This is a genomic window from Nostoc sp. FACHB-110 (genome assembly GCF_014697425.1).
In the GTDB taxonomy this organism is placed as follows: Bacteria; Cyanobacteriota; Cyanobacteriia; order Cyanobacteriales; family Nostocaceae; genus Nostoc_B.
The window spans coordinates 1-57671 of record NZ_JACJRU010000043.1 but is presented as its reverse complement, the minus strand read 5'-3'; the positions used below and the strand labels follow the sequence as shown (position 1 = coordinate 57671).

General features: G+C 41.2%; 40 protein-coding genes and 3 tRNA genes (1 of these 43 running past the window's edge). 30 read left to right on the top strand and 13 right to left on the bottom strand.

What is annotated here, in order from left to right:
• Nucleotides 1–960 carry the 5' portion of a M20 family metallopeptidase gene (locus H6G69_RS27540; protein ID WP_190692298.1) on the bottom strand. The gene continues 216 nt to the left of window position 1, outside the view, so the window shows 960 of its 1176 coding nt (coding positions 1–960); its start codon is at nt 958–960; its stop codon lies beyond the left edge, outside the window.
• 149 nt (nt 961–1109) lie between these two features.
• On the opposite strand from H6G69_RS27540, the gene H6G69_RS27535 reads away from it, so the two are divergent.
• Nucleotides 1110–1856, top strand: a complete 747-nt coding sequence (locus H6G69_RS27535) for a hypothetical protein (protein ID WP_199336301.1) — start codon at nt 1110–1112, stop codon at nt 1854–1856.
• Between the two features lie 35 nt (nt 1857–1891).
• On the opposite strand, the gene hisS is transcribed toward H6G69_RS27535, so the two are convergent.
• The 3 genes from hisS to H6G69_RS27520 all read right to left on the bottom strand — a co-directional run bounded on the left by hisS (nt 1892) and on the right by H6G69_RS27520 (nt 4570).
• A complete protein-coding gene (gene hisS, locus H6G69_RS27530; protein ID WP_190692297.1) occupies nt 1892–3295 on the bottom strand; it encodes a histidine--tRNA ligase in 1404 nt (467 codons plus the stop codon).
• A gap of 121 nt (nt 3296–3416) precedes the next feature.
• Nucleotides 3417–3866 (bottom strand): DUF3598 family protein, encoded by a 450-nt coding sequence (locus H6G69_RS27525; protein WP_190692296.1) that lies wholly within the window; start codon nt 3864–3866, stop codon nt 3417–3419.
• A 617-nt stretch (nt 3867–4483) separates the two neighbouring features.
• A tRNA-Ser gene (locus H6G69_RS27520) sits at nt 4484–4570 on the bottom strand.
• A gap of 110 nt (nt 4571–4680) precedes the next feature.
• Here H6G69_RS27520 and H6G69_RS27515 point away from each other — a divergent pair.
• The 7 genes from H6G69_RS27515 to H6G69_RS27485 all read left to right on the top strand — a co-directional run bounded on the left by H6G69_RS27515 (nt 4681) and on the right by H6G69_RS27485 (nt 9816).
• Complete coding sequence (locus H6G69_RS27515) at nt 4681–5049, top strand: 2Fe-2S iron-sulfur cluster-binding protein (RefSeq protein WP_190692295.1); 369 nt, start codon at nt 4681–4683, stop codon at nt 5047–5049.
• A 109-nt stretch (nt 5050–5158) separates the two neighbouring features.
• The gene (locus H6G69_RS27510; protein WP_190692294.1) at nt 5159–5722 is read left to right on the top strand and encodes a thermonuclease family protein; all 564 of its coding nucleotides are present in this window, start codon (nt 5159–5161) and stop codon (nt 5720–5722) included.
• A 123-nt stretch (nt 5723–5845) separates the two neighbouring features.
• Nucleotides 5846–6658 (top strand): inositol monophosphatase family protein, encoded by an 813-nt coding sequence (locus H6G69_RS27505; RefSeq protein WP_190692293.1) that lies wholly within the window; start codon nt 5846–5848, stop codon nt 6656–6658.
• Nucleotides 6659–6810: 152 nt separating this feature from the next.
• The gene (locus tag H6G69_RS27500; protein ID WP_190692292.1) at nt 6811–7755 is read left to right on the top strand and encodes a J domain-containing protein; all 945 of its coding nucleotides are present in this window, start codon (nt 6811–6813) and stop codon (nt 7753–7755) included.
• Nucleotides 7755–8966: an ATP phosphoribosyltransferase regulatory subunit gene (locus H6G69_RS27495; RefSeq protein WP_190692291.1), complete on the top strand. Its 1212-nt coding sequence runs from the start codon at nt 7755–7757 to the stop codon at nt 8964–8966. The genes H6G69_RS27500 and H6G69_RS27495 overlap by 1 nt, the downstream gene beginning before the upstream one ends.
• Before the next feature lie 99 nt (nt 8967–9065).
• Nucleotides 9066–9293 (top strand): ferredoxin family protein, encoded by a 228-nt coding sequence (locus tag H6G69_RS27490; protein ID WP_190692290.1) that lies wholly within the window; start codon nt 9066–9068, stop codon nt 9291–9293.
• Nucleotides 9294–9585: 292 nt separating this feature from the next.
• Complete coding sequence (locus tag H6G69_RS27485) at nt 9586–9816, top strand: hypothetical protein (protein WP_242072201.1); 231 nt, start codon at nt 9586–9588, stop codon at nt 9814–9816.
• A 105-nt stretch (nt 9817–9921) separates the two neighbouring features.
• Here H6G69_RS27485 and H6G69_RS27480 read toward each other — a convergent pair whose 3' ends face one another.
• Both H6G69_RS27480 and H6G69_RS27475 read right to left on the bottom strand, forming a co-directional pair.
• A complete protein-coding gene (locus H6G69_RS27480) occupies nt 9922–10719 on the bottom strand; it encodes an RNA methyltransferase (protein ID WP_190692289.1) in 798 nt (265 codons plus the stop codon).
• Nucleotides 10720–10792: 73 nt separating this feature from the next.
• A tRNA-Leu gene (locus H6G69_RS27475) sits at nt 10793–10874 on the bottom strand.
• 349 nt (nt 10875–11223) lie between these two features.
• Between H6G69_RS27475 and murA the strand changes: the two genes are divergently transcribed.
• From murA to H6G69_RS27455, 4 genes are all read left to right on the top strand, one after another.
• The gene (gene murA, locus H6G69_RS27470) at nt 11224–12597 is read left to right on the top strand and encodes a UDP-N-acetylglucosamine 1-carboxyvinyltransferase (RefSeq protein WP_190692306.1); all 1374 of its coding nucleotides are present in this window, start codon (nt 11224–11226) and stop codon (nt 12595–12597) included.
• A 188-nt stretch (nt 12598–12785) separates the two neighbouring features.
• Nucleotides 12786–13661 (top strand): M48 family metallopeptidase, encoded by an 876-nt coding sequence (locus tag H6G69_RS27465; RefSeq protein WP_190692288.1) that lies wholly within the window; start codon nt 12786–12788, stop codon nt 13659–13661.
• A gap of 111 nt (nt 13662–13772) precedes the next feature.
• A complete protein-coding gene (locus H6G69_RS27460) occupies nt 13773–14885 on the top strand; it encodes an alpha-hydroxy acid oxidase (RefSeq protein WP_190692287.1) in 1113 nt (370 codons plus the stop codon).
• 80 nt (nt 14886–14965) lie between these two features.
• Nucleotides 14966–15049 (top strand) — tRNA-Leu (locus H6G69_RS27455).
• A 142-nt stretch (nt 15050–15191) separates the two neighbouring features.
• Here H6G69_RS27455 and H6G69_RS27450 read toward each other — a convergent pair.
• The gene (locus tag H6G69_RS27450) at nt 15192–16706 is read right to left on the bottom strand and encodes a peptidoglycan-binding protein (RefSeq protein WP_190692286.1); all 1515 of its coding nucleotides are present in this window, start codon (nt 16704–16706) and stop codon (nt 15192–15194) included.
• Between the two features lie 822 nt (nt 16707–17528).
• Nucleotides 17529–18917: a chromosomal replication initiator protein DnaA gene (gene dnaA, locus H6G69_RS27445; RefSeq protein ID WP_190692285.1), complete on the bottom strand. Its 1389-nt coding sequence runs from the start codon at nt 18915–18917 to the stop codon at nt 17529–17531.
• A gap of 167 nt (nt 18918–19084) precedes the next feature.
• On the opposite strand from dnaA, the gene H6G69_RS27440 reads away from it, so the two are divergent.
• From H6G69_RS27440 to H6G69_RS27410, 7 genes are all read left to right on the top strand, one after another.
• Complete coding sequence (locus H6G69_RS27440; protein ID WP_190692284.1) at nt 19085–20344, top strand: HhoA/HhoB/HtrA family serine endopeptidase; 1260 nt, start codon at nt 19085–19087, stop codon at nt 20342–20344.
• Nucleotides 20345–20511: 167 nt separating this feature from the next.
• Nucleotides 20512–21045, top strand: coding sequence for a peptide deformylase (gene def, locus H6G69_RS27435; RefSeq protein ID WP_190692283.1), 534 nt, complete (start codon nt 20512–20514; stop codon nt 21043–21045).
• A 96-nt stretch (nt 21046–21141) separates the two neighbouring features.
• Nucleotides 21142–22281: an HMA2 domain-containing protein gene (locus tag H6G69_RS27430; protein ID WP_190692282.1), complete on the top strand. Its 1140-nt coding sequence runs from the start codon at nt 21142–21144 to the stop codon at nt 22279–22281.
• A 32-nt stretch (nt 22282–22313) separates the two neighbouring features.
• Nucleotides 22314–22637 (top strand): hypothetical protein, encoded by a 324-nt coding sequence (locus tag H6G69_RS27425; protein ID WP_190692281.1) that lies wholly within the window; start codon nt 22314–22316, stop codon nt 22635–22637.
• Nucleotides 22638–22766: 129 nt separating this feature from the next.
• Nucleotides 22767–25103, top strand: coding sequence for a heavy metal translocating P-type ATPase (locus H6G69_RS27420; protein WP_190692280.1), 2337 nt, complete (start codon nt 22767–22769; stop codon nt 25101–25103).
• Between the two features lie 72 nt (nt 25104–25175).
• Complete coding sequence (locus H6G69_RS27415) at nt 25176–25481, top strand: DUF5132 domain-containing protein (protein WP_190692279.1); 306 nt, start codon at nt 25176–25178, stop codon at nt 25479–25481.
• Between the two features lie 201 nt (nt 25482–25682).
• Nucleotides 25683–26279 (top strand): HMA2 domain-containing protein, encoded by a 597-nt coding sequence (locus H6G69_RS27410; RefSeq protein ID WP_190692278.1) that lies wholly within the window; start codon nt 25683–25685, stop codon nt 26277–26279.
• A gap of 691 nt (nt 26280–26970) precedes the next feature.
• Here the strand turns inward: H6G69_RS27410 and H6G69_RS27405 are convergent.
• Nucleotides 26971–27855 (bottom strand): pirin family protein, encoded by an 885-nt coding sequence (locus tag H6G69_RS27405; RefSeq protein ID WP_190692277.1) that lies wholly within the window; start codon nt 27853–27855, stop codon nt 26971–26973.
• Between the two features lie 98 nt (nt 27856–27953).
• Here H6G69_RS27405 and H6G69_RS27400 point away from each other — a divergent pair, with 98 nt between their 5' ends.
• On the top strand, nt 27954–28505 hold the full coding sequence (locus tag H6G69_RS27400; RefSeq protein WP_313952198.1) for a GNAT family N-acetyltransferase: 552 nt from the start codon (nt 27954–27956) through the stop codon (nt 28503–28505).
• A gap of 63 nt (nt 28506–28568) precedes the next feature.
• Here H6G69_RS27400 and H6G69_RS27395 read toward each other — a convergent pair whose 3' ends face one another.
• The 4 genes from H6G69_RS27395 to H6G69_RS27380 form a co-directional block, all read right to left on the bottom strand.
• Nucleotides 28569–28877 carry a hypothetical protein gene (locus H6G69_RS27395; RefSeq protein ID WP_242072200.1) on the bottom strand — a complete coding sequence of 103 codons (309 nt, stop codon included), beginning with the start codon at nt 28875–28877 and terminating at the stop codon, nt 28569–28571.
• Between the two features lie 181 nt (nt 28878–29058).
• Nucleotides 29059–29478 carry a hypothetical protein gene (locus tag H6G69_RS27390; protein ID WP_242072199.1) on the bottom strand — a complete coding sequence of 140 codons (420 nt, stop codon included), beginning with the start codon at nt 29476–29478 and terminating at the stop codon, nt 29059–29061.
• A 79-nt stretch (nt 29479–29557) separates the two neighbouring features.
• Nucleotides 29558–30766, bottom strand: coding sequence for a glycoside hydrolase family 15 protein (locus H6G69_RS27385; protein ID WP_313952214.1), 1209 nt, complete (start codon nt 30764–30766; stop codon nt 29558–29560).
• Nucleotides 30767–30845: 79 nt separating this feature from the next.
• A complete protein-coding gene (locus tag H6G69_RS27380) occupies nt 30846–31658 on the bottom strand; it encodes an SDR family oxidoreductase (protein ID WP_190692276.1) in 813 nt (270 codons plus the stop codon).
• An 806-nt stretch (nt 31659–32464) separates the two neighbouring features.
• Between H6G69_RS27380 and H6G69_RS27375 the strand changes: the two genes are divergently transcribed.
• The 10 genes from H6G69_RS27375 to H6G69_RS27330 all read left to right on the top strand — a co-directional run bounded on the left by H6G69_RS27375 (nt 32465) and on the right by H6G69_RS27330 (nt 57510).
• On the top strand, nt 32465–35053 hold the full coding sequence (locus tag H6G69_RS27375; RefSeq protein WP_190692275.1) for a chloride channel protein: 2589 nt from the start codon (nt 32465–32467) through the stop codon (nt 35051–35053).
• A 118-nt stretch (nt 35054–35171) separates the two neighbouring features.
• A complete protein-coding gene (rppA, locus tag H6G69_RS27370) occupies nt 35172–35903 on the top strand; it encodes a two-component system response regulator RppA (protein WP_190692274.1) in 732 nt (243 codons plus the stop codon).
• A gap of 11 nt (nt 35904–35914) precedes the next feature.
• Nucleotides 35915–37243: a two-component system sensor histidine kinase RppB gene (rppB, locus tag H6G69_RS27365; RefSeq protein WP_190692273.1), complete on the top strand. Its 1329-nt coding sequence runs from the start codon at nt 35915–35917 to the stop codon at nt 37241–37243.
• A gap of 100 nt (nt 37244–37343) precedes the next feature.
• On the top strand, nt 37344–37907 hold the full coding sequence (locus H6G69_RS27360) for an EF-hand domain-containing protein (RefSeq protein ID WP_190692272.1): 564 nt from the start codon (nt 37344–37346) through the stop codon (nt 37905–37907).
• Between the two features lie 866 nt (nt 37908–38773).
• Nucleotides 38774–39160, top strand: coding sequence for a hypothetical protein (locus tag H6G69_RS27355; RefSeq protein WP_190692271.1), 387 nt, complete (start codon nt 38774–38776; stop codon nt 39158–39160).
• Between the two features lie 668 nt (nt 39161–39828).
• The gene (gene bchE / locus H6G69_RS27350; protein ID WP_190692270.1) at nt 39829–41424 is read left to right on the top strand and encodes a magnesium-protoporphyrin IX monomethyl ester anaerobic oxidative cyclase; all 1596 of its coding nucleotides are present in this window, start codon (nt 39829–39831) and stop codon (nt 41422–41424) included.
• Between the two features lie 240 nt (nt 41425–41664).
• Nucleotides 41665–42807: a hypothetical protein gene (locus H6G69_RS27345; RefSeq protein ID WP_190692269.1), complete on the top strand. Its 1143-nt coding sequence runs from the start codon at nt 41665–41667 to the stop codon at nt 42805–42807.
• A 580-nt stretch (nt 42808–43387) separates the two neighbouring features.
• Nucleotides 43388–48826: an ATP-binding sensor histidine kinase gene (locus tag H6G69_RS27340; RefSeq protein ID WP_190692268.1), complete on the top strand. Its 5439-nt coding sequence runs from the start codon at nt 43388–43390 to the stop codon at nt 48824–48826.
• A 433-nt stretch (nt 48827–49259) separates the two neighbouring features.
• The gene (locus H6G69_RS27335) at nt 49260–52868 is read left to right on the top strand and encodes a caspase family protein (RefSeq protein WP_190692267.1); all 3609 of its coding nucleotides are present in this window, start codon (nt 49260–49262) and stop codon (nt 52866–52868) included.
• Nucleotides 52869–52998: 130 nt separating this feature from the next.
• Nucleotides 52999–57510 (top strand): eIF2A-related protein, encoded by a 4512-nt coding sequence (locus H6G69_RS27330; protein ID WP_190692266.1) that lies wholly within the window; start codon nt 52999–53001, stop codon nt 57508–57510.
• Nucleotides 57511–57671: the final 161 nt, after the last annotated feature.

Genomic DNA, 57671 nt, shown 5'->3' with positions numbered 1-57671 from the left:
GCTACTCCAAGCTTCTTCGGCTGATAATTGTAATAGTTGCGTTAAAGAATAATCGTTTTGAACGCTGGGTACACCTTGGCGATAATTGACTTGATACTTTGCTCCATAAGCATTACAGACATTACCCACAATATTGTCAATCCAAATAGGCAGATGGGCGCGGGTTTCTGGATGCAGCGATCGCACTGTTCCCAACAACTGCACTTTATCAGCAATCACATTCGCTGCTCTGCCGCCGCTAATTTTGCCTATACTTAACACCACAGGACGTAAGGGATTTTGAGTGCGGCTGATTGCTTGTTGTAAAGCAGTCACTACTTGGGCAGCAATCCAAATTGCGTCAATTGCTTCGTGGGGGCGCGCTCCATGTCCCGATTCGCCAATAATCGTAATCTCTAAATCATCAGCCGCAGCTGTTAATGCTCCGTAGCGCACTCCAATTGAACCTGCGGGGATGGAAGGAAAAACATGGACTCCTAAAATGGCTGAGACGTTTTCCATTGCGCCATCTTTGACCATCCAATACGCTCCTTGGGCAATTTCTTCGGCTGGCTGAAAAAGAAATCTTACTTTCCCACCCAACTCATCAGCTATCTGGGATAACACCATTGCTGTGCCTAACCCAACTGTAGTATGCACATCATGACCACAAGCGTGCATCACTCCATCAGTATGGGAAGCATATTCCAAACCTGTGCGTTCTTGGATGGGTAAAGCATCCATATCAGTGCGAATCGCTAATAAGCGATGATCCTTACCTGTACCTTGCAGTTCACCAATTACACCTGTTTTGCCAACTCCTTCTTGTACGTGAATACCACTGGAGGACAAAACACCAGCAACAAAAGCAGCAGTTTGGTACTCTTGACCACTCAGTTCTGGGTGAGAGTGTATGTGACGGCGAATCTCCACTAAACGGGGTGCTAGTTTTATGGCTAAGTCTTTAATATGGGTTAGCATCAATCAATTTCAGTTTGCGGGCTTTGTTCCCATGATAAAGAAGGGTGCAAAAATAAAAGGCTCTTAAATATCAAGTTTGGCTAATATCTGTAGCCGTTAGGAATTATGTATCTTCTAACATAATATTTTACGTAGTTAAGCAAAAGTAAATGATGACAGACGCTTTAGGATGGCGCAAAAAATTTGGCGTGCTAGCCCCTAGTACAAACACAATTGTCGAACCTGATTTTCATACAATGGCTGTACCTGGCGTGACTTCTCATATGTCGCGGATTCATGTTCGAGATCAGGATTTAAGTAGCGATGAAAAGATGGTGCGTCTTTTAGAACAACTCAACAACGAAATTCTCTTTGCTGTTGACCGGGTAATGACCGCAGGTGTCAATTATTTGGTGATGGGAATGAGTGCTGAAACTTTTTGGGATGGACTTGAAGGTAACAAAGCATTTGTCAAATGGCTGGAAGATTATTCGGGGCTGAAGCTAGCTTCTGGGGCTATGGCCTGTCAAGCCGCACTAGAAGCATTTAAGCTCAACAAAATTGCGGTGATTACGCCTTATCAAGCTATAGCCGATCAGATGGTCACTCGTTTTTTTCATGATATTGGGGTAGAAGTTGTTCGGCTACAAGGATTACGTTGTCCCACGGCAATTTCCATTGCAGAGGTATCTGAAAGTACCTTGCGCCAACATCTGCAAAAAATTGATGGTGATGATATAGAAGCGATTGTCCAAGTCGGGACTAATTTAAGTATGCTGCGGCTGGCTGACGAAGCCGAAAGATGGCTAGGCAAACCAGTAATTGCGATTAATGCTGCAACTTGGTGGTATGCCTTAAGACAAAACGACATTAAAGATCGCGTGTACGGGTGTGGGAGACTCTTGAGAGAATTTTAATTGATGCGATCGCCTACGGTAAAGTGTATGCCATGTTACCCCTGTTCTGGAATAGACAACCTACGTTTCACTTCTATCGCCAAATCTGCTATTGCTACTTCTACTTGTTCACCTGTTTGTAAATCTTTGAGTGATGATTTTTGGGCTGCGGCTTCATCAGCACCAATAATTACACAAAACCTAATTCCTTGCTTATCTGCGGCTTGGAATTGTTTACCTAATTGGCGTTTTTCAAAATTTGTGATGACATTAATTCCCGATTGCCGTAGTTGTTGCGATACTTTTAAATAAGTTGGCATCAAATCTTCCTGCATATTTACTACCACCACTTGCGCGGGTGTGGCAGATAAAGTGTTAAGAATGCCTGCTTTTAGTAATCTGCTAATTAAGCGAGTTAAGCCAATAGAAATTCCCACACCCGGCATTTTCTCGCCAATAAACATTCCCACTAATTCCTCATATCTGCCACCAGAACAAATACTGCCCAATGCTTCATGCCCAATCAAAGTTGTTTCGTAAACTGTGCCAGTATAATAGTTCAAACCACGGGCAATCGATAAATCAATACAAAAACGCTTGTCGGCTACACCCAAATTACGCACACCTGCAATTACTGTTTCTAGTTCGCTCACACCTAAACTAAATTGTTCTGCATCTGGAAGATTTTGTGATAGGTGTTTGAGTTTATCTAAAACTTCATCTATCTCCCCCTCTATTTTGATAAAATCAATAATTTTTTGGGTTTGTTCTAGTGATATTCCTATTTTTTCTAATTCTTGTTTAACTTTAGCTTCACCAATTTTTTCTAAGTTATCAATGATGCTAATACAAGATTTAATTTCAGTTTCAGCCACTCCCAAAGATTGAAAGAAACCTGTCAAGATTTTCCGGTTATTGATGCGAATCACAAAATCACCAATGTTAATTGCCTCAAATATTTCGGTGATAATAGCAGGCATTTGCGCATCATATAATAAACTTAGTTCGCGCCGCCCGATCACATCAATATCACACTGGCGAAATTGACGAAACCGCCCATCTTTAGCTCGTTCTCCCCTAAATACTATATCCATTTGATAACGGGCAAACGGAAAGGTTAATTCATTCAGGTGACGGGCAATATAGGCCGCTAAAGGCACAGTTTGGTCAAATTTTAAAGCCCGTGCTTCTGAACCATTTTCACCTGCTTTATCTTTTTCAGCTTGACGGTTTGGAGGCAAAATCGGGTCTATTCCATAAATAATATTGTCGCCTTGGTTGCCTTTAGCTTGTAATACTTCTAACCTTTCAACTGCGGGAGTTTCTATAGGGGTAAATCCATAACTTTCATAAACTCTCCGGATTGTATCTAGTAAATATAATTCTAAACGTTTTTCACTCGGCAGAAATTCAGGAAAACCGCTAGGAGTAGAGAAGTTAATTTTGTCAGTTTTCGCCATGCGCCTACTTTGTTAATTTAATGCTAAATGATGAACTAACTATTTTTCCATAAAATGGTGCGTCAACCTAGGGTAACGCACCAAAATCAAGCAAAAATCATCTACAATTTTCTCGAAATTACTATCTTACCCTTTCTTCTACAATTAGGGTACGTTGGTAAATTTGATCGTTTTTAAACCAGTGCCAGGTGCGGGCGCGATGGTTATTATCAGGACTAATTTGAATCATTTCATATAAGTATGCGGCGGGAATTGTTTTATATGAAAACCACAAAATAATAGTAGCATTATCTACTTCCCAAGCTTTTCCTGAAATACGTTCTGTATCAAAAAAAATTGCTTTATCTTGATAGGTTCCAGGAAATTTATGTTCTTCTTGTGTACCATCAGACCATTTGTAGCGATTGATTTGATAGTAAGAATAAGGGCCACTGTCGGGAAATTGACAACTTAAATGAGATTCGTGTTTATCTAAAATTTTGCCTTCTGTGTCTACTAATGTATATGTTCCTACCCAATCACCTTCGTGGCGAGCCAGCACGGGCAATTCTTCACGAATATTTAAAACCATGTTAAGTACACCTTTTTAGCTTATTTTGGCGTTTTGATGCTCATTTAATGCTCAAAACAGTTATTTTCAGTGTATGAGCTTAATATTTTAAGCATCATTTTATACATTAGCTATGATTAACTAATGCGCATTTCTTATTGTGTATCTCATCTGCATATATGCTTGATATTTGTTGGATAAATTATTAGAAAAAATAAAATTTTTACTGTGCAAAGGTTGGGTGTAGGGGTGAAAGGGTATTGGGTGTAAAAGTTCTAGATACATCCACCCCTATATCCCCACACCCTTCTACCCTTGTCCAAACCCTTAATTCTTCGTCTGACTACGTAAGTACTAATCTAGGAAAGCTCAGAGATAAATCTACCCATAAAAGCTATTACTTTTGTCGCCTTAACTTCCTCTTTTCCTGTTGGCACTCCAAGTGAATTCACTCATCCAAATTCCTCGCCATAACGCCGTCAATTTCTGAAGTTTAAGGGTACAAAACTAGATTGATAAGTAATTTTGTTTGAAATAGTTATTTTTAACATGGGATAGTAAGCAAAACTCATTATCCCACTCAACCTAGTTAAACAATTCTTGGCAAATTTTCCAAGGCTTATCTAGACTGGGTTTAACGGAGAGGGAGGGATTCGAACCCTCGTTGAAGTTGCCCCCAAACAGCATTTCCAGTGCTGCGCCTTCAACCACTCGGCCACCTCTCCAGGTGTCACAATTTTTTATTGTAATATGAAATTCTAGAAAATGCAAATATTATAGAAAAAGACATTTTAGAGTAGATATCTAAAGGTCAAAAACCCAAATCTAAAACAAGATGTCCTGTACATACACGATTAAAGTCCGCGATCGCGCCACTGGCAAAGAATACACCCTCCAAGTCCCAGATGACCGCTACATCCTACATTCTGCCGAAAAACAAGGGGTGGAATTGCCTTTTTCTTGCCGAAATGGGGCTTGCACTACTTGTGCGGTTAGGGTGTTGTCAGGCGAAATTGACCAACCAGAGGCTGTTGGCTTGTCTCTAGAGTTGCGTCGCCAAGGTTATGCTTTGCTGTGTGTGAGTTATGCCCGTTCTGACTTGGAAGTAGAGACACAAGACGAAGATGAAGTTTACGAACTCCAATTCGGGCGTTACTTTGCTAAAGGCAGAGTCAAAGCTGGTTTACCGTTAGACGAAGATTAATATCAAGGAGAACAAGGCAAGGGAAAAGGAACAAGGAGGATGGATATCTATCCTCCTTGGGCTACCGCTACTTTCCCAGCCTTTTTCTCAAGGGTGCAAAGGAGTAAAAATGCGAATCTCTACTTTGTCAGTGCGTCTAGGCTTTTGGACGCGAAAATTAGCCATCTTAGCCTGTTTATTGCTACTAGTTAGTTGTCAAGCTCAAAGTCAACCAGTAGCCGATAATCAAATACAGGTGAAAGTGGCGCGCGTAGTCAGTGGGCAAAGTATAGAAGTGCTAGGTATGGCAGAACAACCCAATTTCGCCTCCGCAGTGCGGTTAATTGGAATTGATGCACCAGATTTGCGGCAAGATCCTTGGGGAGATGAAGCTAAAGCAAGCTTAGAAAAGTTAATTGGGGATACAGAACAATTAGTCAAGCTAGAGTTTGACGTTGCAACCAAAGATCAGCTGGGGCGAACTTTGGCTTATGTCTGGAAGGATCAACAGTTATTGAACGAACAAATAGTGAAACAAGGGTATGCTTTATTTGTTGGGCGATCGCCTAATCACAAATACGATCAGCTGCTAGAACGTGCCCAACAGTGGGCCAGAATTATGGGACAAGGTATTTGGAATCCTGAAAACCCTATGCGTCAAACTCCGGCGGAGTTTCGCTTTTTGAATAGATAAAGTGTTGGGAGTAGGGAGAAGAGGCAGGGGGCAGGGGAGAGAAAAATAAATGACAAATGACCATTGACTATTGACCCTTGACCATTGACCATTAACTCTTGACACTTGACACTTGCCCAACCCATGACTCAACTACAAATATTTCTCGACATTGCTACAGAAGCGGCTTTAGCTGCGGGTGCAGTTTTACAAGGTTACTTGGGTAAGTTAGAAGACGCAGTAATCGAAAAAGGTCGCCCTGGTGATTTAGTTACAGCTGCTGATAAAGCCTCAGAAGCAGTCGTTTTAGAAATTATCAACCGTCATTTTCCTCATCATTCCATTTTGGCGGAAGAATCAGGCAAAATCGGCAATCAAGATAATGAATTCCTCTGGGCAATAGATCCCCTGGATGGAACTACCAATTTTGCCCACCAATATCCTTTTTTTGCCGTTTCCATTGGATTGTTAATTCATGGTACGCCGCAAGTGGGCGTAATTTATGATCCTCTACATCATGAATTATTTCGGGCGGCGGCTGGCTTAGGTGCGACACGTAACCGCCGCCCCATCCAAGTTTCGGAAACTAGTGAACTGCATAAAAGCCTCTTAGTTACAGGCTTTGCTTACGATCGCCGCGAAACCTCAGATAATAACTATGCCGAATTTTGCCATCTTACTCACCTCACCCAAGGCGTAAGACGTAGCGGTGCGGCATCTATTGATTTAGCTCATGTCGCTTGTGGGCGAGTTGATGGTTACTGGGAACGAGGACTGTCACCTTGGGATATGGCAGCAGGCATTATTTTATTACAAGAAGCAGGCGGCAAAATCACCGCCTATGATAGTACGCCCTTACAAATCGATTCTGGCCGAATTCTGGCAACTAACGGTTATATTCATGACATCCTCAGCCGTGAATTAACTCAAGTTCCGCCTTTAGCATCCTGGAAGTAGCGAAGCTGATTGAGCAATGAAAAGTCGCAAAAATCCTTGGGAAAAACAATAAAAAAGTCTATCAATTCTTGATATTTTGCTACTGACGATCCACTGATCTAGCGCAGTAAACTAGAAGGATTCCTATGGTTCTTTTGGTGCAACACCGAACTATGTCGCTAAAAATAGATCGTGGATTGTTTAAATATGACTTTATAGACCATCACGCAATTTTGTGCGTTCCTGTAGATGCAGATGTTAAAGATATTCGCAAGCGTTATTTGCAAATTGCTCGTCGTTTGCATCCTGACAGCAATGCTTCTGCCTCTGCGGGAGAGAAAAAGCTGGCCAGTGAATTGCTTTCTAAGTTGGTTAACCCAGCTTACGAACATCTATCGGCAGAACGCACGCGCACAGAATACATGATAGTTTTGTCTCAAATGGGTAAGCGATTGGTGCAAGATTCTGCATCTGTAGAACTCACCAGCGATACAGCTAAACAGTTAGCTGCTTCCCCCAATATCGATCATCTCTATCAAACTGCGATCGCTAAAATTGCTGAAACTCAATTTAACTCCTTACAGCAAGTTATATCTATCATTTGCCAAATCAGTGAGTTGAATTTGGTCTACTTAATGCGGAGTGCTGGTAAAGCTTTATCAGCCCCACCACCTACGCCTAAACCTACTTCAAGCCCTAACCCACCCACAACTACCGCCGCCGCACCACCACCACCACCAAAAGACGACGCAGCCGTAGAACAATATCTCCGACGGGCGCAAACGTTGATTGAGAAAAACCAATTTGCTCAAGCCAAAGTAGAATTGCAAGATGGTTTGAAACTCTCGCCTAAAAGTAGTCGCTGTCACAGCATGATTGGCTTAGTGTATTTGAAGCAAAATCAGCTGAAAATGGCCAAGATTCATTTTGACAATGCTCTAAAATTAGACCCGAATGACCAAACAGCGTTGTCATGGAAACCTAAAATAGATAAAGCTTTGGGACAACAATCAAGTGGCTCTAAAGTAACTTCACCTCCTAAATCTGGTCATCCAGAACCAGATAAGTCTGGGGGTGGAGGTTTATTTGGTGGTTTGTTTGGTGGGAAGAAAAAATAATGGTGTATCAACCAGCAGCGGGAGCCAGGGATTTATTACCTTTAGATGTGGCTCAAAAACGCTGGATTGAAGACAGGTTAGAGCAGGTGTTCCATCGTTGGGGATATCACAGGATTATTACTTCAACGCTGGAACGTATGGACACTTTAATGGCGGGGGAAGCAATTCAACGCCAAATGGTGATTCAACTGCAAAATTCAGAAGATGAAGAATTAGGACTGCGGCCGGAATTAACAGCATCCATCGCTCGTGCTGTTGTTTCACGCCTAGAAAGTCTGACTTATCCGCAACGGCTTTACTACAATGCCAATGTTTTCCGCCGCATCTGGGAAAATCGACATAATCGCCAGCAAGAATTTTATCAAGCTGGGGTGGAACTCCTGGGTGTAGGCGGCTTACGGGCTAATGCCGAAGTGCTGCTGTTAGCGGGTAATTGTTTAGAAGCATTGGGTTTACGAGACTGGCGGATAGTTTTAGGCGAGGCGGGAATTACTCGATCGCTTTTACAGGCTTTTCCTGCTAATTTACAAGCAAAAATCAGAAATGCGATCGCCAATCTTGACCGTATAGCCATTGACACTTTGCCTTTGAGTGAAGAATTGCGCACTCGGGCTAAAATCATGTTCGATTTGCGCGGTAACTCTCAAGATGTATTGCAAAAAGTCAGCAGTTTAGGTTTAGACGCAGCACAGCAACAGGCAATCAATCACCTCAAATCTTTAGTAGAATTACTAGAGTTAGAAGGCAATTCTTCTGTAATCTTGGATCTTAGCTTGATCCAAACTATTGACTACTACACTGGGATTGTTTTTGAAATTGTTAGCAATAGCAATTCTCCAGCCAGCGTTTTAGGGCGGGGTGGACGCTATGACCAACTTTTAGGACTTTACCACCCGCAAGGCAAAAACATTCCTGGTATTGGATTTGTCCTGAATATTGAGGATTTATACCAAATTCTTTTATCAACTGGGCAATTACCACAAGAAATTCCTGCTAGCAATTGGTTAGTAGTACCAGAAAATGACAATGCAGAAGCGGCGGCCTTTGCTTATGCCCAAAAACTCCGTGATTCTACTCATTTAGTGATTGTAGAAATGGAATTGGGGGGAAGGAATACCCAAGCCATTCGCCAATATGCCAGCGAGCGCGGTATAGCCCAAATCGCTTGGATTAAAGCCGATGGTTCACCCACAATAGAAAGTATTCGTTAATAACTCAGAGTCAATGGTCAAAAGTCAATCGTCAAAACCATTGACTTTTGACTATGGACTCTTGTCTTGTTGCCATATTCAAGAGAGGGGATCTAGCAAATGCCACATACAATTGTTACTGATGTCTGTGAAGGTGTCGCGGACTGTGTAGGTGCTTGTCCAGTAGCCTGCATTCATGAAGGGCCTGGCAAAAATGTTAAAGGCACTGATTGGTATTGGATTGATTTTGCCACTTGTATTGATTGTGGGATCTGTTTCCAAGTATGCCCTGTAGAAAATGCGATCGTTCAAGAAGAACGGCCTGACTTGCAGAAAACACCAGAATGATTCATTGATGGGGAATAGGCAATCGGGAATAGTTTCCGATTTGCTTCCCACTAAAAATTCGTCACAATTGATTAATTAAAAGGCATTGGGTAACTTTCCCATGCCTTTTTTAGTGACATCGCGTGTAATGCATTAATCTAGGAATGTCATAATTTGAATATTTTGCTGTTCAGCCTTTGAGTGTGTAAAGTTGATACAGCAGATAGCCATGAAGCTTTGATCTATGCAAAATAGAAATTTGTAGGAACTGCAATTTAAAACTAAGTTAGGAAATCAATATTTTTCAGTCAGTATGATGGAGCATAACGATCATCAACAGCGCAACGCCGCTAATCACGAGTTTGAACAATCTCTCAACCAATTGGAAGGTATTCTACAGCCAGGTCTGACTGAAGACGACGAAACCGAGACTGAAGAACCAATTGATATTGAACTAGCTGATGATTTAACAGAAATTGATTTAGCAGCTTTTGAGGATGCTGTAGCGGATATTGAACAATATCTGGAAGAAAAGACAAAGTGATGCTGCTTTAGCCTGTGGTTGTCTGTTGTCTGCTAAAAGACTTATCATGAAAACCGCAAGGGAGCAGGGAGCCGGGAGCAGGGGGAAAAGAGTTTTTCTCTTGAATCATCGCTGATTCGGCAGACATGAGGTTATTTGTCGCCGAGCTTCGTATAACATTAAAGCAGCTGCGATCGCCACATTTAAAGATTCGACTCCAGGACTCAGGGGAATATTGACTTGTTTATCTGCCATCTTTGCCAAGTCTGCCGATAAACCTGCGCCTTCGTTCCCCAATAAAATTAAACTGGGTTTGCGCCAATCAATTTCCCAATAAGTTAATTTTGCTGTTGGCAAAGTCGCTATCACTTGCATTCCCGCCTGCTGACTTTGCTGGACTGTGGTTAATAAATCTTCACTCACTGCCATATTTAAGCGAAACCATTGTCCTGCACTAGCACGCAACACTTTGGGATTATCTAAATCTACACTATCACCACTCAACCATAATCCCGATGCACCAGCCGCCGCCGCCGTGCGAATAATCGTACCTAAATTGCCTGGGTCTTGGATGGTTTCTAAAGCTAAAACAATGCCATCAAAGGGGACTTGATTGAAAGATTCGCTGCGTCTAGCTGTGGCGACTACGCCATCTGGTTGTATTGTAGTGGCGATCGCTCCTAAAACTTCCTCACTGACAATTTCTGCCCTTTCACAACGACTACATAACCTCTCCCACAACGAAGCATGAGCCGCTTGCCAGTCTGGTGTACAACACACCGTCACCAATGGATAACCCACCGCACCAGCTTCTTCCAGCAAATGTGTCCCTTCCAACAAAAACAATTCCTGCTTGTGACGCTCCTTGGTAGAGTGCAGCTTGCGAATTTGCTTAACGAGAGGGTTTTGTAAACTAGTTAACATTTGCTAATAATTTGCTAGTAGTGGAGCCTTGATTTTACTCAGCACTTAGCACTCAGCACTTTTTACTTTAAAATGCGGAACCCGGGACTTGAACCCGGAAGCCTTGCGGCACTAGAACCTGAATCTAGCGCGTCTGCCAATTCCGCCAGTTCCGCTGGCATTTTTAATCGACAATTTCTAATTATTACTTAATTATTTATTTTTGTCAACTTATATGCAAAATATCTGTGTCGTAGATATTTTAAATTCCAGATTGGGAACTATGATGAGTGGTTGAGTTTCCTACAAACTCAAAGACCATCCCGAACAAAACAGCGCCTATAGTCTACGAAGTATTGAAATTTACCATTACATCTGAGATTAATTCTCATTATTTTTTGCCCTCAACTCACGAGCCAAAAAATATATTGATTAATCCAAAATGTAGACAAATGAAATCTTTACTGTAGAATCAAAACCAACTTCAACCCTTGAAAATTAAGTATTATTTTTGGAGGTAGGCTTATTAATCCTTCTACCAGCTTACCAGATGCCAAGCTTGCACCTCAAGCAGACTCCTCAGTCTTGCAAATTTTCGGTGGGCATCGTTTGCACGGTCATGTCAAAGTTAGCGGGGCAAAAAATTCAGCACTGGTAATCATGGCTGGAGCATTGCTCTGTTCTGGAGATTGTCACATCCGTAATGTTCCCTTGTTGGCGGATGTCGAAAAAATGGGACAAGTTTTATCAGCTTTAGGTGTAAAAGTCTCACGCCAAGGCGACATTTTAGACATTAACGCCAGCAATATTACTACATCTAAAGCTCCCTACGAACTCGTGACTCAACTACGAGCCAGTTTTTTTGCCATTGGTTCTATTCTGGCTAGGCTAGGGGTGGCACAAATGCCCTTACCAGGTGGCTGTGCAATTGGCGCTCGACCAGTTGACTTGCACGTCCGGGGACTGCAAGCAATGGGAGCCGAGGTGCAGATTGAACATGGCATTTGTAATGCTTATGTTCCCAATGGTGGCAGATTAAAAGGAGCCAAAATTTACCTTGACACTCCCAGTGTGGGCGCAACAGAAACATTGATGATGGCGGCTACCCTGGCTGATGGCGAAACTATCATCGAAAATGCAGCGCGTGAGCCAGAAGTAGCTGATTTGGCGAATTTCTGTAACGCAATGGGAGCCAAAATTCACGGTGCTGGTACTAGTGTCATCACCATTGAGGGTGTTCCGCAATTGCATTCTGTTGACTACAGCATTATCCCCGATCGCATTGAAACTGGAACTTTTTTGGTAGCTGGTGCAATTACACGTTCGGAAATCTCATTATCCCCAGTTGTACCCGACCATTTAATTCCCGTAATTGCCAAACTGCGGGAAATCGGCGTGCAGATTATTGAAGAAGCCCCAGACTGCTTGCGAATACTACCGGCGGAAACTCTCAAGGCGACATATATTGAAACCTTACCCCATCCTGGTTTCCCCACAGATATGCAAGCACCGTTCATGGCTTTGCTCACCTTAGCAGAAGGTGACAGCATCATTAACGAGTCTGTCTTTGAAAATCGCTTGCGCCATGCTTCCGAGTTAAACCGCTTGGGTGCAGAGATTCGCGTTAAAGGTAACACAGCTTTTGTGCGCGGAGTCCCCAATTTATCGGGTGCGCCTGTCATTGGTACAGACTTGCGAGCATCAGCAGCCCTTGTCTTAGCTGGCTTGGCCGCTGACGGACAAACCACTTTCCAAGGCTTGCATCACCTCGATCGCGGTTATGATCGTCTTGATATCAAGTTGCAGCAATTGGGAGCTAAAATCAAGCGCGTCAACGAAGTCTCAACCCCAGGGGTGACTTCTAATGGCAGCACTCCCCCAGTCACAATTGCGAATTAGAAGGGGTGTAGGGGTGTATGGGTATAGGGGTGACAGGGTTTTGGATAAATACACTATTACACCTACACCCACACACCCATCTTCCCTTCCCCCCTCCTTCCACCGACTGAATCGTTATACTAGCTTGTGGATGGCTGTTAAATTAGCAGCCATATTTTTACAGTCTTTGTGTGCAAGCTGGCTATATCATGTCATTCATCAAAACCCCGCTAATTGGTTTAAAAGCTGACTCCTTTCGTCATACCTTAGACTTGGAATCTACCAAAGCTCTCAAACAAATACCTGGTATTGATTTGATGGTGCGCAATTGGCTGGGGCCAATGGCGGAGCAGATTTTTTATGTGGAAAACATTGCTTCTAGTGTTTTAGTCAGTGAAAATCAACTGCCAGATTTACATAAATTATTATTAGAAGCTTGCAAAGTCTTAGATATTGAACCACCGCAATTATACGTCCGACAACATCCAGCACCTAACGCTTATACTTTTGCGATGCGGGGTAAACAGCCTTTTGTGATGCTGCATACTTCATTGATAGATATGCTCACCCCAGAAGAAATTCAGGCGGTAATTGCCCATGAGTTAGGGCATCTGAAATGCGACCATAGTGTTTATTTAACACCTGTAAATTTACTGATATTAGCGGCGGCAATTGTGCCAAATGTGGGTAATTTGCTGGCTCAAGCCATCCAAACACAACTTTTAGAATGGGTACGCTGTGCTGAGTTTACCTGCGATCGCGCCGCATTACTAGCCACCCAAAATCCTAGAGTGGTCATGTCTGTACTCATGAAACTCGCTGGTGGTTCGCCCACACTTGCACCGCAACTTAACCTCGATGCCTTTGTTGCCCAAGCCCGGGCTTATGATGAGATTAGTAAAACAGAATTGGGCGAAATGGTGAAAGCCGCCCGTACAGCCCAATTAAGCCATCCCGTTCCCGTCCTGCGCGCCAGAGAAATTGACCGTTGGGCTAGTAGTCAAGAATATCAAACTTTACTGCAAACTCATGGTTTGAAAAATTCCGGTGAAACTCCAATCAAAGGCGGTTGGCGTAACTGGTAACTTAACGCTCATCTGCGGCAGGTTGTAGGCGATCGCCTTCATGTAACATAGGGGTAAAGTGTCATAAAATAATCAACAACTTCAGCTAGCTCGGCAATTTCATTCCACACCATGACAGATATCTCTAAGCCAATTAACCTCTGGGAATATGAAAAATTAGCCAAACAGCATCTCTCACAGATGGCTTTTGATTATTACAGCAGTGGTGCTTGGGATGAAATCACATTACGCGATAACCGTGAGGCTTTTGACAGAATAAAATTGCGTCCGCGGATGCTTGTAGATGTTAGCGATCGCAATTTAACCACTTCTATTTTAGGACAGCCTCTGCAACTTCCTTTACTAATTGCACCGATGGCATTTCAGTGTCTAGCCCATCCAGAGGGAGAACTAGCCACAGCATTAGCCGCAGCTACCGCAGGTGTGGGTATGGTGTTGAGTACGATGGCTACCAAAAGTCTCGAAGAAGTTGCTGCGGTGGGTGACAAACATAACGCTTGCCAATGGTTTCAACTTTACATCCACAAAGACCCAGGTTTAACGCAAAATTTGGTAGAAAGAGCTTACGCCGCAGGTTATCAAGCTCTTTGCTTAACTGTTGACGCGCCAATTTTGGGACGACGAGAGCGAGATGTGCGTAATACCTTTAGCTTACCTGCTGGATTACAATTGGCAAATATTACCAATGTCTCTGGGTTGAATATTCCCCAAGCATCAAAAGAATCGGGATTATTTACCTATTTTTCCCAGCAATTAAGCCCTGCAGTAACTTGGCGTGACTTGGAATGGTTACAGTCTTTGTCACCGTTACCTTTAGTAATCAAAGGCATTTTACGCGCTGATGATGCTGTGCGTGCAGTTGAATATGGAGCTAAAGCAATTGTAGTTTCCAATCATGGTGGCAGACAACTTGATGGTGCGATCGCTTCTTTAGATGCACTAGCTGAAATAGTTGCAGCACTCAATGGTCAAGCCGAAGTGTTAGTAGATGGCGGCATTCGTCGTGGTACAGATATCCTCAAAGCCTTGGCTTTAGGCGCGAAAGCAGTTCTTATTGGTCGCCCCATACTGTGGGGATTAGCTGTAGTAGGACAAGTTGGTGTATCTCATATTATCTCCCTGTTAAAAGATGAATTAAGTGTGGCAATGGCTCTCAGTGGTTGTGCATCCATCCAAGATATTGACTCTAGTTTATTAACAGGCAACAGAATTATCAGCGAATAAAAGGTAATTTAAAATCCTCAGGAGCAAAATTACTTGCAATAAATTTAAAGCGTATGTTATATTAGGAAAGTTGCTCCCAAGGGCGGGTGGCGAAACTGGTAGACGCACCACACTCAAAATGTGGCGACCTTGCGGTCATAGGAGTTCGATTCTCCTCCTGCCCACTAAAAAAATTATCAGTAAAGATAGCTGAAAAAGTGTACAGTGACTAAGAATTTGTCATCGGTGACACTAATGTTTCATCGATGACAAATTCTTGTATTCTTACGTTAGCTATTACTCTTTAAACCCAATAATACTAAATCACTAAATCGCCTGCACCCTCGCATTTAACCCTTTGGAGCGTAACATTTTGGTGAGATTTTCGGCAACGGAGCGATCGCTAAATGCACCCGCATTCACATAATTTCCTGACATGGAAACCTCAGAGAAAGCATTGGGTACATAACGACGCACTTTGTCGAGGGTATCGATATTTTGCATCGGCACTGCGGCTACATAATAGCGATTACTCACTGGACGACTAGCAATTAAAGAATTTTCCACGCCTAAAGCTTGCCAAGTTTGCCCATCTACTTTCCCAGTAGGATTGAGGCGATACTCTTTTTGGAATGCTACCACAGCATTTCTGGTGTACTCACCAAAAACACCATCTATAGTGCGATTGTAATGACCCAACTCCGATAAACGCCGTTGAACAGCGTTTACATTCTCTCCTCTTGCACCAGTAGCCAGAACTGTTCTAGTTGGTTGATTGGAATATCTTGCTGTCCAAACTTTACGTACTGCAGCTACAAGTTGAGTATCAACAACACCATCAGCCGTCAGTCCGTTTTCACGCTGAAACTGCACAATTGCATCTCGTGTTAATGTGCCGACTGTCCCTGTCACAGAGCCTTTGTAGTATCCCAAATCTAACAAAAGTTGCTGCACATCTCTAACTTGTTGAGACGAAGTATTAGGTTGGCTGGGAACATTGGCAGTATTCAACAGTGCATCCCAAGTTTGAGCATTAGCAACCCCAGTTCCAGGAATACCTGCACGTCGTTGAAATGTCGCCACAGCATTTTTGGTAACGCTGCCAAAATAGCCGGTGGGATTTTGCTTAAAATAGCCTAAATCTCGTAAACGCTGTTGTAGCCTAGTAACTGCTTGACCGCGACTACCTGGAGCCAACACCGGATATTCACCACCCACATTCAAGTTACTTTGTAGTGCTTGGGCAGTTCTCGTGTCATAAATGCCGTTAGCAGGGATACTTGAAGCCGTTTGAAACCGGATAACTGCTTGGCGTGTCAAGTTGCCAAAATAACCAGTTCTTGGCCCGTCAAAATAACCTAATTGGCGCAAATTTTGTTGTAACTGAGCTACAGCTTGTCCTTGACTACCTAAGCGTAATTGCCCATTATTATTTGTGCTAGTTGTTCCGCCTTGGCAGGATTGTTGCAAAGCTTGGCGAGTATTGTTACCCACAACTCCATCGGCAGTTAGCCCCTTAGCTTGTTGGAAACGAGATACTGCCCTTTGGGTTAAATTAGCAAATGTGCCAGTTACCGGGCCATTAAAATAACCTAAATTTTTTAAGCACTGCTGAATAAATTTAACTTCTGTTCCCTGACTACCTACTTGTTGGAGTGCAAAAGCTTGGTCAGCGACATTTAACAATCCTATAGCCAATGCCACCGATAAAAAACGCATTGCCGCAACACTAGAAAGCTTGGGCAACTGCAAAAATTTGAACTCCAATTTGATAGGAACAATCTCGATGTTTTCCGATGTCTCATAGGCAGAGGCAAGATGAAGATAACCAATGGCTTCCATAGTTTTTTCTCAACTTTTTGGTGATGACAATTCCCTGATTTCGGCAGACCTAAAGTAGTTTTTAGGCTGATCTGATAACTACTGATAGTGGGACGCTTAAGTATTTACAACAAAGCTAACAAACGTTTTTCCGATTTTATGAGAAAAATTTTTGCTAGTTATTGACTATGAGCAAAGAAAATTGATACTTCTTGTTTATGCCTAATATTTAATCAATAATGAATATATAAAAATATACCACTTCTCCTCAGTATTGATAGTGGTTATTATAGATATTTTAAGTATTTTTGAGAATTACCTTGAGAAGCTGTCTGAGAGGATGGTTTCAAAAGTTGAATTTACTCATACGAGTTCTTGATGAAGAAGCAGAGAAAACACCCCTGGCCAAGGTCAGGTTTAAAGGAGAATTGGTATCACGCTATTTAACTTTGATCTGGGTTTCATCAATGCAATTTTTTCCCTACACATCATCTTGAGGGACTTTGAGAAATTAAATTATTCAACCATCCAAGATATGATGAGAATCTTTTTCTCCCGCTCCGCCCCTGTACCGCTTCAAGATTGAATATTTTTTTAGTTGGAAGTCCCTGAGTCGTTTTAAAACCTGTGGAAAACTTGTGGAAAACTTTTCGGGGTTTTCCACAAGGTAATTATACTTGATGGGGTTTTCCACAGAATCTTGGAGATTTTTCCACAAAAAAGATTTGTTTTTCCACAGAGTAATTTAGATTTAATCGTTTTTTATACTTAACTTAATATTTTGAATTCATTCCTTAACGATGGAGATGGTTAATAAGAGTGTAGCCTGTGGAAAACTCAAGATTAATTTCTGGATGATTTTTGCGAACGACTGCTCATGTTGATACGATCGCTCAGTTGCCTTAAAGTTTGGACTAAATTGCGATCGCTTTCTCTTAGCTGGGTAATTTTCTCACAACTATATAACACTGTGGTGTGATCTTTCCCGCCAAACTCCTCACCAATTCTCGGTAAGCTTAAATCGGTGTGTTGACGCATTAAATACATCCCAATTTGCCGCGCCCAGCTAATTTCCCGTCGGCGTGAGTTACCTTTGAGGTCTTCAACTGAGAGCGTAAAAGTATCAGCAACCGCCGCTAAAATTGTCTCTGGAGTGGCGGCAACTTTTTCACTCGGCGTTTCTAAAACAGGGGTAATATTCTCTACTGTCATTGGCAAACCCCAAATGGAAATGTATGCCAAAGCCCTAATTAATGCTCCTTCTAATTCCCGAATATTAGAAGTGTAGTTAGTTGCTATATACTCAATTACATCCTTAGGCAAGCGGATATTTTCATACTCTGCTTTCTTTTGTAAAATCGCCATCCGTGTTTCTAAATCAGGCGGTTGGATATCGGCAATTAACCCCATAGAAAATCGTGAAGACAACCGCTCTTGTAGTTGGGGAATTTGGTTTGGGGGACGGTCAGAAGCAATGACAACTTGTTTGCCTGCTTCATGTAACGTATTAAAAGTATGGAAAAATTCTTCTTGTGTATATTCTTTACCTTCAAGAAACTGAATATCATCTACTAACAACACATCAGCCGCCCGGTAGTGTTCTCGAAAACTCTGCATACTATCTTTGCGGATAGCTGTAATTAAGTCGTTAGTAAACTGCTCACAAGAAACGTAAAAGATTTTAGAATCTGAGCAAATCTCCCAGCGATAATGACCGATAGCCTGCATCAGGTGGGTTTTACCTAAGCCAACACCACCGCATAAAAACAGGGGATTAAACTCTCTACCGGGATATTCAGCCACCGCTAAGGATGCGGCGTGCGCCATCCGGTTATTAGCTCCCACCACAAACCGAGAAAATACATATTTTGAGTTTAATTCCACATTTGTTTGGGTTTTTTGTGGCACAGTTTCAGATGCTGCTTTGGGTTGAGTAAATTCCCATGTGGTTTCGGTTTCCCCTAATTGCGGAACTTCTTCACCTTTGACAACTGTAATGTGAATTTCAACTGGATATCCCAAAATATTCTGCACTACATTAGCAATGGTATTGATGTAATACTTCTGTAACCAATTACGGGCGAAGGGATTTGGGGTAATGATAACTAAGCAATTATTTTCTAACCGCTCGGCATTAGCAGTTTTAATCCATGTTTCAAAGGTAGGCCGGGATAATTCTAGCTGTAGACGCTCTAGCACCTGAGACCACAGACTGTCAAGAGAAATTTCCATCACCTATCACCTTTGCTGCTAATCGCCAAAATAGAAGATATGAGCAAGCACTAATTTACAATTCAGATGCTCTAGACCTAGAGTCAAGTTTGAGTTGTAATCATTTTGGGGCTACCCAGTAGGCATTATCCTAGCACCCACCGACTAACACGGAGAAACAAAGACACATGAAGACGACAGTGCATAATTTTCAACTACAAAAGATGGATGGCTGGGGTTGGTTACTTTCTCAGAAATCAACCAATCTCAGGTTAATGCTGTTAAGTGGAATAGCTGTGGTGTCTTTGGGAGGTTGTGGTTTTTTACCAAGTAAAACCTTTGAAAATTCGACAAATCAGCCTTTAGTTTCTAATCCTCAGACTGCTAACTCGGAAACTGCGATCGCAGTTCCACCCATTATCGCAACTTCTGGAGACCCTAATTATGTAGTTGGCGTAGTCCGCAATGTAGGCGGTGCAGTGGTGCGGATTGATTCTTCCAGAACTGTGACATCTCGTGTTCCAGACGAATATAACGATCCGTTTTTTAGACGTTTTTTTGGCGATGCCCAACCTCGACAACGAGTTGAACGCGGTAGCGGTTCGGGATTTATCATTAGTTCTTCTGGGCAGATTTTGACAAATTCCCATGTGGTCGATGGTGCAGATACTGTAACAGTTACCCTCAAAGATGGTCGGACTTTTGATGGCAAAGTGCAGGGAGAAGACCCAGTAACAGACGTAGCTGTAATTCAAATTAATGCCAATAACCTACCTACTATATCTTTGGGTAATTCGGAAACTTTACAACCAGGAGAAGCTGTCATTGCGATTGGTAATCCTTTGGGTTTAAACAATACTGTGACCTCAGGAATCATTAGTGCCACAGGTCGTTCTAGTACTGATATTGGCGCGAGTGATAAACGTGTAGATTATATTCAAACCGATGCAGCTATTAACCCTGGTAACTCTGGTGGGCCATTGCTGAATGCGCGGGGTCAAGTTATTGGGATGAACACGGCAATTTTGCGTGGCGCGCAAGGTTTGGGATTTGCCATTCCCATTAACACAGTCCAGAAAATTGCTCAACAATTAATTAGTAAAGGCCGAGTTGACCATCCTTATTTGGGTGTGCAGATGGTGACGCTGACCCCAGAAATTAAAGAAAGGATCAACGAGCGATTTGGCGAGCGGATGAATTTCACAGCCGATAAAGGTGTATTGTTAGTCAATATTATTCCGCGATCGCCAGCTGCTGTAGCCGGACTACGCCCAGGAGATGTGATTCGTCAAATTAATGGCCAGTCTGTGACCACCGTCGAGCAAGTGCAAAGACTGGTAGAAAATAGTCAAATTGGTAATCCTGTACCCGTACAAGTAGAACGTAACGGACAAATCCTCGAAGTTCCAGTCCGTCCTGCGCCACTGCCCGCCCAACAAGAAAGCTAACTGAAGTCTGAAGTGAATACTTGAAGAATTGAGGTTAAGAAAATTATATGTAGATAATTAGAAAATTTTATGTTAGCGAAAATTGACAATTAATAATTGTCAATTTTTATTTAATTATGTGTTCAAATTCTTAATTATTTGCTAGTAGTTCACAGGAGTTTTTTTCTATGGCTGACTTGCTACCAATAGCGCAATTGGGCGACCCCATCATTAGAGAAAAAGCGGCTTGGGTTGATAATATCCATGATGAAAAAATTCAAAAATTAATTGATGATTTAATTGCGACAGTTTCGCAAGCTAATGGTGTTGGGATTGCCGCACCCCAAGTTGCCGAACAACAGCGTTTATTTATTGTCGCTTCTCGCCCAAACCCTAGGTATCCCAATGCTCCTACGATGGAACCCACTGCCATGATTAACCCTAGGATAGTGTCACATTCTGAAGAAATTGTTAAGGGTTGGGAAGGTTGTTTATGTATTCCTGGGATTAGAGGATTAGTGCCTAGATATCAGGCTATTGAAGTTGAATATTATGACCGCGATGGTAAATTGCAAAAGCAAGAATTAACAGACTTTGTAGCGCGGATTTTTCAGCATGAATACGATCATCTTGACGGGATTGTATTTATCGATCGCGTCGAAACTACCCACGATCTAATCACCGAGCAAGAATACCAAAAACGGGTAGTTAACATTACTTAATCTAAAATAAATCTTGAGAGTGATTTCCCCTACGGAAATTATGAGTTATATTTAACCTATTGTTAACCTTTTAGCCTTGGTGCAACTATCGAGTAAATGACCAAAACTCTCAGTAGTCGAGGTTTAAGTCCGAAAGAGGCTTTGTCTCCTGACTTAAGCTCTACTCAGCGTCACAGCGATGAACTAAAAGTGAATAAGAACACTAGTTTAGCAACGCTGCCAACTGGTGAATTGCAGATTATCCATATAACTCACGGTCGCATTCGCATCCGCGCTACTGACGGTAGTCTCAACTCAAGGCTAGAACCAGTAATTCAACATCTACAGCAATGCCAAGGTGTCAAAGAAGTTGCTATCAACGAGCAAACAAGCAGTTTGCTAGTGACATTTGATGAAACCCAGCTAGCATTACCGCAGATGTTTGCTATACTCAAAAAACTGAATATTCATCCTGCACCAACCTCGCCAGAGTCGAGAAGTGGCAAAGACCCCTTTGCTGCTTGGAAATCCTCGGACTTTTGGCTTGAGCAAACTATCTCCTTCATTCCTTTGATGACAGGATTAGCAGTGACAGGAGGATTGGGAATTAGCGGACTCGCTTCTATCCCTGTCTATATGATTACCGCAGACGCAACTCGTCGGGTAATTGACTACCTAGAACCGCAAATTGCCAAATCAGATAGCCACAAACAGCTACAAACTGGCACGAGTCAATCTGCAAAACCAAATAACCCAACTAAAGCGAAATTGACACAAGCACTAACTAAACCTGTAGTTGAACCAGTTAGGCAAGACGTAAAACGGAGCGCAAATATTGTCTATACTGTAGTTCATACTATTCCTGGCAGGATTAGGTTTCATATACCCCGGATTGCCCAGGATCAAGCATATGCAAGACGGTTGGAAAGGTTGTTAAAAACAGACGCGCAAGTAACTAACTTGCGGATGAATTGTGATGCAGCTTCAATTGCGATTGCATTTCATCCGGGTGATGTCAAAGTCAGCCATTGGGTAAAACTGATGGAATTGGCTTTGCAAATCAACCCTTCTAAACCTAAAGTGCCAACCCCAGAGCCGCAACAGCTTTTAGAACCAAATACTCAGTCTGTTGTATCCTCCGATACAACAAAAACACCAGTAAAAAGTAACAATCTAAACATATCTAGTCTATGGGCTGATATGAAGCCCGCAGCTATGTCTTTTTCTTTAGCCTATATGGCGAACTTTCCGTTGTAGATCGTTCCGTTAAGGAACACAGGAGGATGAAAATGGAGGGTTCAGTATCCTCATCGGCATCGCAGCCTCCTGGGCCTAGCCCCTGGAAAATAGCAGCCACTTTCACAACAGTAGAGCAGCAGAGGCTTAGAAGAACTATAAATCTTCACTCAGCACTCAGCAAATCTGTGCCAAGCTTAGAGAACTTGTGCAAAGCAACCCCAGTGGTGAAAACCGCTCAAACTGGGGCACTGCGAGACTCTCAAAGGCGAACGCACAGTGATTTTGCCACCGCCATTATAAATTTAACTAGATTGACTCAATCTGCCAACGAAGCAACGGCAGGTATCGCCGCCATCCCAACCAGCAGAATTTAACAACATATCAGCAAATTTTGTTTGCAGTAGCTCACCATTCTTGTTTGATTGGAGAGATAATTTGCGATCGCAAATTAAAAACTACTGCCTGATAAACCAAGTTTTCTACTACTTTATGCGAGATCAGGAATGACACCATTGACAGCACAACTAGTATCCCCCGCAGTTCAACAAGCTTCAGAAACTGAAGTCAAAGAAGAGGTTCCTCTGGGTGCGAAGGTTTATGAAACTGTAGGTACGGTGGTTTTAGCGCAGCCAAGAAAATCTCATGGCAAAGTCTCTTTAGTCAACAACAATGGACGCTCTCATCCAGCGATCCCCAAAGTTGTCTATAGTGTTATCCATGCAGTACCCGGAAGAATGCGGTTGCGTATTCCCAAGTTGCGTGATAACTCTGCATATATGCAACGTCTCCAAACGTTGTTAGAAGTTGATCCCCTCGTTACCAGCGTCAGAATTAAACCTGCGGCGGCCTCGTTAGTTGTGACTTATAAAACTAGTCAAGTCAGCGATGCCAAAATGCGGTTGCGCCTTAGCTGTCTGATTATGACGGCTAATGATGCCAACGTTGTGCTGTTGGAGCAGAAAAAGTCATTAAAAGCTAAAGAGAATGCAGAAGCAGGCAATTGGCCAGGATTGCAACTTTCGGCTGTAGCTACTGGGTTAGCGGTGCTAGGTGGGCCGTTAGGATTTTCTGTCCCACCAATTATGGTGGCGGGAACTATTGCGCTAGCAACATTGCCTGTCTTCCAAAGAGCCATCGTCGGACTGTTGATGCAGCGAAAACTAACGATTGATGTGTTGGATTTGTTGGCAATTGTCATTACCACAGTCCAAGGCCAGTTTCTCACCCCAGCCTTAATGCTGAGTTTAATTGAAATTGGTGAAAATATCCGCGATCGCACCGCCCGTTCTTCCAAAATGCAGACATTAGATTTGCTCAACTCTTTAGGGCAATTCGTTTGGGTAGAACGTGATGGACAAAAAGTGCAAATCTCCATCAAAGAAGTCAGAAGTGGCGACACTGTAATTGTCTATCCTGGCGAACAAGTCCCAGTGGATGGCAGCATCTTACGAGGTAAAGCCTTACTAGATGAACAGAAACTCACAGGTGAATCAGTCCCCGTCTTAAAGACTCAAGGACAACCTGTTTTTGCTTCTACATTGGTCAGAGAAGGCAGTATCTATATCTTGGCAGAAAGAGTAGGTAACGATACCCGCGCCGGACAAAGCATCAAACTTATGGAAGAAGCTCCAGTCCACGATACGCGGATGGAAAACTGCGCCATCAAGATTGCCGAAAAAGCTGTTCTCCCTACCTTGCTCTTGGGTGCAGGCGTGTTTGCCATCACCCGCAACGCTGCTAGAGCCGCCAGCGTGCTTACCCTCGACTTTGCCACCGGGATCAGAGTATCCGTCCCGACAACTGTTTTGGCAGCTTTAACTTACGCCGCCCGCCACGGCATTCTCATCCGTAGTGGTCGCGCCTTAGAACAATTGGCAGAAGTTGATACTATTGTCTTTGACAAGACTGGTACTTTAACTAAGGGTGAAGTTGCAGTTATTGGCGTTGATAGTTTCAATCCTGATGTCGCCAACGATAGAGTTTTAGCTATCGCCGCCGCCGCCGAGCAACGATTAACACACCCAGTAGCCGAAGCGGTAATTCGTTATGCCGAAGCACAGCAAACTGTTATCCCCAGCCGCAGCAAGTGGAACTATAAACTTGGCTTGGGTGTAGAAGCAGAGATTTATGGCGAGCCTGTTTATGTCGGTAGCGAGCGCTTCTTACGTCAACAAGGCGTGAATATGGAAGCTCTCAACGATAGCAACAGAGTAAATTCTGTGATTTATGTTGCCAGTAATGGGCAACTTCTCGGTAGAATAAGATATAGTGATGTTCTTCGCCCAGAAACCCGGAAAGTAATTAACCATCTGTTGACGGTCGAAGGTGTAGAAGTGCATATGCTCACCGGCGACAATCAACGCACAGCCAAAGCTGTAGCCGCAGAACTCGGAATTGCCCCAGCTAATACTCACGCCGAAGCATTCCCCGAACAAAAAGCCGCCGTTGTCCGCGGACTGCACGAACAAGGCAAGACAGTTGCCTTCGTGGGAGATGGAATTAACGACTCCCCAGCTTTAGCCTACGCTGATGTTTCAGTATCCTTTGCTCACGGCTCAGAAATTGCCCGTGAGACAGCAGATGTAGTGCTGATGGAAAATGACTTACATGGAATTTTAGAGGCGATCGCTCTGGCACGCAACGCCAAAAAATTGATTCGGCAAAATACCAGTATTGTTGCTATTCCTAATATCGCAGCAATGGCGATCGCAGTGCTATTTGGGCTAAACCCCTTAGGCGCAACAGTAGTTAACAATGGTTCAACCATCGTTGCAGGTGTTAACGGCTTACGTCCAATTCTTAAAAATTCCCCACAAAAAGCTCTACCATCAGCAAGATGAGGTAAGACCTTGGGTAGATTAAGCTAGATAGCTTTCTGAAAACCTTTCAATTTAACTGGAGATACTTAAATTATGCCGAAAATTACTGATTTTGTTGAAGATGCAGGCGCACCTGGAATCATTGCCGGTATTGGTGCAGTGTTACTCGCACCTGTGCTTATTCCTGTGGTTGCTGGAATTGGCAAACCCATAGCTAAATCTATCATCAAAGGTGGAATTGTTGCTTACGAAAAAAGCAAAGGAGCCTTTGCAGAACTAGGTGAAACCTGGGAAGACATCGTAGCGGAAGCGAAAGCAGAACTGGCAGAAGACAGAGAAACCCCTTTGTTTGAAGCTGCTGCTACCCCAGTTGACAGCACATCTGAGAATGGTGCATAAACTTGCCGCCTGTTTTTGGGAAAGGATGAAGCATCAAGTTTCATACTCAATACTTCAAACTTTCCTCTTCTTCAGATATAGCAGTTCTCAATCATTCATTAATCGAAATATCCCCGACTTTTTGAATAAATCGGGGATCTGAACAAAATAATTTACCAATCAAATAGGAAAGTATTCCACGTATCAATCAGGAGGATGGATGTGTTTACAAATAATCATGGTAACGTCACTATGATGCCTAAAGTTGTGGAGGCAGCAGCCTTGAACACGCCATCCAAACCTATCTCTACAAAAATTATTAGCGATACCCCAGGTAGGCTGCGTTTAAGAATTGCCCCCTCTCATCGTCAAGCTGGGGAACTACAACGTATTGTGAAAATGTTGGATGCTCAACCTCATATTAGTCATGTAAAAACTAATGTGCATAACGGTAGTATTGCCATCCACTACGATCGCCATGATGAAAGTTTACAAAATGTAGTAGCTACACTCAAAGATATTGGCTTGATTTTTGCTGACGTAGCTGCCGCTAGCGAAAGTCACACGGAAGCAGCCGCTACAGTGGCAAATGCTGTTTTTGATTTAAACGAGAGAGTGGAAAAAGCCACAAATGGTGTAGTTGATTTACGCTTTATCTTTCCTTTAGCACTGGGATGTTTATCTGTGCGTCAGTTGCTAGTTAAAGGCTTGCAACTAGAAATTATTCCTTGGTATGTCTTGGCATGGTACGCCTTTGATAGTTTTATCAAACTGCATGGAGTCAAGAAACCAGAGCCTATTAGTGTAGAGGAAAAATAGCATCAATTTTAATAAATTTTTCATTCAACCAAAAATAGCAGATTTCTGGAACGGACACAAAATCAGATGTAGAACAGTTTAGATCTCACTTGAACCAAAAAATATCAAGAGGGGCTAATGATTAATCGAGTTGTCAATCTGATTTTTATAGATTTTTTTGCTGTCACAATTAACCTCACACTAGGTACGGTGCTTCGGAGCAAAATCTGTAATTACTCATGGGAAAGTGCATATCCCACAAAAAAGACACATTCTTACGCATCTGAATCAACAGACATATTGGAGCAAGAACTAGATTCGACCGACTAATTGATTTAAAACGTATTGAGGACTTACGCACAAAGTTTGTCTGTGGAGGCTGGGTTAATGGGTGTAGGGTGTGGGGAGTCCTCCTTTAAAAAAGAAGTTTCAAATAAGGACGCTATATTTCTTGCGCTTTCTTCTTTTCATATATTTTCTGATTTCTTCCCCTTCCAAGGCGAGGCTTTAGACCCAATACGGTTCAGTTAAGAGAATAGTAGGTTGAGTGTAGCGATAGCGTAACCCAACAAAGTATGCCTGAATGTTGGGTTCCGTTCCTCCACCCAACCTACACCTACTAGTACAGGTCAGCGTAAATAAACAGACTATCTAGAATTGCTAAAAGGCTTGTGGTATCGTTATTCTTTCTTTTTACTTTTGCCTTTTTGTACTAGAGAGGATTAGCTTCTGTTACTACTTCTGGCAGTGGAATGAATTCTGTTTCATCTGGTACACTACTAAATTGGCGATCGCGCCAATCAGCTTTTGCTTGTTCAATTCGTTCTGGTCGGCTAGAGACGAAATTCCACCATTTGTAGCGTGTACCTAATGGCTCACCGCCGATGACAATGCACCGAGCCGCAGTAGCAGCAGAAATCTTGACTTCCTCACCTGGCTCCAAAATAGCGAGACGATATGGCTCTAAAACTTCATTATTAATACTTAATCCCTCTGTCACGCTGTATACTGCTCTTTCTGAATAATTAGTGGGGATAGTAAAGTGAGAGTTGGCAGACAACAGCCCATCTAAATAAAGGATGGGTGAAAAAACTTTGACAGGTGAGGTATGACCATAGGCTTCACCCGCAATCAGTTTAATAGCAACGCCATTCTCTTCCCAACTAGGAATCCCTTCGGCCGGATAATGAATAAACCAAGGATCGACTTCTTCGTATTCGACAGGCAAAGCAATCCAAGTTTGAATACCATGAATACTGACTTCATTGTGACGCTCAGAATCGGGAGAGCGTTCTGAATGTACAATTCCTTTACCTGCTGTCATCCAGTTGACTGCACCAGGTTGAATCTCTTGGACAACCCCTAAGCTGTCGCGGTGCATAATAGCACCCTCAAATAAATAAGTGAGCGTGGCCAGATTAATGTGCGGATGTGGCCTGACATCAATACCTTTGTTGGGTGGTAAAACCGATGGCCCAAGATGATCGAAAAAAATAAACGGCCCAACCATCTGCTGCTGAGGATATGGCAAGCTACGGCGGGCAACAAACCCACCCAAATCTTTGACTTCAGGTTCAATCAGTTGAAGTATTGTCATAAATGATGGGGGGTAATAGGTAAATGCTGAACTTATTATAATGAGATTCATTAGCTTCAAAGCTATCCATATTCGCTTCAATGGCGTTCATCTAGTCTGTGTACTTAATCTGTCTTGAAGTTGATTTATTTACACAGTTAGTTTTTGATAAATTTGCCGAAGACAGTAAATTGCCACAGTTTATGCTCATTCGTTCTGCTACAGCCAATGATATCCCCGCAGTTTTGCCTATGGTAGGCAAGATTTGTGCATTACATGAAACTTGGGATAATGCGAAGTATGGTTTTATACCATATATAGAGCAGCGTTATGAAAAATGGTTAACGAGGATGGCTCAAAGCGATCGCAGCGTCTTTTTAGTAGCAGAAGATAATCAGCAGCTTGTAGCATTTATAGTATCAACAATAGAGCAAGAAATCCCAATTTATCGTATCCAAGAATTTGCGTTTGTTCACGATTTATGGGTAGAGCCAGAACACCGTCAAAAAGGCATTGCTCGAGAAATGGTAATGTTAAGTATTGAGCGGTTTCACCAAATGGGAATCAAACAAATTCGATTAGATACAGCAGCAGTAAATGAAAGTGCCAGAAGACTATTTACATCCTGTGGTTTTCGCTTTAGTACTATCGAAATGCTCAAAGAAATCTAGCAACTATATTCTCTATTCCCGCCTCGAGGGACTAGTCAATTTATCTGTGACAATTATGGTATTTTAGCTTAATCGACAAGCTTGTTCTCTAGTTGGATTTTCTGCTAATTGCACCATTACTAAAACTGCAGGAATATTGCCCACAGTTCCCGATAAATGACCCTTATGACCTTGTGCATCTATTTTTGTATTTTGGTCTTCGCCAAATGAAATGTCACCAGGCCCCATTTCTACTCTTTGTCCGTCCATAGTCTCGACAAACCAACGTCCCGACAAAGGGATAATCCACTGGGGCTTTGGGTTTTCATGCCAGTCTCCTACCCATTCCACAGGTAACACAGTAAAAGTGATTGTGGCATCAGACTGCTTCAAGTTTGCCAGCCACTGGGGTCAAGTATCTGGTGCTATGCCTTGCTGGATAAATTCGTGAATTTGACAGCTGATTGATGGCTAATACCGTCTTTATCAGTCCAGACGTGCCAATAATCAATGGTTGGCTTTGGTGATTGATTCTCCATAAAAAATGACTCTCAAAATATCAATTAACTGGGATTTATCCAACTGTAACTGTGTAATTTTGCCCTTCCCACTTGTGGGTATCAATCCAGAAAAATGTAAATATGATTGAATTATTTGGCGTATCAAAAACAGGTATATCAACAAAATACACCCCTAATTTTGTCGAGATAGAAGGTGTATCTTTAACAGTTTGCCAATTATCATCTGACCAGTGTAACAAAAAAGCTACTAAAGCTTGAATTCGCAGTGTATAACCTCTTTTAATTTTGTTGATTTGACGGTTAAATTTCCAAATTTCTAGGAATTTACACTGGCTTCTTTTACCTAAGTAACGATTAGCTACCTCGGGAATTAAATCAAATACTTGTCCGTCGTAGGTTGACCGCAGCAGTTTGATATAAGTAAGTCGATGCAATAAAACCAAACTATGTGAAGAAAAGTAAATAAGGCTCAAACGCTTTTTCCCCCTGCCCCCTGCCCCCTGCCCCCTGCCCCCTGCCTTATTCCAACAATAATTATTTACACCGACTTACTTACTCGGCGTGCGCCCACATTAAAGGCATTGCGGAACCTGTTGGTTTGCCTAAGTACAAATGCACATCAGGTTTATCTACTTCATCCCAAACTTGTTCTGGTAACAAACAAGTATGAGAAGCAAATCCTTCCATTGCTTTGATATATGTTTTGACATCACCGCCAATAGCTAATTCATAATGTCCTCGTTCTCCTGTCAAAAGAGGCCAAGCCCGCCCTTTACCCCAACCAGTATAAGGGTCTCCGTTTTCTTGCTGTCCGTAACCGTCGTGATTGTAACGATGCCAACAAGGGCCAACGGGTGTATCTACTTTTAAGACGGCATCAATTACTTTGACAGAATCTACAATAATTGGGTCATTGGGTTGACGAATTCCATAGCGCACTAGTTGTAAAAATCCGCCATCAACAATTTCTTTTGCCGGAAATTCTCTTGGTTGTCCTGCTGGCTGATTTGCAATTACAACAGTTCCTTGATTAGGATTTTCGTTTGGTTGAGGATGATTGATATCTGTAGGGGTAATCCGAATGTAGTGTTGTTTGATGCCAGGAACTAAAGTGCCTTCGGTAGTTACTGTCCAGTCTTCAATGTGTGATTCTAAAAAATCGGCGTATTCTTCAATAAATTGTGCTGTTGCTTCATCACCAGTTCGTCGGACAAATTGGGCAGCGCAGATTAAAGCCGCAATATTGGCTGCTAATGTTGATGGTGAATAACCACTATTTTCTTCCCAGCGTTCTTGTTGGGTGGCTGGGCCGTGACGAATTAAATAACCAGCCGCCCGTAAAATCATCGGATAAATATCAAAGTTTAGTGGTACTTTTTCTTGATGTAATAGCCATGCTAAAAGAATGGGAAAGGCTATTTCATCAAGCTGCATCCCTTTCCAGTAGGGTTCACCATCAACCCAAAAGTTTTGGGCAAATCCGCCATCTTCTTGTTGACTGGTAGCTAGATAAATGAGCGATCGCACTGCTGTATCTGTTTCTCCAGCCGCGACTAAACCTGCTACACTACTTACCATGTCCCGCGTCCAAACAAGATGGTATCCGCCTTGGTCTTGGTCGTCTTTCGCTTCGCCCCAAGGGATAGCCATAGATGCAATTAAAGCGCCAGGATAGGTTTTATCTTCGTGGGCTAATAACAAACTAATGCTGGTGTGATATAATTTTCCCTCATCACAAGAGACATTTTCTAATGGTTTGATGTTGTCGTGCGATCGCTTCCACTGTTCGATATAGTGTTGCTTTTGTTGTGCAGATATGAGGATTTATGAGATTTATTTTCTAACCGTTCGCAGTAAAACCTGGATACAAAGTCATACCACCATCAACAAATAGGGTTGCACCATTCACATAATCAGAGTCATCAGAAGCCAACCAAACTGCTACTTTGCCAATATCTTCTACTTCACCGACTCGTTTAGCTGGAATCAGTTGTAATAATTTTGCTTCTGCTTGTGGAGTATCCCAAGCTGATTGATTAATTGGGGTTTTAATTGCACCAGGCGCAATACTATTAACGCGAATTTTGTGCGGTGCAAGTTCTTGAGCAATACTTCGCATCATCATATTAATACCGCCTTTACTAGCCGCATAATTAACATGACCAGACCAAGGAATTACCTCATGCACTGAACTAATACAAATAATTTTTCCGGCAGCAGATGAAATTTGTGGCTGTACACCCCGACGTAAAAATTCTTTTGCGGCTTCTCTAGCACATAAAAATTGACCTGTAAGATTTATACCAATTACTGCATTCCATTGTTCGAGAGTCATGTCTACAAAAGGCGAATCTTTCTGCAAACCTGCATTATTCACTAAAATGTCAATAGTTCCAAAGTGCTGAAGTGTTTTGCTAAACATTGCTTTCACTTCTTCTTCTTTACTGACATCAGCTTGAATAGCAATAGCTTCACCGTTTGCAGCCTGAATATCATTAACAATTTTGTGGGCTGCTTCTGCTTCTGAATGGTAGTTAACAACTACAGATGCACCTGATGAGGCCAAACTGCGCGCTATAGCTTCACCAATGCCAGAACTAGCACCAGTTACCAGTGCTTTTTGACCTTTGAGTAGATAAGGGGAATAGGCCATAGTTTTTCCTGAAAATCTCCTGCGATGGCTAATGCTGAAAAAAATCTACTTTTTATTACTTTGCTGTTGCAATTCTCTATAGCAGTACTCAATGAAATAGAAATAAATTCGCTCCTGACTCTTGATTATCAGCCTCATTGATTACTTTGTAAATCAAATAAGATTGCTATATATGATTTAAAGTTAAGTTAGACTTAATAGCTATATCCTTTAAGTAGTTAAAGTAATTGCACTCTGGCATTACTGTACTAGGTTTGTAGTGGCTATTGCCTCCAACTATTGGAGGAATAAATAATTATTTCTCAAGGTGTAGAAAAATTTCACCAAGGTTTCATAATTAAATAAAATATTGAAAATTACAATACCTTATACCAATTCACAATTCACAATTCACAATTGCCAATTGTGAATTGGTATGACTTTTCCGTATGAGGTGAAAAATGAAAAGGGTGTGGCGCAACGGGTGTAGGGAACCCCATATTTAAAAGCAGGGGTTTCAAAAAGGACGCGCTCGTTCTCGTACTACGTATCTCGCCACACATCTTTTTATCAAGTTAAAGGTCAAAAGTAAATTGTCATTATGAACGTCATTTACTAGCTGAACGGTCAGTAGGCGTCTACACAGCAATATTGGGTTGCCAGACTACTAGGTTACTATCTTTGACTGCAACTTGGTATGATTTCTGCTATTGGGCTTTTCTGCCTTAAGTAGAAGCAGAATTTCATGAGAATTTCATTTTTTTCCGAAAAGCTAGAAATTAGGTGAACGGTAAAACCGCCACTTATAAAAAGTCGTTGCTAAAAATATGTTGATCAAGAGCAAAATTCTTTGGTTGAGGCTTTTGCGTCAAATGCTTCGACCTAAGCGATTGGCTTTTGTTGAAGCTTGTGTAATTGGGTTGGTGTCTGGGCTAGCAGCAGTTCTGTTAGGGCAGGCGGTAGACTGGGCTGGAGCATTGCGCGTACATCTTTCTTACCTGTGGCCTGCCTACTTCGTATTACCTGCTATCGGTTTGTTAGGCGGAATTTTAGCAGGTTGGTTGGTGGAACGCTTTGCGCCGGAAGCATCAGGGAGTGGGATGTCTGAAGTTAAAGCAGTGTTGGCTCGTGTGCCGATGCCTTTAAATCTGCGAATTGCTTTAGTCAAGCTAGTTAGTGCAACTTTAGTCTTGGGTTCGGGTATGCCTTTAGGGCGGGAAGGCCCAACTGTGCAAATTGGTGCAGCATTGGCAAATCAGTTGAGTAATTGGGTTCCAACGTCCCCAGAACATCGCCGTCAACTGATAGCGGCTGGAGCCGGAGCCGGATTAGCAGCGGCTTTTAATGCACCGATCGCAGGTGTATTATTTGTAGTGGAAGAACTTTTACAAGATGTATCAGGTATTACACTTGGTACGGCAATTTTGGCTTCTTTTATTGCTGCGGTAATTTCCCGACTCTACGGTAGTCATAGCTTAGATTTAAATTTGAATTTAGCAGTTACCCATACAACATTCTTCGCTCCAGAAATTCCTTTTTACTTGATTTTAGGAGTGTTGGCAGGGCTATTAGGTATTTTATTTAATCAAGGTGTGATTGCGAGTCTCGCTGTTAACCGTCGTGTCATCAAGCTAAGTTTACCTTGGCGCTTAGGCATTGTTGGTTTAGTTACTGGCGTTGTCATTGCGCTATTACCAATAACTTTTCGTAATAATGCTGGGCTAAGAGAGATTTTACTTGTGGGTAGTGCTAATTGGCTATTTGCAGCGATCGCTTTTTTAGTCCAATTTACCCTCATTATCTTTACCTACGGTTCGGGCGCACCAGGGGGTTTATTAGTTCCCACCTTGGTATTAGGTGCAGCCCTGGGTTATTTAGTAGGGGCGACAGAACAAAGTTTGCTAGGTATGAGTGCGGCAACAACCTACGCTCATGTGGGTATGGCGGCATTTTTTAGTGCTGTTTCTAAAGTACCCATTACCGCAGTCATCATTGTATTCGAGATGACCACAGATTTTAATTTGGTGTTACCGCTGATGATTGTCTCTGTGGTTGCCTATTTAGTAGCAGAAAAAATTGACCCCAGGTCGCTTTACGATTTGTTATTGGAGTGGAAAGGCATTCACATTACCAAAGAACCAAGCAAAGAAGGGCTTTTAGCCCAACTAACTGCCGCAGATGTGATGCAGCAGCGTGTGGAAACCTTATCTAGCCAAATGAGTATTGATGAAGCTGTACAGGCATTTTCTCAATCTCATCATCGCAACTTCCCAGTTTTACATCAGGGTAAAGTTGTGAGTATTGTCACGCAAAAAGATTTAGTGAATCTTGGCTCGCAACACTTAGCTACAGATACAGTCATTAGTGAGATTATGACACCAGAGCCAGTGACAGTCAGCCCTACAGCGACACTAGCTTACGTGTTACATTTACTTAATCGGTATAACCTCAGCTGCTTACCTGTGACAGAAGGTAGAAAATTAATTGGAATTATTACCCGGAGTGATATTATCCGCGTAGAAGCAGAACGCCTAAGTGGCAATACACAACAGGTGGAACCAAAATCAGCACCTTCTGATGTCATTCACCAAACTCACGCTCCCGCTACAGGGAAAGGTAGATTACTAGTACCACTTTCCCATCCACAGACAGCTAAAACTTTATTGACAATGGCAGCTGCGATCGCCAAAGAACGCAACTATGAAATAGAATGCTTACAAGTAATTCTTGTTCCACCTAACCGCATCCCATCCCAAACACCCGTAGAAACAGCTAAAAGTCTCTGTCTGTTGCAGCAAGCAATACTTTTAGGCGAAGATTGGCGGATTCCTGTTCACACCCAAATTCGAGTAGCCCATAATGTAGCTGCCCCAATTTTAGAGACTGTGAAAGAGCGACACATAGACTTGGTACTGATGGGATGGAAAGGGACTACAGCAACTCCTGGGAGAGTTTTTAGCCGAGTTGTCGATACGGTAATTCGCCAGGCTCCTTGTCATGTTGTCTTAGCTAAATTGAATGATAAAAGAGTCTTTGAGCGTTGGTTACTGCCAATAGCGGGTGGCCCTAACTCTAAGCAAGCAATTAAATTATTACCTGCCCTTGCTTCTTTAAGCACATCACCGCAAATCAATCTGTGTCAAGTTTTTCAGTCAAATGAATCAATTGCTGACACAACATTACTAGAAAAATCTGTCCGTTTTCTTCAACGGCGCGTCAAGGGTAAGGTAGTCGCAACTCCTGTCCAAGCTCATTCTATTGCTGATGCTGTACTTAAGTGCGCTCAACAAGATAATAGTGATGTGATTATTCTCGGAGCTAGCCGTGAAAGTCTACTACAACAGGCAATTCAGGGAAATATCCCAGAGCATATTTCTCGCAAGAGTGATTGCACTGTGATTATGGTTAAAACATAATTATGAATCTGAATTACGGCATTTACGTGTTGTGGCTGGAAAAACCACAGTCTAGATTATAGTTATTTCACTTGTTGACCAGCGTAATTTCAAGAAGGCTTTTAGCACTGAGTTAATTATGCGGCTAATATTAGTTGAAGATGAAGCAGATTTAGGTGCAGCTATCAAACAAGTCCTCAGTCATGAGGCTTATGTAGTTGATTGGTTTTTAGATGGAACTCAGGCGTGGCAATATCTAGAAACAGGCTGGACTGAGTACACCTTAGCAATTTTTGATTGGATGTTACCTGGCGTTTCCGGTGTAGAATTGTGTAGATGGTTGCGCGATCGCCAGTTAACTTTACCTGTGTTGATGCTCACAGCTAAAGACAGAATGGAAGAAAAGATTATTGGTTTAGACAGTGGCGCAGATGATTATTTAGTTAAACCCTTTGATATGGCAGAACTGCTAGCAAGATTGCGCGCATTACAACGGCGAGCATCTTACGTAGGCGCAATGCTCACACCACAACAGCAACCCCGACGCTTACAAGTAGGTTCTCTCACACTCAATTACAGCACTCATGAACTGACTCGTCAGTACAGTAACGGTGAAAAGCAGGTATTTTCGTTAACTGTCAAAGAATTTCAGTTGTTAGAATATTTTATGCGGCATCCCAACCAAATTCTCAGCCGCGACCAGATTATTAATCAGCTTTGGGAAATCGGTGCAGAGCCAGTTAGCAATGTAGTAGCCGCACAAATTCGCTTACTGAGACGTAAATTAGGAGAAGAAGACACCGAATCTTTAATCGAAACTATTTATGGTGTAGGCTATCGCCTCAATATTCAGGCTGCTGATTTTTGCTAAATGTTAGAAATATGGAACGCAATCCTATTTTTCGCCAGACACGGTTACGGCTAGCAGCTTGGTATACCCTTGTGATGGGTAGTATTTTAGGACTATCTGGTTTAGGGCTTTATAGTGTGGTTGCCCATGCTTACAATGAAACTATAGATCAGGGATTGCAATCAGTTGCAAAAGCACTCCATCAAAGTATTGAACCTGCTTGGCAACAACCAGGACATTTACAGCAACTGGCAAAAGAACTTTCTTTAGAAATATGCACAACTCCAGCAAAGTGTTTGTTTAAAACAACGATTATTAAACAGCCAATTGCAGGGGCAGCTAACTCTGTTAATTACTATATACGCTTATTAGATAGTAGGGGAAAATTATTTGCCATTGCGGGTACACAAACTAATAATTTACAAATTACTGCAAAATCAAATTATTGGCAAATACTTACAGATGCTTCTGGTACTAGATACCGTCAAATCACATTACCTTTGTACACTCAAAACCAGCTTTCAGGTTATCTACAAGTAGCACGAAGCCTCACTGATTTAGAGCAACATCTTAGTTATTTGAGATTAACTTTGATTTTGGGTTTGCCTGTTTCGATGATTTTTGTTGCCTTGTCTAGTTGGTGGTTAGCAGGAAGGGCAATGCAACCAATATATTCTTCTTACGCACAAATGCAACAATTTACTGCTGATGCGGCTCATGAGTTTCGTACACCTTTAGCAGCAATGCACTCTACGATTGAAGCGGCTCTCAAGTTACAGCAAGAACCAATATCTAATTATGGAATTTTAGATGTACTCAAACGTCAAAATCATCGCTTATCGCAATTAGTTGGAGATTTATTATTATTAACAAGGATAGACCAAAAACAACTAACAGGAGAATATCAGCTTTGCTGTTTGAATGATTTAATTAGTGATTTAATTGAGGAACTAGCATTTTTAGCAGTAGAACATCATGTAAATCTCTCTAAGCAAGTACAAGTTGCAAACAAAGTTTATGTGCAGGGAAATGAAGAACAACTTTATCGTTTAATTTCTAATTTAATTATTAATGCAATTCAAGCAACGCCTAGTGGGGGAAAAGTCACTGTTTTTTTAGAAGATAGCGAGCTTTTCGCCATAATTAAAGTTCAAGATACAGGGGTTGGGATTGCTTTTGAACATCAAGGGCGAATTTTCGATCGCTTCTATCGCGTTGATCGCAATCGCTCTCGTTCTTCTGGCGGTTCGGGTTTAGGTTTAGCAATCGCTAATGCCATCGCCCAAGCCCACAAAGCTACTATTCAAGTTCAAAGTCAACCAGGAAAAGGTAGTACCTTTACAGTTCGTTTTCCTCTTTAAGCTCACAGGACTGACGCACAACGGTTGTCTGTTCCCCATTCCCCAACACCACCAAATGACTTTTTCCGCAAGCCCTACGTATTGATGTGGTAGTGTAGATGTGTTTAGCAAGCAAAGAGGAAAAGCATTGTTAAGCGAATATCATCGAAAAAAGTTACTGCATCACTTCTACTGTCTGGATGCTGACAATTCAGGCTTCATTGGAAAACAAGATGCTGAGATTTTTGCTGAGAGGTTTGCCAAACTTCGTAGCGCAGAGCTTGGTTCAGATATTCACAAAGATTTGTTGTTCAAGTGGCTTAATATTTGGGAGAATTTTTGGTCTCAAGCGGATGTGGACGGAGATGGCAAGGTAAGTCCTGAAGAATTTTGTCAAAGCGTAGAGACAGCGGTTGCAAATCCAGATTACAACGACCCTATAATAGAAACTTTGTTTGATATTGTTGATTTAGACAGTGATGGTTACATATCACAACAAGAGCATAGTCTCTTTTTCAGTGTGTTTAACCTAGATGCTGAGAAATCAGCTTTTGTCTTCTCTAAGCTTGATATTGATCAAGATGGCATCCTCTCTAAAAAAGAGTTTGTTTCTGCTAAAAGAGAATTCCTCACTGAAAAAGAACCCGGTGCTGTAGGTAACTGGTTTTGGGGTTCTGTGGATTAATGCAAGCGGTGATTTGGGGGTTTCTACCAATTTGTTATCAAGCTGCATAGAATTCGCTCCCCTCGAGGGCGTGTGTTCAAACTCTGTGATCCCCCAACCCCCGTTGGGGCGGGGTGTGGGGTGTAAGGTTTTTACGTTCTGCCCCAAAAACATTGATTTAGGGTGTAGGGGTTTAAGGGTGTGAGGGGGATGGAACTCTGATTAAATGGTGATTTTTTAGAGTCGCTACTCATCACTAGGTTAAAAACCTACACTTGTGAGTACCCCTATCCCCTAGACCCTGTGGCTGTCTCCTTGCTGTGTATGTAGCTTTAAGTTGGAGAATTGGTCTGAGTACATCACCATCCACTCTCAATCTTGATAAATACTAGTACCCCAACATAAAAAAACTTTTTTCGGCTTTATAATGCTGATAGAGTCAGGATTTAAATAAATTGAGTACAAATTAATATATCTACTATCCTGAGTAAATTTACCTGATACAAGTATATGTTATGCACTAAAAATTGCATATTCACATCTGACAACTCAGGTAAACTCTTAATAGCTAAAGTGTTACAGCCAAATAAAATTGCTTTAAATTGAGATACAACCTCATACCTTTTCCTATGAAATTATTACAATTAAATACACAATCGATTGTTAAGCAAATTTATAAAGACTGAAGTTAGTAAAATCGACTGATTTATTTAGGGATAGTTTAGTATATAAATACACTGCAAAGCAATTGCAACCCATCACAGGTATTAATCATGCCATAAAGCTATCTGAAAATTAGCGATTAATGAGAATTAAGCATTAATTTGCTCATTATTTAACGCAGCATTATTGATTGCATTTCGGAATATAACAAGATAGCCAAAGGTATGAAATCACAAATTAATATTTTAACTGAATGGCCATATCCAAAGTTTGCTTTAGGTCAAATAACTAATCAAGGTTTAGTAATTGGGCTGGAATATTTACCACACGGCTCGTTATTGGGCGATACAGTTGGCGCAGGCTGGAGATATTCAGTTTTACCTCATCCAAGCTCCCGTTTTTTGAAACACTTTCGGGGTGAAGATTTACAAAAATCACTAGAAAAAACACCTACATTAGCTCAACTGCTTAATCATGCCCAAGCGTTGATTGCTCAAATAGCAGAACATCCAGGCTATCAAAATCTATTGGCTCAAGATTATCAGCCTGATCTGACTATTGCTGATGCACAAGCAGCAATGAATTATTTAAGTAAAGAGATTAACTCGTAATTTTATTGTTAAAGAAAAATCTTTTTGCGAGTATTTACTGAAGTTATCGCTTTTATGGTTATTAAGTAGCAAATGCTGTATATTTGCTACTTAAGTATATGAGTAATACCTTAAACCTTGGCTATTAATAGGACTTACGCAGAATCCAGCAGCCAGAATGGGAGAAAATTTAATCACATTCTTCAGGGCAACAATAGCCTCATTATCCTAAATTACTCTTAAATTCTGAATTCTGACTTCTGTGTGCTGAATTCTTACCACAATAAATTTTTAATAAAAACTTAGTTACACTTAGATACATAGTGTACTTATTTCTATTACTTAATATTAAGTTTTGAAAAATCAGCTTTATTTTCAAACTCAATAGCTATATAGTTATTAAAAGTAAATAATTTTAGGAAATAAAAAATAGAGATAGCTAATCTTTATTCACATTGAATCAGGGTTTTTACATACAGCGTTTCTCAGTTTGGTGCAGTACATATTTCAAGGGGGAGAGAGACTAGGGGCTAGAAAATGTACCTCATCCATGTCAAAAATGCTGTATATATTTCATCTTAATATTGGCAAAAAATTATCCACAAATTTTTTGAGAATTTTGCATTTACTAGCAACAAAGTAGAGATTTTGAGTTGTTGATTCCTCTGGCAAGAATTAGGAGGTAGTGTATGCGGATTATGATGATTCAACCCAATTACCATTCAGGTGGTGCTGAAATTGCCGGAAATTGGCCACCAAGTTGGGTTCCTTATGTTGGTGGGGCGTTAAAAGCGTCTGGCTTTACGGACATTTGCTTTATTGATGCGATGACAGATCATATTGCGGATGATGCTTTAGCGAAGATGATCGCCAAGCATCAGCCGGATATAGTATTAGCAACGGCAATTACGCCGATGATTTATCAATCGCAAACAACGCTCAAGATAGTTAAAGAAGTTTGTCCCGACGCGAAAACAATTATGGGTGGGGTTCATCCTACCTATATGTACAATGAAGTTCTCCATGAAGCCCCTTGGGTAGATTATATTATTCGGGGTGAAGGCGAGGAGATTACAGTTAATTTAGTGAGTGCGATCGCTCATGGTACAGTAGAAAGCGATCGCCGCAATATCTTAGGTATTGCTTTTGTAGAAGATGGGCAAGTCATCGCTACACCAGCCCATCCCCCCATTGCTGATTTAGACACCCTCAGCCCAGATTGGAGCCTGCTAGATTGGAGTAAATATATTTATACGCCACTCAACGTGCGAGTAGCGGTTCCTAACTATGCTAGAGGATGTCCTTTTACTTGTCGCTTTTGTTCTCAGTGGAAATTCTGGCGCAAGTATCGTTCTGGTACTCCTAAGAAATTTGTTGATCAAATTGAAATTTTAGTTAAAAAACACAAAGTTGGCTTTTTTATTTTGGCTGATGAAGAACCAACCATCAACAAACCCAAATTTATTGCCTTATGTAACGAGTTGATAGAACGGAATTTGGGGGTTTATTGGGGAATTAATACCAGGGTGACAGATATCTTGCGCGATGAATATGACTTACCGCTATACCGCAAAGCAGGACTAATTCATGTTTCCCTAGGTACAGAAGCCGCCGCCCAGCTAAAGTTAAATTTGTTCCGCAAAGAAACGACCATCGAACAAAACAAACGGGCGATTCAATTGCTCAAGCAAAATGGTATGCTTGCGGAAGCGCAATTTATTATGGGATTAGAAAACGAAACCCCAGAAACAATTGAGCAAACTTATCAGATGGCTTTGGATTGGAAAGCAGACATGGTGAACTGGAATATGTTCACACCTTGGCCATTTTCCGAGTTGTTTGAAGAGTTAGGCGATCGCGTCGAAGTTCGAGATTATTCTCAGTATAACTTTGTCACGCCAATCATGAAGCCGGATGCAATGGAACGAGAAGATGTTCTCAAAGGTGTGTTACGCAACTATGCGCGATTTTACCTCCGCAAATCTTTTGAATACTGGTTTGAAAAAGATCCATTTAAGCGCAAGTATCTTTTAGGTTGCTTGAAAGCGTTTGTCAAAACCACTCTTAATCAGAGTTTCTACAACCTCAAACGAGTTAAATACAAAGGCTTACATACCGAAATTGAACTAGGCTTTGATGAAAGCAAGATTCTCACCCGCGAACAAATTAGTCAACGCAAGCAAGAACATCCAGAATTAATGGCTGATATAAATTTTGCTGGTAATATATCTGCTTGCGGCGCGCCTAATGAACTGCCAGAATTTGTGGAGCCAGAACAAGTTTAAAACTTACAGCTTGCTGATATTTTGATTAAATCTTCAAGGAGCCGTCATCCCCACTAGACTTTCTTGTACAAAGTCTTCTGGGTGATTGATCGGCTTTTTTATAATTTTGATACAGAACAGGATAATAGAGGAAACTGATAAAAGTACAGTCACCTTAATACCATATTGCAAAAATGGATACAGTCGAGCTAAGAAGTAAATTGTGTACTTCACTTACTTAAAACTAGCTGTAAATTCACCATGAAAATCTTGAAGACACTAAGCATTGCTATTCTTGGTTTAGGTTTAGCACTTAGTACTTATATAATTTCTTCCCAACCAATCTATGCACAAACCACAGCCTGTTCTACAAACGGCACAATCATCAACCCGATTACTTTTTTCAATAAAAGCAACCGTTCTATAGATATTTATTGGTTAGATGAACAATGCCAAGAGGTAAAATACCGTACGATTAAACCCAGACAAGTCTACATCCAAAAATCTTACAATACTTATCACTGGGTCGTCCGCGATAGTCAAAACCAATGGTTGCTAAAACAAGTGATGCCTCCGCAGACTGCAACAACCATCAATATCCAGAATTTGACCTATCGTTATCCACGAGCTACGGTAGATCGCAGTCCTGATGTCTTTGGCTATCAAATTCAAGCTATGTATGTTTTGCCATCAGATGGTATTGATCAAAAACTAGATATTAATGGTCAAATTGCAACTTCTGTGGCAGCTTTTCAGCAGTGGTTTGTTGGGCAGACAGGCAAAGAACGCTTGCGACTTGATACTTATGAAGGTGCTTTGGATATTACATTTGTACGTTTAAGCGAGACTGATGCCCAAATCAAAAAAAAGGGGGCATTTGTACGCGACTACATCCAACAGCTATTAAAAGATAGAGGCTACATCAACAATCCTCAGAAAATCTACGCTGTCTATTATGGTGGCGGTAGTACTCATTCTTGCGGCGGAGGTGCGTGGCCTCCAGAGTTGGTAGGTCAAGTAGCTGCGGTGTATTTGAATGGCACTCCGCCAAAGTCTTCTGCTTGCAACAAGAATGTCTTAGGTACAAGCGTAGATACACCAAAATATTGGGAATTTGTCATGATTCATGAGATTATGCACACCCTAGGGTTTGTCGGGAAGAAGTTTACACCCTCAGATAGCTTACTAGCTTGTTCTCCGAATGAACACTTAGGGGGACATACTTTAGATAGTTCTTCTGATTTGATGTATCAAGGTTCTTTGCCTTGGAATGTACCGAATTTAGTATTGGATTTTGGGCAGGATGATTACTACAAACACAATCGCTCAGAATGCTTAGATTTGGCGAAAAGTGTTTTTCTCGACCCAACTCCGCCTGATGCAGAGATTCCACCAGGCTGGTAATACATTTTGGATTTTAAATTTTAGATTTTTGATTGGGAATTGCTGTCTAAGTCTGGGTTCTACCAATCCATCTGTCTCAATCATTACTGGAGAAGATTTAATGCCTTAACCTACTTGCATAGGTCGAAAACAGGGAACAGCCAAGGAAAAAAGCTGATCTCAACTGTCTTGAGCAGATTAAATTTAATTTAAGAGCATAAAGTCAATCTGATTGCTAAACAATCACCAGTATTAAAAATATTGGGATTATAAATGCAAAATATCTGCAAATTGTTAGGTGATTGGCAGTGGGTATATACAGTTATAGAAGTGGAGTAAGAGTATAGCAAATATTCTTGCTGATAATTCATGTGGAAATTGATAAGCACATCTATATATCTGGATTATCTACTGCAAAGACTGGTGTCAGTAGAAGCAGGTTAAAGTTAACAAAGCTAGATATAAATGTAATGATTTTTTTCAAAACTCAAATATGAGTCATAAATCTTTGATGAATGGGAATAATAACAAAGTATAAGTGTGCTTTCTCAATTTTTATATACAAAAGTCAACAACAAATTACAGCTAGGTATACGTAGAAATGACTACTCAAATTCACCCACTTATTATTCCTGGATATCAAACTCTGGCTCAACTGTATAAGGGTTCCCGAATCTCAGTATATCGAGTGATGCGAGAGCGAGATCAACTTAATGTGGTCATCAAAATTTTGAGTGTCGAATATCCTAGCTTTAATGAATTACTGCAATTTCGCCATCAATATACGATTACTCACAATCTGAATATTGCCGGAATTATTCATCCCTTATCTTTAGAAACCTATGGCAATGGTTATATTTTAGTGATGGAAGATATTGGTGGTATCTCTTTACGTGAATATATTCAAACTCACACTTTAACTCTTGAAGAATTTTTAATCATTGCTATTCAATTAACTGATATTCTCCATGAATTACACCAAAACTGTTTAATTCATAAAGACATTAAGCCAGCCAATATTCTGATTCATCCCCAAACAAAGCAAGTTAAAATAATCGACTTTAGTATTGCTTCATTACTGCCGAAAGAAACAACGGAAATTAAAAATCCTCATATTTTAGAAGGAACTCTAGCTTATATCTCACCAGAACAAACTGGCAGGATGAATCGTGGAATTGACTACCGGAGCGATTTTTACTCTTTGGGAGTAACTTTTTATGAAGTATTAACGGGAGAATTGCCTTTTAATAGTCATGACCCAATGGAGTTAGTTTATTGTCATATTGCCAAAATGCCCCCAGAGTTAAAAAATATCTGTGAAATTCCGCAAGTAGTGGCAGATATTGTAATGAAGTTGATGGCGAAAAATGCTGAAAATAGATATCAAAGTGCTTTGGGTTTAAAAATAGATTTAGAAAAATGTCTAGTACAATTGCAAACAATTGGTAAGGTAGAATATTTTGCGATCGCTCAACAGGATATCTGCGATCGCTTTATGATTCCTGAAAAACTCTATGGACGAGAATTGGAAGTTACGACACTTTTACAAGCCTTTGAACGTGTTGCTAAAGGAACATCAGAAATGATGTTGGTAGCAGGATTCGCTGGCATTGGTAAAACCGCAGTTGTCAATGAAGTTCATAAACCAATTACCCGTCAACAGGGTTACTTCATCAAAGGTAAGTTTGATCAGTTTAATCGTAGTATTCCCTTCAGTGCATTTGTACAAGCTTTGCGTGATTTGATGCGGCAATTACTGTCCGAGACAGACAAAAAACTAGCACACTGGCGTAGTCAAATTCTCGAAGTAGTAGAGGACAATGGCCAGCTTTTAATTGAGGTAATTCCAGAGTTAGAAAAAATCATTGGCAAACAGCCACCCGCACCAGAACTGTCATTAATTGCGGCGCAAAATCGCTTTAATTTGTTGTTTCACAAGTTTATTACCGTATTTACCACAGTCGAACATCCACTAGTCATATTTTTGGATGATTTACAGTGGGCAGATTTAGCTTCTTTACAGTTGATCAAACTACTCATCCAAGATAAAAATTATCTGCTGTTGTTAGGAGCCTATCGAGATAACGAAGTTTCTTCAACACACCCATTAATGTTGATGCTAGAAGAATTGAAAATAACCACACACAGCATCCACACAATTACTCTGACTCCTCTGGGTTTTGATGATAGTAATCAGTTGATAGCAGACACATTACATTGTAGTCCTCAGCTAACAAAGTCTTTAACAGAATTCATTCAGCATCAAACTCAAGGTAATCCCTTTTTTCTCACGCAGTTTCTCAAAGCATTACACGAAGATGGACAACTTACGTTTAGAGAGCAAGGGTATTGGGAATTTGATCTGGCCCAAATCAAAACTCAATCTCTTCACGATGATGTTGTCGCCTTTATTGCTCAACAGTTGCAGAAATTCCCCAACCAAACCCAAGATGTCCTCAAGTTAGCAGCTTGTATCGGTAATCAATTTGATTTAGAGACTTTGGCTGTTGTTTGCGAACAACCACCAGCACAGGTAGCGACAGCTTTGTGGGCGGCTTTAGAATCAGGACTGATTTTGACTCAAGATCAGATGTACAAATTTTACCTGCAACATGAACAATCACACATAACTCATCACAATATTGAAAATATTACCTATCGGTTTCTGCACGATCGCGTCCAGCAAGCAGCCTACTCATTAATTCCCGAAAGTCTCAAGCGACATACTCATCACATCATAGGTTCATTGCTGCTGAATCATACTTCCCCAACAGAGCTAGAAGAGAAAATTTTTGCTATTGTCAATCAACTAAATCACAGTACAGAACTAATTACCCAGTCTTGCCAGCGCACACAACTGGCCGAATTAAATTTAATCGCAGGTAAGCGAGCCAAACAAGCAACAGCTTATGAATCTGCCTATACTTATTTTCAACAGGGAATTCAACTTTTGAGTGGGGAGTGTTGGGATAGGCAATACTCCCTAGCTCTGGATTTATACGTAGGTGCGGCGGAGTCAGCTGCTTTAAAAACTGATTTTGCCACCATGAAAACTTTGTGCGACTACATGTTGACGGTTATCACGCCGATTTTAGATCGAGTGAAGATTTACGAGCTGCTGATTTCCTATTATCATCAGCAATCTCAGTTTCATGAAGCAGTCTCTTTGGCCGTACAAACCTTAAAGCATCTGGGGGAAACATTTCCGGCTAATCCCAATACTCAAGATTTTCTTGACGCACTGGCAAAAACTACCACATTAATTGGGCAAGTAGGTTTTGCAAATCTCGCTCTACTCCCGCCGATGGAGAATGCCGAGCAACTAGCAGCAATGAAAATTCTACAGTGTTCTTGCTTTCCTGCTTATTTTGCCGTGCCAGAAATGTTGGGCTTATTGGTGTGCCGATTAGTTGATTTAACACTCAAATACGGACGCTCAACCTTAACTCCCTTTGTTTTTGGAATTTTTAGTGTATTAATTAATGCGGTGATGGGGGATATTCAGCAGGGCAAACAGTTTGGAGACTTAGCAATTGCCCTCGAACAGCAGCAGCCTGATTTGAAATATCGCGCCGTGACATATAACATTGTTTACGGTTTGTCGCACCATTTTTACAAACCTGTGCGCGATGCTCTCAAACCTCTGATTTCTGGTTATCAAAGTCTTGCTCAAAATGGTGATGCCGAAAGTTGCGCTTACTGCTTTATTAATGCCTACTTTTGTGCCATTCTCTCAGGACAAAATCTCAATGATATTCAGTCAGAATTTGAGAAATATTTTCAACCAGTGATGCGGTTAAAACAAGAACAGGTAATTTATCAACTACATATTTGGATGCAGGTAGTACATAATTTGACTCAACCTGTAGAAAATCCTGCTGTTCTGCAAGGTGAGTATTTCGATATTGCTGTTAAGTTGCCGCAACTATATCAAACTAACAACTTTAATACTATCAACTATGCTCATACAGCCCAGGTGATATTAGCTTATTTTTTTGGTGACTATGAAAGTTCTTTATTTCATGCCTCAGCCACAGAACCATATTTAGCGGCTAGTACAGGTAAGTTTTTTATTTCAGCCCATAATTTCTATTATTCACTGTCTTTGATTGCTTTATATTCTCAAGCTGATGCCTCATTAAAAACTGAATATCTGCAAAAATTGCAGAGTAATCAGCAGAAGCTGAAAAGTTGGGCAGAGCATTGCCCAGAAAACTTTTTGCATCGATTTTTGTTAGTAAAGTCAGAAATGGCTCGCTTGCAACACGACTTTAGCACTGCCATTGAATTATACGACATGGCGATCGCTCAAGCTCAAAAAAATGGCTATCTGCAAGAAGAAGCACTTGCTAATGAACTAGCTGCAAAATTTTATCTCCATTGGGGTAAAGAACAAATAGCTGCCAGTTATATGCAGTCAGCTTATTATTGCTATGCTCGTTGGGGTGCTAAAACTAAAACTGATGCACTAGAAAATCACTATTTTAATTTATTACTGCCGATTTTAGAGCCAGTTGCCCAAAGCTGGAATCCACTAGAAACATTAGCAAATCTGACTACAGCGAATATCTCGATTTCGGCATCTAAAAAAGCAACACCAGCTATTAGTAATAGTCTAAATACATCTCTTGATTTAGCTGCTGTAATTAAAGCCTCTCAAAGTCTTTCTAGCACCATTCATCTTGACGAACTCTTATGTCAATTAACTGAGATTATTCTGCAGAACTCTGGCGGTGCTTTTTGTGCTTTAATTTTACCTCATACAGATGGTAAATGGTATCTGCAAGCTATTGCCACATCTGGCAGCACTGAACTTTGCCATCAACTACTAGATGATAATTTTAAGTTGCCGAGTAAACTAATTCAGTATGTCAAAAATACTCAAAAAATGGTAACAGGTGAGAATTTAAAAACTGATTTACCACTGATTGATGAGTATTTAACTGAGCATCAACCCCAAAGTATTTTATGTTTGCCAATTCTTAATCAAGGCAATTTAATAGGAATTTTTTATTTAGAAAATAGTTCAGTGAGTGGTGTTTTTACAAGTGAGCGGATTTTAATTCTTAACTTTCTCTGTACTCAAGCTGCTATTTCTTTAGAAAATGCTCGACTATATCAACAAATCGAAAGTTATTCTTACACTTTAGAAGCAGAAGTAGAGCAAAAAACTCAAGCCCTCAATCAAAAAGCTCAAGCTTTAGAACAAGCTTTAAAAGAATTACAAAATACACAAGCACGATTAATTCATACAGAAAAAATGTCATCACTAGGTCAATTAGTAGCAGGAGTAGCCCACGAAATTAATAATCCTGTTAGTTTTATTAAAGGTAATGTATTTTACACAAAAAATTATATCACGGATATGATAAATTTATTAACTCTTTATCAGCAAGAATATCCCCAACCTAGCCCAGCGATTCAAGCCAAAATCAAAGAAATTGACCTTGATTTTGTGTGTCAAGATGTCATTCAAATCTTAAAATCTATGGAAGCAGGTAGCGATCGCATCAGCCAGATAGTTTTAAGTTTACGTCACTTTTCTCGCTTAGATGAAGCAGAAGTTAAAGCCGTAGATTTACATACTGGTATAGAAAGTACATTGTTAATTTTACAACATCGTTTGCAAGCTACTCACAATCAACCAGAGGTGCGAGTAGTAAAAAATTATGGTAGCTTACCGCGAGTTAATTGTTATCCTAGCCACTTGAATCAAGTCTTTCTCAACATTATTAATAATGCTATTGATGCCATTCGGGATAATGTTCAAGATGGCATAACACCCGAAATTCGCATTCTTACAGAAATCATAGACACTAAACATTTAAAAATCGTTATATCTAATACACATAGTACGATTCCTCCCAGTATTCAAGACCGCATTTTTGAACCTTTCTTTACTACAAAACCCATTGGTCACGGTACAGGTTTAGGTTTATTTGTCAGCTATTCAATTATTCAACAACATGGAGGTACTTTAACTGTGCGTTCTCACCCTGATGAAGAAACAGCATTTGAAATTATTCTGCCGATTAGTTAAACAAAATTCATTTTCATCTATTCCCCGTTCCCCTTGGGCTGTACGTTCCCTTATGTTTCAAGTTGCCGAATCTGCTTCCATTTCTCCTTTGCGATAGCTGTTCCCAAATTTCAGCGACTCCAAGTTGAAGAATTTACCTTTTTTTCACCTGGCTGAAGCGCGAAATTCTGGATGAGCAGATCCCAGAACCTGAAGGTCGAAGCAACCATCGTGTTAAAACAACTTATAATCAAGGCTTTTCAAGCATATACGTAACAAAATTTTACAAAGTGTACCATTTCGCGGATATCTCGGTGGCTACTTAATTCGTCATCAGTATCCGGATCGTAGTAGTTCAGCAAGTGAGTGTAAGTTTGCAGTATATCGTCAAAAATTAGGGTGATATCTATAATGAATCAGAATATCTACGCATTACTAGTTGGGATTGATGAAAATGAATCGGAATATCTACGCATTACTAGTTGGGATTGATGAATATCAAACAGTTCGTTCATTGAGGGGCAGTGTAAATGATATAACTGCAATCAAAGAATACTTAGAAAGGCGGGTAGATACTGATAAATACCAGTTACATCTACGCACATTATTGAACAAAGATGCTACACGACAGGCAATCATTGATGGTTTGCGTCAACATCTGTACCAAGCGGGAAGTAAAGATGTGGTTCTGTTTTATTTCTGTGGTCATGGTGCAAGGGAAAAGGCGGGAGAAGAATTTAAAGATTGGCAGCTAGATAACGCTCATGAAACGATAGTGTGCTACGACAGCCGATCAAAGACTAATGGAAAAAAAGTGCCTGATCTTGCTGACAAAGAACTGCGCTATCTCATCTCTCAGATAGCTAATAAGGGAGAAAATAGCCCGCATCACGTTCTGGTTGCCTTTGACTGTTGCCATTCCAGCTCTGGAACTCGAGATTTAGATGATGAAGATGGCGTTCGTGAGGTCGATGACTTAGCTGAAGCTAGAGAATATAGTGACTTTTGTTTTGCGGAGCAAATTCCAAAAGATAAGCTCAGTCCTGAAACTTTCCCTCAAGGAGACCATACCTTTATTGCTGCTTGCCTCAACACTGAGACTGCAAAAGAGACTTTACAAGAAAATTCCCAAAAGCGCGGGCTATTCACCTACTCGCTTATCAAGGAACTTGAGAGTCAGAATGCAGCATTGTCCTATGAAAACTTAATTCAACAAGTGCGAACTCGTGTTACAGGCGTTCGGCTTTACCAAAACCCTGAACTTGAGTTTATTAAAGGGAAAGATTCTGCAAATCCAAACAGAACTCACTCAGAGAACCAGGAAAGAAAACCTTTAGCATTTTTAGGTGATCCAGCAATCATAAAACCCCGAGATCCATCCTTTACACTTCAATACCGTCCGTCTGTAGGAGCAACACGAACTGATCTAGAACAGCAAGAGGAGTGGATTATCAATGCAGGAGCCTTTCAAGCTATCCAGGAAGATATGGAACTTGCGGTTTATCCTGAAGGTAGTAAATACGAAGATTTTGAGATTTCAGCACAAGAAGAAAATGCCAGCGAACCAAAGCCTATAAAAGCTGGCTCTGTGAAAGCGATCGCCCATATCAAAATTAAAACAGTTTGCGCTAATGAAAGCATTGTCGAGTTGGTTTCTGGGTTAGATAGTGGTAAACCAGATAGTAGTAAGCAGTTTCCTGCTATTGTCATCAAGCGACCTGTACCAAAAGTTCTATTTTATTTTGATTTTGAAGGTGAGAAAGGCGCAAATCGAGAATTATTAGCAAAAGTAAGGAAAAGGCTACTAGAGGAATGGCGATCGCTTGCTGTAGGTGTGATAGAAGATCGCCAGCAAAAACACCAATACCGTCTCTATGTTTGTAATCAGCAGTTTGAAATTAGAGATGGCATTGATAATCGGCTCCTGATAGAACCATTTGCAGCAGAAGACAATGATTCTTCGATCGATTTAGCAGCAGAAAGGGTAGAGCATATCGCCAAGTGGATTACAACTCGAGATTTAGAAAATCCCCATTCGTCTATTAGCAAAGATGGAATTGAGATCGAAGTAACCTATCAAGGAGTCACCAGCAAGGAGCCGCACCGGATTCTGTATTATCAGCAATCGGAGAAGCCTAGAATTCACTTAAAAATTAGAAATCAATCGGGATATCGCCTTTTCTTTATGCTTTTAGATATTGCTGGTGATTACGAAATTAAACATTCTGGACTTCTATTTGACGGTGATAACGAAGTTAAATGGCTTCAGATTGAGCATGGTTCTACTTACACAGCTAAGTATGAAGATAAAAAAACAGGAAAATTAAGAGAAGACATCCCAATCCGCATTCCTAATAAGAAAGATCCTAAAGAAAAAGAACGTTATGGCAAGCTAACAGAATACACAGACACCTATAAACTGATTGCGAGTACGCATAAATTTACTACAAAGTTCGACCTCGATCCTTTACCATTTGCTCCTAGCGATAATCGACAGCCTGGGGACGATGACGAACCTCCTGTTGGAGACTGGGTGACCAAGCAGGTTAAGTTCACCATTATGCGTTCTGGATCCTCAGTAGATATTAATCAAAATGGTGAAACTCAACTCTGGGAGGGTATCTGCATTAAACAAGTACCAGAAGGGTTTTCTGCAAAAGCTAATCTGAAGCTAGTATCGACTGCATCTGATGAACGAAATCTTGATAACACATTCATTAACTTGCCTTTACTGGATAATGCTAAACCATTTGATTTGATAAATCCGCAAAGTGAAGATCGCAGTATTAGCCAAATCTCTGAGCAACAATCGAGTGTATTAGAGCTATCGGAACTTGACTTCTCATTTATTGATAAAGTCACTCCAAAATCCCCAATTGTGATTTCGAGCGAACACTCCCTCAAACCAGAAGAAGGTATTTTGGCGCTTGCTCATGATGGCGATTTTTGGCTGCCAGTAGGATACTCAATGCCGAAGGAGGATGGCAAGACTGGAACTGAAATTGAAATTCAACATCTTGTGAGACGGAGTAATAACGATACGCAAGATGGCGATCGCAAAATTTCCGAAGCCCTATCCCTCTGCTTCCTAAAAGTTGTTGCGCCAAGCAAGGAAAGTGCCTGGCTGAGGAAGGCAACACCGAATTCCGATGGCACTGTCTCTTTCACTCCTAAAAAAGATTTAGAATCCGTCAAAAAGGCTGTAGCACAAGCAGAGCATATTGTTCTCTTTATTCATGGAATCTTGGGTGACACCGAAAGCATGATTCCAAGTGTACTGACCGCAGGATTATTAAACTCAAGTGGCACTCAAGAGCAAGGAAAATACGATTTGGTACTGGCATTTGACTATGAGAACTTGAACACAGAGATTCAAAACACAGCGAAAATACTCAAACAGCAATTGCAACAGGTTGGGCTAGGAGATGGACACAATAAGACCCTACACATCATTGCTCATTCGATGGGTGGTCTAGTGTCACGCAGCTTTATTGAGCAGCAGGGTGGTAACAAAGTAGTTAACCACTTGATTATGTTGGGTACTCCCAATGGGGGATCTGAATGGTCATCGGTGTACCAACTAGCAACTTTGCTGTTGTCGGTGGGCTTAAACTTCATCCCGAAATCATTTGTAGCCGGATCAATCGTGTCCTTGCTAACAAATAAAGCCATTGAGAAAATGAGTAATACATTGAAACAGATGAATATTCAGGATTCCCAGCTTCTGCCCGAACTCAGGCACTCTCAAGATCCTCAGTGTCCTTATACCATCATTGCGGGGAATACACAGTTAAATCGGGAGTTAGATACAAAAGCTAAAAACTTACTGAAAGCACTGGAGCAAAAGCTATGGAAAGGGCTTGAATTTCCGTTCAAAGGACAGAGTAATGATATTGCCGTAACGGTTGAGAATATCTTCATTCGGGAAGTTTTTGAGGGTCGCAATCCTGCCGTCAATTTTATTGATCCAGTCGCCTGTAACCATCTAGTCTACTTTCAGGATAAGAACGGATTGAATGCCCTAGCAAAGGCAGTGCGTCAAGCATTTGATTTGCCACTTTAATCAGAAAAAAATCTGGCGTTGCATAAGTGCGTGATGAATTTGCGTTTGAAACCCTTGAAAAATCGTTCCAAATTAGGCTAAATCATCCCATGATTCAGCAACGCCAAAAATCTATCAGTTAAAAGAGATTATGACGGAATCTAATGCGTTACCAGTAACCAGTTCTTGGTTTGATACAACTCATGTTGTTGCGATTGGAATTGACGATTACAAAAATGGAGTACGTTCCCTTGGTAAAGCAGTCAATGATGCTGTTAAAGTTGCCGGAATAATTGAAAATCTGAAACCCACAGAGAACGTCAAATACTACTTTTCGCTTGCTCTTAGAAGTAATTTTAGTAATGAAGTAGAACAGGAAGTAACAAGACTTGATGGCAACAGGCAAACCTACTTACCTACCAGAGAGGGCTTTGGCGAATTACTAAGTCACTTGAAAGGAACTGTAAAGAAGAAAGATCGCATCATTCTCTACTTTGCAGGTCATGGCATCGCGCTGCCATTTTCTCAAGTTACTAAAAATGATCGTAATACTACGAGCAGTCCATCACAAATTAAGTTAGATGACAAGCCCCAAGGATATCTCCTTTTTCAGGATGCAGTCAAGGGAGATAGAAATACATACATGAAGATGGATGAATTGATTAGATCGCTGCATGACATTCAATGCAGACACGGTTTAATTATTCTTGACTGTTGTTTTGCAGGTGCCATTGAATGGTCGCTTTACCGGGGAATAACACGGCAAATAGGTGATGATTTAGTTACTCCCTCTATTCTAGACAGATACATTACGAAAAATGCTTGGCAAATCCTAACCTCTTCTAGCGAGAACCAAGTAACTAATGAAGTTCTAAACCGAGAATCCGATCAATTAGAAAACGATCATCGTGGTTCTGGTGCAAATTCTCCATTCGTTATCGCCTTAAGAAAGGCAATAATTAATGGTGAAGCAGATTTGACTCAACCCAAAAGAGGATTTATTCACACAACTCGATTAATTGATTATCTGCGAGAAGAAATTGAAAGCAAATCGAATGAATCTAACAAGCTGCAAACTCCTTGTATATTTCCTTTTCCGTTAAAGCACGAGCAAACGGCTGAGTTTGTGTTTCTTCTTGGCGGAAAGACACTGACCGAAATTCAAAGCAGTCTCCCTAAAGATCCAGAGATTGATGAAAAATATAATCCCTATCTCGGTTTACTATCCTACTCTACAGATCACAGTAACATATTTTTTGGACGAAAGCGTTTAATAAGTCGGTTGTTTGAGTGTGTAAAACAAAAAAAATTTCCGCTTACTGTTGTTTTGGGAGCATCCGGTTCGGGTAAATCAAGTCTGGTCAAAGCAGGGTTGATTCCTATAATGTTCCCGAAGCCAGAAAACTCTCAGGATATCCACAAGGGGTGGGTGGAGTTTCGTCCAGGGCGATCGCCTGGAGATAGCTTGGAGCAGGCCCAGAAAGATATTCAAATTGACAGTATTCCCCAGGGCGAAAAACGCTTACTAGTAATTGATCAATTCGAGGAAGTTGAAACCCAGTGCCAAGACAAGGAGCAGAAAAATAAATTCTGGAAAAAACTGATTAAATTAATAACAGAAAATGCAGAAAATATTGATGTTATTCTGACTTTAAGATCGGATTTAGAAACGACATTGCGTAGTCAATTTGAATCTGCTTTTAGGGATAACTATCAATTCCAAATGCCAACTTATAACTATTGGCTTAATGCACGATTTACTGTGCCTACGATGGAGCGAGAAGAGCTAGAGGAAGCAATTGAAAAACCCGCTTCAACAAGAGTAGTTTTCTTTGAAGAAGAGAAGGATAATGGTGAACGTACTTTAGTAAAACAACTAAGCCATGAAGTGGCAGGAATGCCAGGAGCATTGCCACTGCTTTCAGTTGCCTTACAGAGTATGTATAAAAACTTCGCAAAGCGGTATCTAGAGAGTGTACGCAACGGTGAACCCGTAAAACGAGAAATCACTTGGGACGACTATAAAAGCCTTGGGGGAGGAGTAGTAGGTTCTCTGACTAAGCGTGCTAACCAATTGTATGAAGAGTTAGTTCAAGATGATGCTTATCGTCACACGGTGCGTAATATAATGTTACGAATGATTTCATTGCAGGGTAATGGGTTAACGCGGCGGCAAGTACCAACATCTGAATTGAAGTATCGAGACCAAAAAGAAAACGAGCGAGTGGAAACAGTCATTAAACAGTTTTCTGAAGCCCGTTTAATCGTTGAAGGTTCTAATCCCCCAGATGAAGCTTATGTAGAACCAGCCCATGATGCTTTGGTGCAGGGGTGGGATAAGTTCCAAGAATGGATAAAACAAAATGTCAAAGATTTAATTTTACAACAGAGTCTAAACGCACAGGTAAGCGATTGGAAAAACAATGAAAAACCTGAAACACGTTTATGGCATGATGATGACCGTCTGCCTCGATTGAAAAAAGTGCTAGAGGATAAAGCAAAAAACTGGTTGAATGAGCAAGAGACAGAGTTTGTTGAACAAAGTATCAAGCAAAAAAGAAAACAAAAAGATGAACTGACACAAAATCGGATTAATGAATTAACACCATCAGCTAACTCTCGTTTCAAAGACAACGAGCAACTTGAAGCGTTAACTCATATTTTGAAGGCAGGTAAACTCGTCCAAAAACTTATTCGTGAAGATTCACCCCATCTCAGGAAAGAAACCCGCCTCAATACTCAATTAGTCCTTCGGCAAGTCCTCAGCAAAGTAGAGGAAAAGAACCGTTTCATGCTTGAAAGTGGAGGTCATGCCGTAGATTTCAGCCGTGATGGACAGATAATTGCCACGGCTGATGTGAACCGTATTGTGAAGCTTTTTGATCCAGAAGGGAAACAGATTAACCCTCGGCAAATGAACGGCGATATTCTGATGAGAATATTTGACCATCCCCAAGGCGAAATGGTTACCTTGAGAGGTGGTTCTAAGTATTTATATTTGTTGACCCCAGATGGTATATTGCGGTTTCTAAAATTATATTTAAGTCCTGATGGTGGGATATTTGCTCAACCTGGGCAGCTACGCGAAGGGAAGATAACACTTTATAGTCGAAATGGTACGAAACTGAAGACTCTGACAGGGCTTGATGGAGATACAATTATGACGGTTGCATTTAGCCCCGACAGTCAGGTAATTGCTTATGGGGGTTGGAAGGGGTGGTTATCTCTATGGAACTGCGATGGAGAACGGATAGCAGAACAAGGAACGGGTGGGGGTTCATTGAACGCAACAGATTTTAGTCCCAATGGAGAGATAATTGCCACAGGAAGTAATGATGGGAAAGTGAGACTTTGGAAGCCGGACGGTACACATCTGCATGAATTCAAAGCCCATAGCGATACGATTTGGGGGTTATGTTTTAGTCCCAATGGAAAGATGCTTGCTACAGGAAGTAATGACAGAAAAGTCAAACTTTGGAAGTTAGATGGTACAGAAGTGAAAACACTAGAAGGACATACGGGTATTGTTTATGCAGTTGCATTTGACCCCAATGACAACCAGAACCTTGCCTCGGCGAGTGATGATGGAAGCGTCAAAATTTGGAATTTAGGCGGCACAGGTCTAAAAATTTTCGATCAACATGAGGATTCGGTTTATACAGTTCGTTTCAGTCCTGACGGTAAAACAATTCTTACTACAAGTGGGCATGGAAAAGTCTCGTTCTGGAGAACTGACGGCACGTTGTTCAAACAAGAAAGTTGGCACAATGGGCCAATTTCCACATTAGATTTCAGCCCCAACGGTGAGATGATTGTTACAGCAAGTGAGGATAAAGAGGTTAGACTTTATAATTCAGATGGTGATCTCATAAAGTACATTAAACAGATAAAGGAGGGGGATAAAAGTGAATGGGATAGAATTGAAGTATTAGGAGTAAGCTTCAGTCCTAACAATCAAATGATTGCACTAGCAGATTCGCAAGGTTCAGTCAAACTATACAATTTAGGCGACGGCACTTTTAAAAATTTGCGTGATGGGTCTGGCGACCATTCCCCTACCTGGGCAGTAAAATTCAGTACTGATGGTAACATACTTGCGTCTGCACATAGTGAAGGAGTGGTCAGACTGTGGCGATTAGACGGTACTTTCGTCAACACTTTGCCTGGCGGTATTTATGGTAGATATCCTAATGACGTTTGGGGAATAGATTTTAGCCCCAAAGGTGATTTGATTGCCTCAGCGGATATAGATGGAACAGTCAAACTCTGGAGGTTAGATGGCAGTTCAGATCAACCCCGTATCCTTAGTGAAGCTAGTAGCAACGTGGCTTGCAACCGAGTACGTTTTAGCCCCAACGGTGATCTGATCGCCTCAGCCCATGCAGATGGAACGGTTAAACTTTGGAATCTAAATGGCTCGTCGCCCAAAATCTTAGAGGGGCATAAAAGTCGTGTTAATGCGGTTGATTTTAGCCCTAACGGGAAGACCTTAGCCTCTGCCAGTAAAGATGGGAGAGTAATTCTATGGGATTTAGACGGATATCTAGATTTAGATGGACTATTGAATTGCGGTTGCAAATGGGCAGAAGCTTATTTGACAAATAACCCCAATATTACCAAGGAAGATCGGCAAATAATACTCAACATTAATAAAAATCCCTGAAACTCTTGATCTCATAAGATCGCAATTATGAACAATCAATAGGATTTGATCTGACAATACCGTTGCCAATTTACGAGGCTTTAAAGCCTGTAGAAACGGCATGAATACGTCCCAAAGAAGTAAGCTTGGCAAAAATCTGATTTAATAAAATAGGCTCAGGA

Excerpts from the sequence above, each read along its gene's own strand:
- H6G69_RS27465 (WP_190692288.1), top strand. The coding sequence starts at position 12,786 with ATGTCATTCATCAAAACCCCGCTAATTGGTTTAAAAGCTGACTCCTTT.
- H6G69_RS27535 (WP_199336301.1), top strand. The coding sequence starts at position 1,110 with ATGATGACAGACGCTTTAGGATGGCGCAAAAAATTTGGCGTGCTAGCC.
- H6G69_RS27495 (WP_190692291.1), top strand. The coding sequence starts at position 7,755 with ATGGTGTATCAACCAGCAGCGGGAGCCAGGGATTTATTACCTTTAGAT.
- H6G69_RS27405 (WP_190692277.1), bottom strand. The coding sequence starts at position 27,855 with ATGACAATACTTCAACTGATTGAACCTGAAGTCAAAGATTTGGGTGGG.
- rppB (WP_190692273.1), top strand. The coding sequence starts at position 35,915 with ATGGAACGCAATCCTATTTTTCGCCAGACACGGTTACGGCTAGCAGCT.
- bchE (WP_190692270.1), top strand. The coding sequence starts at position 39,829 with ATGCGGATTATGATGATTCAACCCAATTACCATTCAGGTGGTGCTGAA.
- dnaA (WP_190692285.1), bottom strand. The coding sequence starts at position 18,917 with ATGGAAATTTCTCTTGACAGTCTGTGGTCTCAGGTGCTAGAGCGTCTA.
- H6G69_RS27380 (WP_190692276.1), bottom strand. The coding sequence starts at position 31,658 with ATGGCCTATTCCCCTTATCTACTCAAAGGTCAAAAAGCACTGGTAACT.
- H6G69_RS27415 (WP_190692279.1), top strand. The coding sequence starts at position 25,176 with ATGCCGAAAATTACTGATTTTGTTGAAGATGCAGGCGCACCTGGAATC.
- H6G69_RS27420 (WP_190692280.1), top strand. The coding sequence starts at position 22,767 with ATGACACCATTGACAGCACAACTAGTATCCCCCGCAGTTCAACAAGCT.
- H6G69_RS27355 (WP_190692271.1), top strand. The coding sequence starts at position 38,774 with ATGAAATCACAAATTAATATTTTAACTGAATGGCCATATCCAAAGTTT.
- hisS (WP_190692297.1), bottom strand. The coding sequence starts at position 3,295 with ATGGCGAAAACTGACAAAATTAACTTCTCTACTCCTAGCGGTTTTCCT.
- H6G69_RS27480 (WP_190692289.1), bottom strand. The coding sequence starts at position 10,719 with ATGTTAACTAGTTTACAAAACCCTCTCGTTAAGCAAATTCGCAAGCTG.
- H6G69_RS27345 (WP_190692269.1), top strand. The coding sequence starts at position 41,665 with ATGAAAATCTTGAAGACACTAAGCATTGCTATTCTTGGTTTAGGTTTA.
- H6G69_RS27425 (WP_190692281.1), top strand. The coding sequence starts at position 22,314 with ATGGAGGGTTCAGTATCCTCATCGGCATCGCAGCCTCCTGGGCCTAGC.
- H6G69_RS27335 (WP_190692267.1), top strand. The coding sequence starts at position 49,260 with ATGAATCGGAATATCTACGCATTACTAGTTGGGATTGATGAATATCAA.
- H6G69_RS27440 (WP_190692284.1), top strand. The coding sequence starts at position 19,085 with ATGAAGACGACAGTGCATAATTTTCAACTACAAAAGATGGATGGCTGG.
- H6G69_RS27515 (WP_190692295.1), top strand. The coding sequence starts at position 4,681 with ATGTCCTGTACATACACGATTAAAGTCCGCGATCGCGCCACTGGCAAA.
- H6G69_RS27430 (WP_190692282.1), top strand. The coding sequence starts at position 21,142 with ATGACCAAAACTCTCAGTAGTCGAGGTTTAAGTCCGAAAGAGGCTTTG.
- H6G69_RS27500 (WP_190692292.1), top strand. The coding sequence starts at position 6,811 with ATGTCGCTAAAAATAGATCGTGGATTGTTTAAATATGACTTTATAGAC.
- H6G69_RS27510 (WP_190692294.1), top strand. The coding sequence starts at position 5,159 with ATGCGAATCTCTACTTTGTCAGTGCGTCTAGGCTTTTGGACGCGAAAA.
- H6G69_RS27375 (WP_190692275.1), top strand. The coding sequence starts at position 32,465 with ATGTTGATCAAGAGCAAAATTCTTTGGTTGAGGCTTTTGCGTCAAATG.
- rppA (WP_190692274.1), top strand. The coding sequence starts at position 35,172 with ATGCGGCTAATATTAGTTGAAGATGAAGCAGATTTAGGTGCAGCTATC.
- H6G69_RS27505 (WP_190692293.1), top strand. The coding sequence starts at position 5,846 with ATGACTCAACTACAAATATTTCTCGACATTGCTACAGAAGCGGCTTTA.
- H6G69_RS27485 (WP_242072201.1), top strand. The coding sequence starts at position 9,586 with ATGATGGAGCATAACGATCATCAACAGCGCAACGCCGCTAATCACGAG.
- H6G69_RS27525 (WP_190692296.1), bottom strand. The coding sequence starts at position 3,866 with ATGGTTTTAAATATTCGTGAAGAATTGCCCGTGCTGGCTCGCCACGAA.
- H6G69_RS27450 (WP_190692286.1), bottom strand. The coding sequence starts at position 16,706 with ATGGAAGCCATTGGTTATCTTCATCTTGCCTCTGCCTATGAGACATCG.
- H6G69_RS27340 (WP_190692268.1), top strand. The coding sequence starts at position 43,388 with ATGACTACTCAAATTCACCCACTTATTATTCCTGGATATCAAACTCTG.
- def (WP_190692283.1), top strand. The coding sequence starts at position 20,512 with ATGGCTGACTTGCTACCAATAGCGCAATTGGGCGACCCCATCATTAGA.
- H6G69_RS27490 (WP_190692290.1), top strand. The coding sequence starts at position 9,066 with ATGCCACATACAATTGTTACTGATGTCTGTGAAGGTGTCGCGGACTGT.
- H6G69_RS27460 (WP_190692287.1), top strand. The coding sequence starts at position 13,773 with ATGACAGATATCTCTAAGCCAATTAACCTCTGGGAATATGAAAAATTA.
- H6G69_RS27330 (WP_190692266.1), top strand. The coding sequence starts at position 52,999 with ATGACGGAATCTAATGCGTTACCAGTAACCAGTTCTTGGTTTGATACA.